The sequence below is a fragment of the Stenotrophomonas sp. TWI700 genome (genome assembly GCF_039673645.1).
Classification (GTDB): Bacteria; Pseudomonadota; Gammaproteobacteria; order Xanthomonadales; family Xanthomonadaceae; genus Stenotrophomonas; species Stenotrophomonas maltophilia_AA.
The window spans coordinates 169,730-227,400 of the sequence record NZ_JBDJMB010000003.1; the positions used below are offsets into that span (position 1 = coordinate 169,730).

General features: G+C 68.4%; 40 protein-coding genes and 1 tRNA gene (2 of these 41 running past the window's edge). 26 read left to right on the top strand and 15 right to left on the bottom strand.

From position 1 onward, the window contains the following. On the bottom strand, positions 1-336 hold the 5' portion of the coding sequence (bioB, locus tag ABE473_RS04270) for a biotin synthase BioB (protein WP_346488627.1). 699 nt of this gene lie to the left of the window's left edge; the window shows 336 of its 1,035 coding nt (coding positions 1-336); the start codon lies at positions 334-336; its stop codon lies off the left edge, out of view. A 70-nt stretch (positions 337-406) separates the two neighbouring features. Here bioB and ABE473_RS04275 point away from each other — a divergent pair, with 70 nt between their 5' ends. Further along, positions 407-1,120: a ComF family protein gene (locus ABE473_RS04275; protein ID WP_319207365.1), complete on the top strand. Its 714-nt coding sequence runs from the start codon at positions 407-409 to the stop codon at positions 1,118-1,120. Positions 1,121-1,259: 139 nt separating this feature from the next. After that, the gene (locus ABE473_RS04280; RefSeq protein ID WP_346488628.1) at positions 1,260-1,760 is read left to right on the top strand and encodes a hypothetical protein; all 501 of its coding nucleotides are present in this window, start codon (positions 1,260-1,262) and stop codon (positions 1,758-1,760) included. 23 nt (positions 1,761-1,783) lie between these two features. Here the strand turns inward: ABE473_RS04280 and ABE473_RS04285 are convergent, their stop codons facing one another. From ABE473_RS04285 to ABE473_RS04310, 6 genes are read right to left on the bottom strand one after another with little or no spacing between them, the layout of a single operon-like run. Further along, entirely contained in the window at positions 1,784-3,589 is a 1,806-nt protein-coding gene (locus ABE473_RS04285; protein WP_346488629.1) for an MFS transporter, read from the bottom strand. A gap of 53 nt (positions 3,590-3,642) precedes the next feature. Then, complete coding sequence (nagA, locus tag ABE473_RS04290; RefSeq protein WP_346488630.1) at positions 3,643-4,758, bottom strand: N-acetylglucosamine-6-phosphate deacetylase; 1,116 nt, start codon at positions 4,756-4,758, stop codon at positions 3,643-3,645. Continuing rightward, the gene (locus ABE473_RS04295; protein WP_176987900.1) at positions 4,755-5,531 is read right to left on the bottom strand and encodes a DeoR family transcriptional regulator; all 777 of its coding nucleotides are present in this window, start codon (positions 5,529-5,531) and stop codon (positions 4,755-4,757) included. Before ABE473_RS04295 ends, nagA begins: the two co-directional genes overlap by 4 nt. Positions 5,532-5,565: 34 nt before the next feature. Beyond that, positions 5,566-6,894, bottom strand: coding sequence for a D-tagatose-bisphosphate aldolase, class II, non-catalytic subunit (locus ABE473_RS04300; protein ID WP_346488631.1), 1,329 nt, complete (start codon positions 6,892-6,894; stop codon positions 5,566-5,568). A gap of 23 nt (positions 6,895-6,917) precedes the next feature. Then, positions 6,918-7,844, bottom strand: coding sequence for an ROK family protein (locus ABE473_RS04305; RefSeq protein ID WP_346488632.1), 927 nt, complete (start codon positions 7,842-7,844; stop codon positions 6,918-6,920). Between the two features lie 6 nt (positions 7,845-7,850). Continuing rightward, on the bottom strand, positions 7,851-9,008 hold the full coding sequence (locus ABE473_RS04310; protein ID WP_346488633.1) for an SIS domain-containing protein: 1,158 nt from the start codon (positions 9,006-9,008) through the stop codon (positions 7,851-7,853). A 334-nt stretch (positions 9,009-9,342) separates the two neighbouring features. On the opposite strand from ABE473_RS04310, the gene ABE473_RS04315 reads away from it, so the two are divergent. The 15 genes from ABE473_RS04315 to ABE473_RS04385 all read left to right on the top strand — a co-directional run bounded on the left by ABE473_RS04315 (position 9,343) and on the right by ABE473_RS04385 (position 41,747). After that, complete coding sequence (locus tag ABE473_RS04315) at positions 9,343-12,702, top strand: TIM-barrel domain-containing protein (RefSeq protein WP_346488634.1); 3,360 nt, start codon at positions 9,343-9,345, stop codon at positions 12,700-12,702. A gap of 133 nt (positions 12,703-12,835) precedes the next feature. Beyond that, positions 12,836-15,808, top strand: coding sequence for a TonB-dependent receptor (locus tag ABE473_RS04320; RefSeq protein WP_346488635.1), 2,973 nt, complete (start codon positions 12,836-12,838; stop codon positions 15,806-15,808). A 53-nt stretch (positions 15,809-15,861) separates the two neighbouring features. Further along, entirely contained in the window at positions 15,862-17,217 is a 1,356-nt protein-coding gene (locus ABE473_RS04325; RefSeq protein ID WP_346488636.1) for a Gfo/Idh/MocA family oxidoreductase, read from the top strand. A gap of 99 nt (positions 17,218-17,316) precedes the next feature. Next, positions 17,317-17,790 (top strand): hypothetical protein, encoded by a 474-nt coding sequence (locus ABE473_RS04330; protein ID WP_346488637.1) that lies wholly within the window; start codon positions 17,317-17,319, stop codon positions 17,788-17,790. 79 nt (positions 17,791-17,869) lie between these two features. After that, the gene (locus ABE473_RS04335; protein ID WP_346488638.1) at positions 17,870-18,007 is read left to right on the top strand and encodes a hypothetical protein; all 138 of its coding nucleotides are present in this window, start codon (positions 17,870-17,872) and stop codon (positions 18,005-18,007) included. 319 nt (positions 18,008-18,326) lie between these two features. Next, entirely contained in the window at positions 18,327-18,977 is a 651-nt protein-coding gene (locus ABE473_RS04340; RefSeq protein ID WP_346488639.1) for an STN domain-containing protein, read from the top strand. Beyond that, on the top strand, positions 18,977-19,507 hold the full coding sequence (locus ABE473_RS04345) for a sigma-70 family RNA polymerase sigma factor (protein ID WP_346488640.1): 531 nt from the start codon (positions 18,977-18,979) through the stop codon (positions 19,505-19,507). The genes ABE473_RS04340 and ABE473_RS04345 overlap by 1 nt, the downstream gene beginning before the upstream one ends. Further along, on the top strand, positions 19,504-20,529 hold the full coding sequence (locus tag ABE473_RS04350) for a DUF4880 domain-containing protein (protein ID WP_346488641.1): 1,026 nt from the start codon (positions 19,504-19,506) through the stop codon (positions 20,527-20,529). Before ABE473_RS04345 ends, ABE473_RS04350 begins: the two co-directional genes overlap by 4 nt. Positions 20,530-20,718: 189 nt before the next feature. Beyond that, on the top strand, positions 20,719-34,338 hold the full coding sequence (locus tag ABE473_RS04355; RefSeq protein WP_346488677.1) for a filamentous haemagglutinin family protein: 13,620 nt from the start codon (positions 20,719-20,721) through the stop codon (positions 34,336-34,338). 151 nt (positions 34,339-34,489) lie between these two features. Then, positions 34,490-36,127: a ShlB/FhaC/HecB family hemolysin secretion/activation protein gene (locus ABE473_RS04360; RefSeq protein WP_346488642.1), complete on the top strand. Its 1,638-nt coding sequence runs from the start codon at positions 34,490-34,492 to the stop codon at positions 36,125-36,127. A 37-nt stretch (positions 36,128-36,164) separates the two neighbouring features. Further along, positions 36,165-37,976 carry a DUF2341 domain-containing protein gene (locus ABE473_RS04365; protein ID WP_346488643.1) on the top strand — a complete coding sequence of 604 codons (1,812 nt, stop codon included), beginning with the start codon at positions 36,165-36,167 and terminating at the stop codon, positions 37,974-37,976. A 10-nt stretch (positions 37,977-37,986) separates the two neighbouring features. Continuing rightward, positions 37,987-38,400: a biopolymer transporter ExbD gene (locus ABE473_RS04370; RefSeq protein ID WP_088433529.1), complete on the top strand. Its 414-nt coding sequence runs from the start codon at positions 37,987-37,989 to the stop codon at positions 38,398-38,400. A 4-nt stretch (positions 38,401-38,404) separates the two neighbouring features. After that, a complete protein-coding gene (locus ABE473_RS04375) occupies positions 38,405-39,097 on the top strand; it encodes an energy transducer TonB (RefSeq protein WP_346488644.1) in 693 nt (230 codons plus the stop codon). 50 nt (positions 39,098-39,147) lie between these two features. Next, positions 39,148-40,878 carry a putative porin gene (locus tag ABE473_RS04380; protein WP_346488645.1) on the top strand — a complete coding sequence of 577 codons (1,731 nt, stop codon included), beginning with the start codon at positions 39,148-39,150 and terminating at the stop codon, positions 40,876-40,878. Between the two features lie 68 nt (positions 40,879-40,946). Further along, positions 40,947-41,747 (top strand): SapC family protein, encoded by an 801-nt coding sequence (locus ABE473_RS04385; RefSeq protein WP_346479021.1) that lies wholly within the window; start codon positions 40,947-40,949, stop codon positions 41,745-41,747. 186 nt (positions 41,748-41,933) lie between these two features. Here ABE473_RS04385 and ABE473_RS04390 read toward each other — a convergent pair. Then, positions 41,934-42,010 (bottom strand) — tRNA-Arg (locus ABE473_RS04390). Between the two features lie 158 nt (positions 42,011-42,168). Between ABE473_RS04390 and ubiA the strand changes: the two genes are divergently transcribed. The 3 genes from ubiA (at position 42,169) to ABE473_RS04405 (ending at position 45,020) form a co-directional block, all read left to right on the top strand. Next, positions 42,169-43,062, top strand: a complete 894-nt coding sequence (ubiA, locus tag ABE473_RS04395; protein ID WP_346488646.1) for a 4-hydroxybenzoate octaprenyltransferase — start codon at positions 42,169-42,171, stop codon at positions 43,060-43,062. Between the two features lie 122 nt (positions 43,063-43,184). Further along, on the top strand, positions 43,185-44,609 hold the full coding sequence (locus tag ABE473_RS04400; protein WP_346488647.1) for a TIGR00366 family protein: 1,425 nt from the start codon (positions 43,185-43,187) through the stop codon (positions 44,607-44,609). Positions 44,610-44,876: 267 nt separating this feature from the next. Continuing rightward, positions 44,877-45,020, top strand: a complete 144-nt coding sequence (locus tag ABE473_RS04405; protein ID WP_179459806.1) for a hypothetical protein — start codon at positions 44,877-44,879, stop codon at positions 45,018-45,020. Between the two features lie 64 nt (positions 45,021-45,084). On the opposite strand, the gene ABE473_RS04410 is transcribed toward ABE473_RS04405, so the two are convergent. Then, positions 45,085-45,756 (bottom strand): VOC family protein, encoded by a 672-nt coding sequence (locus tag ABE473_RS04410; RefSeq protein WP_346488648.1) that lies wholly within the window; start codon positions 45,754-45,756, stop codon positions 45,085-45,087. Positions 45,757-45,951: 195 nt separating this feature from the next. Between ABE473_RS04410 and ABE473_RS04415 the strand changes: the two genes are divergently transcribed. Then, positions 45,952-46,902 carry a glutathione S-transferase family protein gene (locus ABE473_RS04415; RefSeq protein WP_346488649.1) on the top strand — a complete coding sequence of 317 codons (951 nt, stop codon included), beginning with the start codon at positions 45,952-45,954 and terminating at the stop codon, positions 46,900-46,902. 31 nt (positions 46,903-46,933) lie between these two features. On the opposite strand, the gene ABE473_RS04420 is transcribed toward ABE473_RS04415, so the two are convergent. Continuing rightward, positions 46,934-48,436, bottom strand: a complete 1,503-nt coding sequence (locus ABE473_RS04420; RefSeq protein WP_346488650.1) for a YifB family Mg chelatase-like AAA ATPase — start codon at positions 48,434-48,436, stop codon at positions 46,934-46,936. Between the two features lie 160 nt (positions 48,437-48,596). Between ABE473_RS04420 and yidA the strand changes: the two genes are divergently transcribed. Next, positions 48,597-49,436 carry a sugar-phosphatase gene (gene yidA / locus ABE473_RS04425; RefSeq protein ID WP_346488651.1) on the top strand — a complete coding sequence of 280 codons (840 nt, stop codon included), beginning with the start codon at positions 48,597-48,599 and terminating at the stop codon, positions 49,434-49,436. 23 nt (positions 49,437-49,459) lie between these two features. On the opposite strand, the gene ABE473_RS04430 is transcribed toward yidA, so the two are convergent. Next, positions 49,460-49,723, bottom strand: coding sequence for an accessory factor UbiK family protein (locus tag ABE473_RS04430; protein ID WP_176987923.1), 264 nt, complete (start codon positions 49,721-49,723; stop codon positions 49,460-49,462). Positions 49,724-49,849: 126 nt separating this feature from the next. Between ABE473_RS04430 and ABE473_RS04435 the strand changes: the two genes are divergently transcribed. Further along, positions 49,850-50,188, top strand: a complete 339-nt coding sequence (locus tag ABE473_RS04435; RefSeq protein ID WP_123729924.1) for a P-II family nitrogen regulator — start codon at positions 49,850-49,852, stop codon at positions 50,186-50,188. A 31-nt stretch (positions 50,189-50,219) separates the two neighbouring features. Here ABE473_RS04435 and ABE473_RS04440 read toward each other — a convergent pair whose 3' ends face one another. Continuing rightward, positions 50,220-50,873 carry an RIO1 family regulatory kinase/ATPase gene (locus ABE473_RS04440; protein ID WP_319207275.1) on the bottom strand — a complete coding sequence of 218 codons (654 nt, stop codon included), beginning with the start codon at positions 50,871-50,873 and terminating at the stop codon, positions 50,220-50,222. Between the two features lie 475 nt (positions 50,874-51,348). On the opposite strand from ABE473_RS04440, the gene ABE473_RS04445 reads away from it, so the two are divergent. Further along, the gene (locus ABE473_RS04445) at positions 51,349-52,254 is read left to right on the top strand and encodes an aspartyl/asparaginyl beta-hydroxylase domain-containing protein (protein ID WP_070472400.1); all 906 of its coding nucleotides are present in this window, start codon (positions 51,349-51,351) and stop codon (positions 52,252-52,254) included. 285 nt (positions 52,255-52,539) lie between these two features. On the opposite strand, the gene speE is transcribed toward ABE473_RS04445, so the two are convergent. Beyond that, positions 52,540-53,394 (bottom strand): polyamine aminopropyltransferase, encoded by an 855-nt coding sequence (speE, locus tag ABE473_RS04450; protein ID WP_179459813.1) that lies wholly within the window; start codon positions 53,392-53,394, stop codon positions 52,540-52,542. Between the two features lie 192 nt (positions 53,395-53,586). Between speE and speA the strand changes: the two genes are divergently transcribed. Further along, positions 53,587-55,476 carry an arginine decarboxylase gene (speA, locus tag ABE473_RS04455; protein ID WP_179459814.1) on the top strand — a complete coding sequence of 630 codons (1,890 nt, stop codon included), beginning with the start codon at positions 53,587-53,589 and terminating at the stop codon, positions 55,474-55,476. Positions 55,477-55,570: 94 nt separating this feature from the next. After that, complete coding sequence (locus ABE473_RS04460) at positions 55,571-55,894, top strand: DUF6122 family protein (protein WP_346488652.1); 324 nt, start codon at positions 55,571-55,573, stop codon at positions 55,892-55,894. A 257-nt stretch (positions 55,895-56,151) separates the two neighbouring features. On the opposite strand, the gene ABE473_RS04465 is transcribed toward ABE473_RS04460, so the two are convergent. Together ABE473_RS04465 and ABE473_RS04470 are read right to left on the bottom strand one after the other, a co-directional pair. Then, a complete protein-coding gene (locus ABE473_RS04465; RefSeq protein ID WP_346488653.1) occupies positions 56,152-57,477 on the bottom strand; it encodes a HAMP domain-containing sensor histidine kinase in 1,326 nt (441 codons plus the stop codon). Further along, positions 57,474-57,671, bottom strand: the 3' end of a protein-coding gene (locus tag ABE473_RS04470; RefSeq protein ID WP_176987930.1) for a response regulator transcription factor. 465 nt of this gene lie beyond the right edge of the window; the window shows 198 of its 663 coding nt (coding positions 466-663); its start codon lies off the right edge, out of view; it ends in the stop codon at positions 57,474-57,476. Before ABE473_RS04470 ends, ABE473_RS04465 begins: the two co-directional genes overlap by 4 nt.

Here is a 57,671-nt window from a genome sequence, read left to right on the forward strand (position 1 = left end):
GATGTCGCGGTCTTTCGGCGAGCGCCAGGCCGCGCCCATGCAGAACCGCGAGGCGCCGGCGGCCTTGGCCTGGCGCGCCCTGGCGACCACATCGTCGGTGGCCATCAGCTTCTGCGCGTCCACGCCGGTGCTGTAGCGCTGTGCCTGCGGGCAGTAGGCGCAGTCTTCCGGACAGCCGCCGGTCTTGACCGAGAGCAGGGTCGAGACCTGCACTTCCGCCGGATCGAACTGCTCGCGGTGCACGCTGGCCGCGCGGTGCAGCAGCGCCGGGAACGGCAGTGCGAACAGTGCCAGCAGCTCCTCGCGGTGCCAGTCGTGTCGGATGACAGAAGCCATGGGGATGTCCTGACAGATAGGGGAACGAAAGGGCGGCAGTCTGGTGAGGAGGTCGCCATCTGTCAACCATATGATCATTTCAAAAGTTTACGGAGCCCTGGGGTGGCTGCGCTGGCAGATCCTGCCGTTGCGCTGCCTGGTCTGCGAGTGCCCGGGCGAGGACGGGATGGACCTGTGCCGCGCCTGCCATCGGGCGTTGCCCTGGAACGACCATGCCTGCCGCCGCTGCGCGCTGCCCTTGGCGGCGGCCGACCGCGCCGATGAAACAGACGACCACTGCGGGCGTTGCATCGACGAGCATCCCCGCCAGGCCGCCGCCAGCGCGGCGTTCCTGTATGCGGCGCCGATCGACCGCCTGCTGATCCGGTTCAAGTTCCACCAGGACCTGGCCGCCGGCCGATTGCTGTCGCAGCTGATGCTGCAGCGCGTGCCGCCGTTCCTGGCCGGGCCCCTGCAGCCGATGCCGCTGCATCGCCGGCGGCTGCGCCAGCGCGGCTACAACCAGGCACTGGAATTGACCCGGCCGCTGGCGCGCGGGCTGTGCTGCCCGCTCTGGCAGGGTCTGCAACGGACCCGCGAAACGGCCGCGCAGTCGAATCTGGATGCCGATGCCCGCCGCTGCAACCTGCGCGATGCGTTCGCGGTGCGGGGGCATCCGCCCGCCGGGCTGACCGTGGTCGACGATGTGATGACCACCGGGGCGACCACCGATGCCGCGCTGCGCGCGCTGCAGTACGCCGGTGCCGGGCCGATGCAGGTCTGGGTCTGTGCGCGGGTGCCGTGAGCGCTGTTGCCGCGCCGTGGATCGGCATCGGCAGCCTGCTCTACGGCGTGCTGCAGATCGTGGTCGGCTGGCGCATCCGCCGCCTGCGCTGAGCGCGGGCAACAGCGATACTCGTGTCATTCCTGACGGAGAGACACGCATGCGCAGCAGTCTGTTGATCGTAACGATGGCACTGGGGGCCGGCCTCAGCGCCTGCACCCAGGCGCCACCCGCACCCGCCGCGTCCGAGACGCCGGCGGGCGTCGCACCACTGGCGAACGCACGCATCCAGATGCGGGAGGTGGCCGAGGATGCCCAGCGCCCCGGCGTCACCACGCTCAAGGACCGAGGCGGCAACGCGCTCTCGTTGATCGAGCCCGCCTTCGTCACGACGGCCGACATCGCCTCGGTTGCCGTCGGCACCGATGGACACAACGGACAGGACACCCTTGTCCTGCGCTTCACCGATGCAGCCGCACCGCGCATTCTTGCCGCGACCGAAGCACGCGTGGGCAAGCGGGTGGCGTTTACCGTCGGGGATCAGGTCCTCAATGTCGCCGTCATTGCCGGTCCCTTCGCGCAGTCCATGCAGGTGACCGGGCTGGACAGCACCGCCGAAGCCCACCGGCTGTATACCGAGGTCACCGGCAAGGCGCCTTGAGTGGCTCGCCGCTGCCGACGGCCTCAGCGGAAGTTCGCCTCGATCTGCTCCAGCGACTTGCCCTTGGTCTCCGGCAGCCAGAACGCGGCGATCAGGAAGTACAGCAGCGTGCAGCCGGCCCAGAAGAAGAACATGCTGGCGTAGCCGTAGTGACCGACCGTGGGCAGGAAGATCGCCGCGATCACCGTGGAGACGAACTGGTTGATCAGCAGCGCGATGCTCATGCCGTTGGAACGGATGCGGGTCGGCATCAGCTCGGACAGCGCCAGCCACACGCACACGCCGGGGCCCACCGCGAAGAACGCGACGAACAGCAGAATGCAGCCGGCGACCAGCCAGCCGTGGGTGGGCGAGGGCACCGGGCCGATCACCGCGCGTTCGATCACCAGCGGTGCGCTGGCCGCCTGCGCGGGGTCCGGGAACGGGTTGAGGTGCAGCGTGCGGAAGAAGCGGCCGATCACGCTGTCGGCCGAAACCGCGTCTTCGCGACGGATCTGCAGCGTTGCGTCGATCGGGTTGTCGCTGCGCAGTGAGCGCACGTTGCTGAAGCCGCCGTAGGCATAGGACACGGTCAGCTGTTGCGGCGCGGTGCCGGCCGTGCCGTCCAGCCGCTGCCATTGCGCGGCATCCAGCGGCAGCGACAGGGTGGTGCCGCTCACCTGCTGCTGCAGCGTGGCCTGCACATCCAGCCGCCCGCGTTCGCTCTGCACGAATAGCAGGGCCGCCGCCAGCAGCGACAACGTGATGCCGCCACTGCCCAGCATCAGCAGGAACTTGCGGCCCTTGCGGTCCACCAGCACCAGCGCCACCACGGTCATCACCGCGTTGAGCAGCTTGATCGCCACATCCGCACCATTGGCCACCGAGCCGGGCAGGCCGGCCTGGTTGAGGATGTTGACCGCGTAGGCCAGCACCGAGTTGATGCCGGTGGCCTGGGTGAAGGCCAGCACCAGGCAGGCCAGCACGAACGGCCACACGTAGCGGCGGCTGAGCAGCGGGTCGCGTTTGCCGTTGCGGCCGAGCTGGCGTTCTTCCGGCGCCTGCATGCGCTGCAGGGTCGGCTCCACGTCGGCCGCGGCGACCGTGCGCTGCAGCGCGCTGCGCGCCTTGTCGATGCGCCCGCGACGGACCAGCCAGCGCGGCGATTCACTGATCAGCAGCACGCCCCCGGTGAACACCAGGCCGGGCAGCAGGCAGCTCCAGAAGATCGTGCGCCAGGCATGGTCCTTGACGTCGAACAGCAGCCGCTGCTGCTCGGCACCGGGCAGATGGCGCACCGCGGCGGTCGCCGCATCCACCGCATGGGCGTGGTACAGCCCGATCAGGGCGGCCAGTACCAGGCCGATGGTGAGCAGCAACTGGAACATCGCCGCGCCGCGCCCGCGCCGTTCCGGGCTGAGGACTTCGGCGAGGTACAGCGGCACCACCACGCCGATCAGGCCGCCGCTGATGCCCTGCAGAAGCCGCCCCATCAACAGCGCGCCATAGCCATCGGACAGCGCCATCACCGGGATGCTGGCAGTGAACAGCACGCCGGCCAGCAGCATCGCGCCGCGGCGCCCGATCAGGTCGGCGACCATGCCGGCGAACAGCGAGGACAACACGCTGCCGAGCAGCACGGCGGCGACCACGAAGCCCAGCTGCTGGCTGGTCAGGTGCCAGCTCGCGGTCGCGGTGGCCTCCAGGTAGGGCAGGGCACCGGCGATGATGCCGATGTCGATGCCGTAGAGCAGCCCACCCATGCCGCCGATGAACAACAGATAGCGTACCGGCCAGCGCGGCGCGGAGGCGCCGGCGTGCACGGGAAGGGCTGCGGAAACGTCGTTCATCATGCCGGTCCTGTCTGCAACTGCGTGCGCCGTGGCGGCGCGGGAGTCAACGCTCAGTCGAGCGCGATGTCGTCGCCTTCCACCACCACGCCGCGCACGCGCAGGTCGTGATCGAGCACCACCAGGTCCGCCCAGGCACCGGTCGCGAGACGGCCGCGGTCGTCGATGCCGAGATAGTCGGCCGGGTAGCGCGACAGCCGGTTGGAGGCGTCGGCGATGTCCAGGCCGAGCGAGACCAGGTTGCGCAGCGCCTGATCCATGGTCAGCGCACTGCCGGCCAGCGAGCCGCTCGACAGCCGCACGCAGCCCAGGCATTTGTGCACGCGCTGCACGCCCAGCGCGTACTCGCCATCGGGCATGCCGGTAGCAGCGGTCGCATCGGTGACGCAGTACAAGCGCGGGATCGCGCGCAGGGCGGTGCGGATCGCGCCGGGATGCACGTGCTGCAGATCGGGGATGAGCTCGGCGTACTCGGCATGCGCGAGCGCGGCGGTCGCGATGCCTGGGTGGTAGTGGTCCACGCCGGTCATGCCGTTGAACAGATGGGTGAAGCCGGCCGCGCCAGCCTTCAGTGCGGCAACGCCATCTTCGTAGCTGCCGGCGCTGTGGCCGAGCTGCACGCGGATGCCGAGTGCGCTCAGCGCGGGAATCAGCGCCAGATGCTGGCCGATCTCCGGGGCGAGGGTCAGCACCTTGATCGGTGCGATCGCATGCAGGCGCTGCACGTCGGCCAGGGTGGCTTCGACCACCAGCGGGGGCTGTGCGCCCAGACGCTCGGCACTGATGAACGGCCCTTCCAGATGCACTCCGAGCACGCGCGCCATGCCGGGTTCGCGCGTGGCGATCGCGGCGGACAGGCCTTCAAGTGCGCGGGTGATGTCGTCCTCCTGCGCGGTCATGGTGGTGCCCAGCAGCGCGGTGGTGCCGTGCCGGGCATGCGCGCGCGCCACGGTCTGCGCGGTCGTGCCGCCCTGCATGATGTCCACCCCGGCGCCGCCATGCACATGCAGGTCGATGAAGCCGGGCAGGATCAGCGGGACCTCATCGTCGCCGCGCGGATCGGCGTGCGCGGTATCGATGGCGGTGATGCGCTGGTCGAAGTGGATGTCGCCGCGGACCCAACCGGTGTCGGTGAGCAGGCGGCCGTGCAGGGAGCGGGACTCGGTCAAGGCGGGGACTCGGCGATGATCACTTCGACGCCCAGCCGCTGCAGCCCTTCCAGGTACTCGGCCTCGATGCTGGCGTCGGTGATGATGGTGTGGACCTGGTCCAGCCGCGCGATGCGGTGCAGGCTGACCCGGCCGAACTTGGAGGCGTCGGTGAGCACCACGATGCGGCGTGCGCGCTCGACCATGCGGTGGTTGAGGCTGGCTTCGGCCTCGTGGTGGGTGGTGAGGCCGAACTGCAGGTCCAGGCCATCGACGCCCAGGAACAGGGTGTCGAAGCTGTAGGTGTTGAGGCTGGCCTCGGCCTGGCTGCCGTGCAGCGACAGCGACTGCTTGCGCAGCAGGCCGCCGGTGAGCAGCAGCTCCACGCCGGGCGCATTGGCCAGCTCCCAGGCGATGTTCAGGCCATTGGTCATCACCGTGACGTCGCGATGCCCGCGCAGGTGCCGCGCCAGCGTCATCGTGGTCGAGCCCGAGTCGATGATGATGTTGTCGCCGGCCTTGACCAGCTTGGCCGCCTCGATGCCGATCCGGTCCTTCATCGGCAGGTTCAGCGCATCCTTCTCGTGGATGTCCTGTTCCTGCGGCGGCGTGCGTACCAGCGTGGCGCCCCCGTGGGTGCGCGTGGCCAGCCCCTGCGATTCGATGTGGGTCAGGTCGGCACGGATCGTGACCGCCGAGACCGAAAAACGCGTCACCAGCTCGCTGACCTGCACGTTGCCGTGCTCGACCAGGGTCTGGAGGATCTGCTGGCGACGCTGCCGGGTGTTCCGCATGGGGGCGATTCCGTTCGAAAGGGAAAGCCGAAGCTTACCGTTCCGAAAGCTCCTTGGCCTGCCGGGTTTCGTTATGCGTGCCCGAGAGGTTGCGATTGCAGGCCCGTGCGTATTCGGCCAGGCGCAGCGCGACCTTGTGCTGGATCAGCGCCAGCGGCGTGGGCTGCAGTTCACCGGCTTCGATCGCCTTGAGCTGCTCGGGCATGAACTGGCTGAGCAGCATCTGCGGCGGCACCTGCGCGGTGAGGTTGGCGACCAGCGTGTCCAGCGCGGCCTGCACCGCCGGCTCGCCCCAGTAATAACGGCTGCGGTCACTGAGCGAATAGGCGCGCAGCAGGCGCAGCGCGTGTTCGTCGCCCTGGTAGTAGCTGCGCCAGCTGCCGGGCTTGTCGACCATGCAGCGGTCCAGCACCTCGATCAGGTTCGAGCGCTGCGCGGCGGGGAGCAGTTCGCGTTCGATCATGGCCAGCGCGAACACGGCTTCGCGGAAGGCATAGGTGGCCGCCGGCCCGACCTTGAGGATCGCGAAGTGATCGCGGACCAGCGCGTGCAGGCCGGCCTCGGTCTGGTAGTCGGTGGAGTGTGCTTCGAAGACGATGCGCGGCTGCCGTTCGACGAAGGCCGAGAGGTCCGCGGCGGCGGCAGGGTCGTAGTAGTGCACGCTGCTGTGGTCGAAATCCACGCCGGGCTGCACGACCATCGCGATCACGCGCTCCCACGCCGGCAGCAGGTCCGGGGCGGAGAACGCTTCGCGGTGGATGTCCAGCGTGGTCGCGGCCGCGGCCGGCGTGGTGACCTGCAGGCCACCGGCCAGCGAAGCCTCACCGCCGGGGATCGGCACTTCGGTACCGATCACGTAGACCGGCGGCGGCAGGCCGTGTTCGGCGGCGGTACGTTCGGCGATCCGCGCCAGTTCGGCCGAGCGTGCGGCGACGATGGCGTCCGGCAGCGGGGTCGGGTCATCGGCGCAGGACATGCTGCAGTCGAGGTGGATCTTGTGGAAACCGGCGGCGACATAGGCGGCGATCAGGTCGCGCGCGTTCGCCATCGCTGTTTCCGCCGGACCCTTCTGCCAGGCGTTGGGACCAAGATGGTCGCCGCCGAGCACCAGTCGCTCGGCCGGGAAGCCGGCATCGCGCGCCAGCTGCAGCACGTAGTCGCGGTACTGCGGCGGGGTCATGCCGGTGTAACCGCCGAACTGATCGACCTGGTTGGAGGTTGCCTCGATCAGCAGCAGGGTGTCGTAGCGCTGCGCGACCTGCATCGCCGCCAGCAACACCTGCGCGTTGCTGCAGCAGACGCTGTACAGCCCGACGGGTTGGCCCTGGCGGTGGGCGGCGATCAACGATTGGACGGCGGACATGGCAACTCCAGTAACAACGGTGTTCAGGGGGAGGAAAAATGCTGGCGGGCGAGCAGGGCGGCGCCACGCGCACCGCCGGCATCGCCGAAGGTGGGCGGCAGGATCGGGGGAACGCGCACGCCGGTGAACAGGTAGGGCGCGATCGCGGCCGGCAGGTCGCGGTAGAGCTGCTCCAGCTTGGACAGCCCGCCGCCGAGCACGATCACGTGCGGGTCCAGCGCGAGGATCAGGCTGGCGAAGCTGTAGCCGAGCAGGTCGCGGTGGATGGCCAGGGCCTGCTGCGCGATCGCATCCCCATCCTGCGCACGGGCGACCACCGTGGCGGCATCCAGGGCCGCGCCACCGCGGCGTTCGTGGATCATCGCCAGCCCGCTGCCGGAGACGTAGCGTTCCAGGCAGCCCCGCAGGCCGCAGCCGCAGTCCAGCACCGGCAGATCGTGGCGCTGCTGCAGGGTGGCGGGGAGGCTCCAGTGCCCCCATTCGCCAGCGATGCCGTTGTGCCCGGCGATCAGCCGGCCGCCCACGCAGAAGCCACCGCCCGCGCCGGTGCCGAGGATGACCCCGAACATGCTGGGGTAGCCGGCGGCAGCGCCATCATGCGCTTCGGACAAGGCGAAACACTGCAGGTCATTGCCCAGTTCCAGCGGGCGCTGCAGGCGTGCCTGCAGGTCCGCACCGACCGTCTGGCCGGTCAGGCTGGGCACGTTGGCGCTGAGCTGGCGGCCACTGGCACGATCACGCACGCCGGGCAGGCCGATGCCGACGGCCACGCCGCGCTCGCCAAGCGCGCGGTCGGCGGCATCGACCAGATCGACGATGGCCTGCAGGAACGCGGCGTAGTCGCGGGTGGGTGTCGCCACGCGCTGGCGGTGATGCACCACCAGCGCCGCGTCGCACGCGACCAGTTCGATCTTGGTGCCGCCGATGTCGATGCCGTACCAGGTCTGCATGCGTGCTCAGCCGTGGGGATGGATGGTCACGCCCTGCACCACACGGTTGACCGTGCCGTCGGGGAAGGGATTGTCCGGGGTCATGCCGAGCGCGGCCGAACGCTGCAGCGCATAGCACTGCGGCACCAGCAGCCACAGCGGGGCCAGCCACGGATCGGGCAGCGCGGGCGCATCGAGCACGAAATCGCCGTCGGCGCGGTCCGCGTCGTCGGGCCCGATCGACAGCACCCGGCCGGCAATGCCGTCGCGGCGAAGTTCGTTCAACAGGTCCTGCTCGTAGCGGCGGGCCAGCGGCTGTGCGCTGCGCAGCATCACCACCAGGGTCTCGCCGTTGAGGGTGGACTTCGGCCCATGGCGGAACCCCAGCGGGGTGTTGGCCAGCGCCAGCACGCGGCCGGCGGTGAGTTCGAGCACCTTCAGCGCGGCCTCGCGCGCAACGGCTTCCAGCGGACCACTGCCGAGATAGATGACGCGTGAGTACGGCGCCTGGGCCAGGTCAGCCACCGCGGCATCCCAGGCGTCCAGCGCTCGCGCGCCGTGAGTGCCCAGCGCATGCAGGCGTTCCAGGCGCTGCGCCCACGGGGCGCGGTCGAACGTGCTCAGCGCGGCCAGCAGCATGCAGCTCAGGCTGCTGGTCATGGCGAAGGCGCGGTCGCAGCTGGCCGGCGGCATCAGCAGCGACAAGGTGTCACTGCGGCCGTGGCCACGGGTGGCCAGTTCGCCCGCGGCGTTGCAGGTGATGTCCAGGAAGCGCGCGTGGTCGACCTGGTCGCGGACCAGGTCCACCGCTGCCACGCTCTCCGGGCTGGAGCCGCTGCGCCCGAACGACACCAGCAGGGTCGGTCGATCGCGGCGCAGGTACAGCGCCGGATGGGTCAGCAGGCTGGTGGTATGCACGGCGCGGACCTCGGCGGGCCACTGCGCATTGATCTGGTCGGCCACCATCTCGGCGATGAAGCCCGAGCTGCCGGCGCCGGTGAAGATCACCCGCTGGCCGGGATCGCGCAGGGCGTCACCGAGGAAGGCATCGATGCGCGCCTGCGCGGCGTCCAGAAGGTCGGCCAGTGCCGTCCACAGCCGGGGCTGCTGGGCGATTTCTTCGGCGGTATACGCGCCACCGAGGCGCTGCCACGCGGGCAAATCAGGGAGCAGAGAAGCGTCCATTCGCAATTCCTGTTGGGCGAACGCACCTTCTGCGTTTTCTTTCGAAATGTCAAATATCGAAAGATAAAGAAAAGGTCGCTATGTCACACTTTTTGCCTATCGCTGGCGGGATGATCGCACTCGACTTTTTTAAATGCCGCGCCGCACCAAGGTTTCAGGTGGCGCGAAAACGCGCATTCAGGCGGCGTTTGGAAAGTGCTGCTGTGCCACATCTTTCGTTTGCACTAAAATATCCTTCCTTTTTCTTTGCAATTTGTTGACATCTTTCGAGACCCTGCCCTAGAGTCGGCCGCACTGGTTTCAGTTTCCCGCTGACCGCGGGCTTGGGGGCAAGGTGGACTTCCGGTTACGACGCACTGGTCTGACGATCGCACTGCTCGCTGCAGTGGCCCTGGCCGGCACTGCCAGCGCCGCGCCGGTGGGCAACCTGCGTGCGATCAGCGCGACCCCGGGCAAAGACGGCACCGCCGGCTGGACGCTCAGCAGCGATACCGGCGCCATCCTGCGCGTGGAGCTGCTGCGCGAGGACGTACTGCGCGTGCAGGCCGGCCGCAGCGGCACGCTGACCGCTGCCGGCGACAAGGCCGCACCCATCGTGCTGCCGCAGCCGGCGACGAAGGTCGCCTTCCAACTGGAAGAAGACGCCAACGAGGTGCGCATCCGCACCGATGCACTGGTCCTGCATATCCAGCGCCAGCCGTTGCGCCTGTCGCTGGATCGCCGCGAGGGCGACCGCGATGTCGCCCTGTGGCGCGAACTTCAGCCACTGGACCTGGACAAGGACCAGAGCGTGCAGGTGCTCTCCAGCGAGGCCGGTGAACACTTCTACGGCGGCGGCCAGCAGAACGGCCGCTTCGAATTCAAGGGCCGCGAGCTGGAGGTGTCGTACTCGGGTGGCTGGGAAGAGGGCGATCGGCCCAACCCGGCGCCGATGCTGCTGAGCTCGCGCGGCTGGGGCATGCTGCGCAACACCTGGAGCGATGGCACCTACGATCTGCGCCAGGCCGACCAGGCCACGCTGCTGCATCGCGAAGACCGCTTCGATGCCTACTATTTCGTCGGGCCGAGCCTGCACACCCTGCTGGACCGCTACACCACGCTGACCGGCCGCGCCGGCCTGCTGCCGCGCTGGGCGTTCTCCTATGGCGACGCCGACTGCTACAACGATGGCGACAACATCAAGAAGCCCGGCAGCGTGCCCGACGGCTGGAGCGACGGCCCGACCGGCACCACGCCGGACGTGGTGGACAGCGTGGCCAGGCAGTACCGCGACCACGACATGCCCGGTGGCTGGATCCTGCCCAACGACGGCTACGGCTGCGGTTACAAGAAGCTGCCCGAGACCGTGCAGGGCCTGGCGAAGTATGGCTTCAAGACCGGCCTGTGGACCGAGAACGGTGTCGACAAGATCGCCTGGGAAGTGGGCACCGCCGGCAGCCGCGTGCAGAAGCTGGACGTGGCCTGGACCGGCAAGGGCTACCAGTTCGCGATGGATGCGAACCAGTCCGCGTTCAACGGCATCCTGCACAACTCCGACTCGCGCCCGTTCCTGTGGACGGTGATGGGCTGGGGCGGCATCCAGCGCTACGCGGTGGCCTGGACCGGCGACCAGAGCAGCAGCTGGGACTACATCCGCTGGCACATCCCGACCCTGATCGGCTCCGGCCTGTCCGGCATGGCCTATGCCAGTGGTGACGTCGATGCGATCTTCGGTGGCAGCGCCGAGACCTTCACCCGCGACCTGCAGTGGAAGAGCTTCACGCCCGTGCTGATGGGCATGTCCGGCTGGTCCGGCAATGCGCGCAAGCACCCGTGGTGGTTCGATGAGCCCTACCGCAGCGTCAACCGCGACTACCTCAAGCTGAAAATGCGCATGACCCCGTACATGTACGGGCTGGCGCATGACGCGGCGACCACCGGTGCCCCGCTGCTGCGCGCGCTGATGTGGGATTACCCGCAGGATCCGCAGGCGTATACCGAAGCGTACAAGTACCAGTTCCTGCTCGGTCGCGAGCTGCTGATCGCGCCGGTGTACCGCAGCCAGGCCGCGAGCCGTGGCTGGCGTCGCGACATCCACCTGCCGCAGGGCCGCTGGATCGATTACTGGGACGGCCGCCAGCTGCAGGCCGGTGCGGAGGGCCGCGCGCTGGATCGTCCGGTCGACCTGGCCACGATCCCGGTGTTCGTGCGTGCCGGGGCGATCATCCCGATGTACCCGGCGATGCTCTACGACGGTGAGAAGCCGCTCGACGAAGTGACCTTCGATCTGTATCCGCAGGGCACCTCGCAGTACACGCTGTACGAAGACGATGGCGCCACCCGCCGCTATGAGAAGGGCGAATCGAGCACGCAGGCGATCACGGTGCAGGCGCCGGCGCAGGGCACGGGCCCGGTGCAGGTGCGCATCGATCCGGTGCAGGGCCAGTACGCCGGCCAGCTGCCGCAGCGCCGCTATGCGCTGCGCGTGATGAGCCGCCAGCGCCCGGCCACGGTGACGCTGGACGGACGCGCGCTGCCGATGCTGGCCAACCAGGCAGCGTGGCAGGGGGCGGGCGAGGGCTGGTACTTCGATGCGGCCGAGCGCCGCGGCACCCTGCATGTGCGCACCGCGCCGACCGACATCCGCCAGGCGCTCGCGCTGCAGCTGGATCTGCCGATCGCCGCCGCGCCGGCCGACGATGCCTTCCCGGCCGCCCCCGAACTGGGCCGCGCGCTGCCCTCCGACAGCCTGCTGGTGGTCAACCGCCCGGCCGAGGAGCAGGGCTACGAAATGGAGAAGGCCTTCGACGAGGATCCGGCCACGTGGTTCCGCACCGTGCGCAACCAGGCGGTCAAGACCGGCGCGCACGAGTGGGTGCTCGGCTTCGGCGAACGCAGGCTGATCGACGGCATCGAACTGGCGCCGCGCAACGACCAGCACTGGAAGAACGGCCAGATCCGCGATTACGAGATCTACATGGCCGACAGCAACGGCGAGTGGGGTGAACCGGTCAAGCGTGGCCGCCTGACCCTGCAGCAGGGCATGCAGCAGATCGATTTCCCCGCCCATGCCGGCCGCCTGCTGCGCTTCCGCGTGCTGAGCACGCAGAACCCGGACGGCGATGGCGCCAGCGGTGCCGATCCGATGGTGACCGCGGCGCAGGGCAGCGTGGCGCGGGCGGTCGATGCGCTGCAGCCGCGCGATGTCGGTCCGATCGTGCTGTCCACCTTCCACGTGCTGGAGCACCCGCAGCCGGAGGGCCCCGCGCAGCAGCTGTACCTGTCCGCGTTGCCGCTGCCGGCGCCGTTGAAGGCCAGCGTCGCTGCCGACCATGCCTTCGGTGGGCAGGCGGAAATGCGCATGAACGGCCTGCATTTCCGCCGCGGCCTGGGCGTCAACGCCAGCAGCCGGATCGACCTGCAGCTGGGTGGCGGCTGGCGCCTGCTGCGCGCCGACCTGGGGATCGATGATCAGTGCCGCACCGCCGGCGGCATGCAGTTCCAGGTCTGGGGCGATGGTCGGCTGCTGTATGACAGCGGGCTGGTCAAAGCACCCGGCGTGGTCAAACCGGAGCTGGACGTGCGCGGCCTGCAGCGGCTGAGCCTGCGCACGCTCGGAGCGCAGGGCGATCACCCCGCGCAGGTCTGTGGCAACTGGGCCAATGCCGCCCTGATCGGACAGGAGGGCGATACCGCCAGCATCGTGTCGCCGTAACCGAACCGCCTTCCGGAACACCGCTCTCTCCCGTTTCCCGTCTGCGGCCCTTTGGCCGCGGCACGGGGGACGTTTGCCCGAACACACCCATCCACCGCCAGCCCCACGCTGCGGATCGAACAAGGAGCCCAAGATGTTGACCGAACGCCATCGCCATCGCCGCATCACCGCCACCCCCTTGTCCATCGCACTCGGCCTGGCCGTTGCGGTGGTCGGCAGTGCCAGCGCCCAGGACGCAGCGCCCGATACCAAAGCCACCGAGCTGTCGCGCATCGAAGTGACCGGCTCCAACATCCGCCGCAGCGATGTGGAAACCGCCTCGCCGGTGCAGGTGATCAGCAAGCAGGACATCGAGAACATGGGCGCGCGCACGCTGTTGCAGGTGCTCGACAACCTGCCGGCGGCACGCCCGGGCCAGCAGGATGCGCGCTCGCTGTTCACCGGCTCGGACGGCGCCTCGCAGGCCAACCTGCGCGGTCTCGGCGCGCAGGGCACGCTGGTGCTGTTGAATGGCCGCCGCCTGTCCTACTACGGCGCGCCGGCCGGCTTCCAGACCCAGTTCGTCAACATCGATGCGATCCCCGCCGCGGCGATCGAGCGCATGGAAGTGCTGACCGACGGTGCCTCGGCGGTGTACGGCACCGACGCCGTGGCCGGCGTGATCAACGTGATCACCAAGCGCTCCTACCAGGGTGCGGAGATCAATCTCACCACGGACAAGTCCTCGCGGATCAGCTCCTACGGCGAGCACCAGGGCAGCATCACCGCCGGTTTCGGCGACCTCGATGAAGACCGTTACAACGTGTACGCCTCGGTCAATCTGTACCGGCGCGATGCGATCCCGCTGAGCGATTTCTACGACAAGCGGCCCGACCAGTACTACGTCAACAACCCCAACTACCTGCCCAACCTGCGCCTGGGTACCGGCAGCAAGCCGGGTGAGTTCAACCCGGGCAGCTACTTCGCCTTCGACCCGGTCACCGGCCGCCGCGTGCAGGAAGCCGCCCCGGGTTGCAACAACGTGCTCACCAGCGAAGCGGCCGGCCCGCGCTGCATCTGGGAGACGTGGATGAACAACGAGATCGACGCCGGCGCCAAGTCCGAGCGCAATACCGCGTACGTCAACGCGCATTTCCTGATCGGCGACAGTACCGAAGCCTTCGCCGAGGCGACCTACACCGACATCGACCTGACTGCCAACGGCGGCACGCCGCGCGCCTACGGCACCACCACCGGGAACCCGACCAGCTGGTTCTCGCGCAACACCGGCACCACGGTCAACCAGTTCCTGTATCCGTACCTGGGCCCGAACAACGAATACAACAACGCCTCGCCCGAACTGAAAGCACTGATGGGCGGTGTGGTCGGCCTGCAGTACCTGCTGCAGGACGTGGGCGCCAACCACTTCGGCCAGCGCAACACCGACCAGAGCTACCGCGTGGTGGCGGGGCTGCGCGGTGACATCGGCGACTGGAACTGGGAAACCGCGTTCGCCACCGCCGGCAGCCACTCGGTCACCTACCAGACCACCAACGTCAACCTGGCCGGCTTCGAGAAGGCCTTCGGCCCGTACGCGGTCGATCCGGGCACCGGCCGCGTGATCATCTCCGATCACCCGGCGTACAAGTTCGGCGAGATCAGCGACGCCAACGCCGCGCTGATCCGCGAGGCGTTCCCGACCTTCGACATCCAGTCCTGGACGCGTCTGCATACCCTGGACGGCAAGATCGAAGGCCCGCTGTTCCAGATGCCGGCCGGCGAAGTGCGTGCGGCGTTCGGTTTCAACGCCAGCCGAGAAACCTTCTATACGCCCGGCAACCCGGATGCGGCCAATGGCCTGATCACCCAGCAGGGTGGCTCGTGGTTCGACGGCAAGCGCAACACCTACGCGCTGTTCGCCGAGACGGTGGCGCCGCTCACCGAGAAGCTGGAACTGGACGCCGCGCTGCGCGTGGACAAATACCCGGACTTCAGCGCCAACCTGGCGCCGAAGATCGGCCTGAAGTACCAGATGTTCGACCAGTTGATGCTGCGCGGCACGTACTCTACCGGCTTCCGCGCGCCCAGCCTGGCCGAATCCGGCAACGGCGGCGTGTTCGCCCAGCTGGGCGGCTACCGCGACGAGGTGCGCTGCAACGAGACCAACGCGATCGCGAACCTGCTGCTGCGATCGCAGCGCGGCGGGGATGTCGACCTGGGCAAGACCCTGCTCAACACCGACTGCAGCCGCACCGTGGCGCGCATGACCCAGCCCAACCCGGACCTGAAGCCGGAGAAGGCCAAGATCACCACGCTGGGCTTCGTCTACGAACCCACGCAGTGGCTGTCGGTGTCGGCCGACTACTGGTTCATCTACCGCAGCAACGAAATCGTCGCCCCGGACTTCACCCGCGACGAGGACATCATTGCCTCCACCCGTTCGCCGATCACCGAAAGCGACCGCGCCAACCTGGCCGCGCTGGCGGCGATGTGCGCCGACCCGGCCAGCGGTGTTGCCTGTCCCGGCACGCTGCCCGGCTACAGCGTGGGCAATGTGGCCAGCGTGGTGGGTCAGTACAAGAACCGCGGCAAGACCCTGATCGACGGTTTCGACATCGATGCCCGCAGCCGCTTCTCGCTGGGCGAGTGGGGCAACCTGAACATCGGCGTGGCCGCCACCATCGCCAACCGCAACCGTTCCTATCTGGATGACGAAAGCGGCTGGTACTACGGCGACCTGGTCGGGTATTACAACAACCCCCGCCTGCGCGCCACGTTGAACGCGGACTGGAGCTACAAGCAGGTCACCACCAGCGTCTTCGTCAATTACGTCGGCGGCACCAAGTGGGCGCTGCAGCAGATCGATGAAGAAGACAACAACCCGCAGACCTGCACCGCCGGCTACCTGCCGGTGGAGCAGAGCAAGTGCGACGGCGCACCGTCGTGGTGGACGGCCAACCTGAGCGTGGCCTGGCGCCCGGACGCGCACTGGAACGTCGGTTTCACCGTCAAGAACCTGTTCGACCGCCTGCCGTTCTACGATCCGAACAGCTTCCTCGGCGATTCCAGCGATTACGCCACCATCTTCGGTCGCGGCTACAGTCTGACCGTCGGCTACAAGTTCTGATGCTCCCCTCGCGCCGGTTCCGGCCGGCGCGATCTTCACACGAGGTACTGTCCATGAAACGCAGAGAATTCATCGCCGCCAGCGCGGCCGTCGCCGCCACCAGCCTGCTGCCCAACACGCCCGCCTGGGCGCGCGGGCGCAAGGTGCGGCTGGGCTTGATCGGCACCGGCATGCGCGGCCAGGTATTGCTGAAGGAACTGGTCCGCCGCGACGACGTGGAGGTGGTCGCACTGTGCGACATCGAACCGATCATGCTCAAGCGCGGCATGGACATGGTCGCCAAGGCCGGCAAGCCGGCGCCCAAAGCCTACGGCCAGGACGGCGACGTCAACGCGTGGAAGCGGCTGATCGAACAGCGCGGTCTGGACGGCGTGATCATCGCCACGCCGTGGGAATACCACGCGCCGATGGCGATCGCGGCCATGCAGGCCAAGGTCGCGGTGGGTTGCGAAGTGGTCGCCGGCATCACCCTGCAGGACCACTGGGATGTCCTCAAGACCCAGCTGTCCACCGGCACCCCCTACATGCTGCTGGAAAACGTCTGCTACCGCCGCGACGTGATGGCGGCGCTGCAGATGGTGCGGCAAGGCCTGTTCGGCGAGCTCGTGCATCTGCAGGGCGGCTACCAGCACGATCTGCGGGGCGTGAAGTTCAACTCCGGCGATCCCAGCCAGCCCTATGACAGCGGCGTGGAGTTCGGGACCAAGGGCTGGTCCGAGGCGCGCTGGCGCACCGAGCACTCGGTGAAGCGCAACGGCGAGCTGTACCCCAGCCATGGCATTGGCCCGTGCGCGATGTACACCGGCATCAACCGTGGCAACCGCTTCACCCACATCAATGCGTTTGCCAGCAAGGCACGCGGCCTGCACGACTACACCGTGGCCAAGAGTGGCGGCACCACGCATCCGAGCACCAAGGTCACCTTCAAGCTCGGCGACATCGTCACCACCACGCTGGCCTGCGAGAACGGCGAGACGATCCTGCTCCAGCACGACACCTCGCTGCCGCGCCCGTACTCGATGGGCTTCCGCGTGCAGGGCACCAAGGGCCTGTGGATGGACGTGAACCAGTCCATCCACATCGAAGGCCGCAGCCCGCCGCACAAGTGGGAACCGTTCCAGGCCTACCAGGACCAGTACGAGCACCCGCTGTGGAAGCAGCACGCCAATACCGCCGCCAGCGCCGGTCACGGTGGCATGGACTGGTTCGTCATCCATGCCTTCGTGGAAGCCCTCAAGGCCAGGGCACCGATGCCGATCGACATCTACGATGCGATCACCTGGAGCGCGATCACGCCGCTGTCCGAGCAGTCCATCGCCAACAGCTTCCAGACGCTGGAGTTCCCGGACTTCACCGCCGGGCTGTGGAAGCAGCGCAAGCCGATTTTCGCATTCGACGGTACTTACTGAGCCACACCGCCCGCCATCGTTCTGTCACGGACGCATGCCACGGTAATCGCCCACCGGGCCGCCCCTGCGCGGCCCGGTTTCTTTTTCGGGGTGGGCAACATGACGGTGGTGGCAGTACACACGCATGCGTGGCGGCAGCGGCTGCAGCAGCTGCAGCGGTGGTGGCGGCAGGCCCGTCGCTGGGGCGTGCTGGGTGGGCTGGTCATGGCCAGTGCGGCCACGGCAGCCGATGCCGCACCGGCGCACTGGATGGCCTACGCCGCGCAGGCCGGTGAGGTGGTGTCGCAGCGCCTGGGCGACCCGGCGGATCCGCGCGTCGAGCGCTTGCAGGCCCGGCTGGCCGAGCGCAGCGATCCGGCGGCATCGTTGACGGTATCGCTGTGGATCGATGCCAGTGGCACCATCACCGACAGCCGTTTCGCCTCGCTGGGTGACGCCGTGGCGGATGCCGATCTGCATGCGCTGCTGCGCGACACGCCCTTGCCCGCCGCGCCCCCGCCGGACATGCGGCAGCCGCTGAACCTCGGGCTGTCCCTGGCATCCCCTGCGGCGGGCGACGCACCCGTCCCCTGAGCGTCCTCGCCCCGGCCGGACCGGTGGCGGCGGTGGCGGCGGGCGCTGCGGCTGCGTCGACATCCCGAACGCAGTGCCCATGCGCTGCTGGGTAGCAGCGCGATGGGCCAACCCCAACGCCGACGGTGGCTGGCGGACGATCAGCAGCGAGCCGGATGCCTGCGCGGGTGCCACCGAGGCCGGCGCAGGCGCGAGCAGCCGGCTGAAGCACGCGTAATCGCGGATGCGCTCGCCGTTGACCTCCACCTCGATGCAGGCCGGCGCTGGGTCTGCCTGCGCGCGGGCGACCCAGGGCACGGCCAGCAGGGCGATGCACAGGCCCGCTGCGGTGGGTGATCGAAGGTCCGGCATGGCTGTCACCGCTCTGCAATGAAACCGACCTAACGTGACCGGCTTGGCGTTGTGATGCTGGCGCGTCTTGCATGCAGTTTGATGACACCGGGGCGCATGACCAACAGGGGCGGGCAGGCAAGCGCATCTGCGGCCGGCGCAGGAACTCTCTGCGCCCGTGTGGCTGGCTGTTTCTCCTGCTCGCGATGACCTGGCCGCCGGCGATGGCGCTGGCCCAGGACGCCATCGATGCCGCGCACACGCAGTACACGTTCGATGTTCCGGCGCAGCCGCTGCCGGAGGCCTTGCAGTCGTATGGGGAGATCACCGGGGTGGCGGTACTGATCGATGCCCGCTTGTTGGGTGGCCTGCGTTCGACCGCGCTGTCGGGGCGGTACGTCCGGCGCGACGCGTTGCAGCGGATGTTGAGCGGTACCGGGCTGGTTCCGCATTTCGTGGAGAACGGTGCGTTCACCCTGATGCCGGTGGGATCCGTGGACGCCGACGAGGTACTGCCCGATGCCACACCCATGCGTGCACCGTCGCTGCCCGAGCGGACCCGCCAGCGCGGCGCCCAGGTGATCCAGCACTCGCTGGAGCAGGCGCTGTGCGCTACGGTACTGACCCGGCCGGGCAGCTATCGGGCCAGCCTGCGCTTCTGGTTGACCGAACCGGATCGACGCATCCGCGCGCCGGAACTGCTGGCGTCCACCGGCGACCCGGTGCGCGACGCGGCGATCGTCCGGCGGGTGCGCGACTTGCCGTTGCCGGGCCTGCCGGCCGACCTGCCTCAACCGATCACGCTGTTGTTGCTGCCGGAAGCGACCGGCGCGACGCCCCCGTGCCGGAGCCGGTGATGGCGGGCCTGCGCAGCCTGTTCCTGGATCACTACGAGGCCTTCCGCAAACGCCTGCGGCGCCGCCTGGGTTCGGACGATCTGGCCATGGATGCGCTGCAGGAGACCTGGTTGCGCGTGGAACGCATGGGCAGCGCGCAGCCGCAGCGTAATCCGGTGGCGTATCTGTTCCGCATGGCGCTCAATGCCGCCACCGATCAACGCATCGCCCACGGTAGGGTGTTGACCGGTGCCGAGGTGGAGGCGCTGATGGAGGAAACGCGGGATTCCCTGGACCCCTCCGACGTGGCGCATGGCCAGGCCGAGATCGCGGCGCTGGCCGAGGCCCTGCGCGAGTTGCCCGAGCGCCAGCGCGCCATCCTGATCGCCGCGCGCATCGACCAGCAGCCGATCGACACCATCGCCGACCAGCACGGGGTCTCCTCGCGGATGATCGGCAAGGACCTCAAGAAGGCGCTGCAGCACTGCGCAGGTCGGCTGGACCGGCCACTCGTGCAGCGTTTCGGTCCCGGGGCGGGAAAACCGTCATGACAGATATGAAGACCACGCCCGCCCCGATTTCCGCTGACCTGCAGGCGCAGGCACACGACTGGCTGCTGCGCCTGCAGACCGGCCCGGTGACGGCCGCCGATGCCGAGGCATTCCGACGTTGGCGCGCGCAGGACCCCGGCCATGCGCTGGCCTTCGCCCAGGCACGCCGGCTCTGGGCAGCGCTGGCGCCGGCGCTGCAGGCCAGTGCCGCGCCCGCGGAGGCACCGGCGGTGAACGCTGGCGCGCCGCTGAGCGCATCCGCAGCCGCCCTCCCGGTGCGGCAACGCCCCCGCCGTTTCAATCCCGGCCGCCGCGCGTTCCTGGGCGGCGCTGCGGCCGCCGCCGCGGTCGGCTGGGTGGCAGTGCAGTCGCCGCTGGGCCTGTGGCCGGCGCTGGCCGAGCTGGGCGCCGACTACCGCACCGCCACCGGCGAGCGCCGCGATATCAGCATCGGCAGCGTCGCCGTGGCCATGGCCGCGCGCACCACGATGCGTCGTCCCGCCGACGGTTCGGCCGGGATCGTGGTGACCGAGGGCGAAGCACAGTTCGCGTTGCCGGCGTCGGCGGCCACCGGCTTCGTGATCGGTGTCGACGGTGCCCGGTTGATGCCGGCGCCGGGCGCGCGGGTGAATGTGCGCTGCGTCGGCGGCGACACCCGCATCACCTGCCTGGCCGGGCGGGCCGAACTGGTGCGTGGCCCACGCACCGTGGTGCTGCAGCCCTCGTGGCAGGCACGCCTGACAGCGGACCGGATCGCCTCCGTGGCACCGGTGCCGACCGACGCCATCGACGCGTGGCGACGCGGCTGGCTGGTCTTCGATGATCAGCCGCTGCAGGACGTGGTGGACGAAATCAACCGCTACCGCACCGGCCGGATCGTGCTGACCGGCAGCGCACTGCCTGCACGGCGCGTACAAGCGCGCATTCCACTGGCGCGCATCGATACCTTCATCGATCTGGTGCGCGACGCCTATGGCGCAAAGGTGGTGAGCATGCCCGGCGGTGTCGTGCTGTTGAGCTGAGCGGCGCGTGCGCAGATGAATTTTTTGTTGCAACGGTTCAGTCGTTGTCACCGGCCCCCGTCTTATCCCTCGTAACAAGCGCATCGCATTGCACTGCCACGCTCGCTCCTGCCATGGACGGGATCGCGCTGCAGGACGGAAGCACGCGCTTGCCCTTATCAGCGAACGATATTGCGACGGGTGACAGCGATGGTGAAGCAGCAGAGCGGTTCGATCGGATGCACGGCCCCGCAGGTGCCGCAGGTGCGCGCGCTGTCGCAGGCCATCGCGGTGTTGCTGATGGCCGGTGGCGTCGCGGCGGGCGTCAACGCGCAGCAGGCCTTCAGTCCGGCATGGTTCGCCAACAAGGGCGTGCAGCAGCAGACCGCCGCGCAGACCGGCCGCCTGCCGAACGGCATGCCGTCCAACCTGGTCCGTACCGACCAGCAGGCACAGCAGGCCCGCGACACGCTGAAGACCTCGCTGGAGAACCTCAACACTGCCGCGCAGGCGATCGCCATGCAGCAGCGCATGCAGCAGACCGCGCGCGATGCCGCGCGGCTGCGCGCCGGCCAGGTGCCCGATGGCCTGGGCGAGGGCGGGCTGAAGATCGATGACGACACCCTGACGCGCGGCTGGTTCAACGCCAGCGCTCCGACCCAGAGCAGCAAAGACGGCACCACCACCGTCAGCATCGCCCAGACCGGCGACAAGGCCATCCTCAACTGGGAGACCTTCAACGTCGGCCGCAACACCGTGGTCGATTTCGACCAGCAGGCGAGCTGGTCGCTGCTCAACCGGGTCAATGATCCCAACGCGCTCCCGTCGCAGATCCTCGGCCGCATCCAGGGCCAGGGCACGGTGATGCTGGTCAACCGCAATGGCGTGGTGTTCGACGGCAGCAGCCAGGTCAACGTCAAGAACCTGGCCGCCTCGGCGGTGAACATCAGCGACGCGCAGTTCCGCAAGGGCCTGTACAGCGACGCGCAGGGCAGTGGCTTCATCCCGACCTTCGGCAATGAACTGACCACCAGCGCCAACAGCTTCGCCCATGGCGCGGCCACCGGTGACGTGGTGGTGGAACGCGGCGCGCAGATCACGACCGCGGTGCCGTCCTCGGTCACCGAAGGCGGCGGCTACGTGCTACTGCTCGGCCGCCAGGTGCACAACCAGGGCCAGATCACCACCGCCAATGGCCAGGCCACGCTGGCCGCCGGCGATGCGTTCGTGATCCGCAAGGGCATGGGTACCGACCAGAACCAGACCTCCACCACGCGCGGCAACGTCGTCACCACGCTGCGCAAGCCGGTGGCAGCCGATGCCGTCGTGGCCACCGCCAGTGGCGTGGTCAGCAACAGCGGCCTGATCCAGGCCAGCACCGGCGACATCACCCTGGCCGCCCATGACGTGCGCCAGCAGGGTGCACTGATCTCGACCAGCTCGGTGCATACCCGCGGCACCGTACACCTGCAGAACGAACGCGCCGACAGCACCGGCAGCGTCCTGCTGGACCAGGGCAGCACCACCGCGATCGTGCTCGATGCCAGCGCCACCACCGCGCTGGACGTCCAGCGCGAAACGCTGGTGCAGGAATCGGACAAGGTCGGCGACGGTATCGCCCATCGCCGCGACCAGTCGCTGGTGCAGATCAGCACCGGCGGCAAGGTCGCCTTCGATGACGACAGCCTGACGCTGGCGACGGGCGGGCAGATCTTCGTCGACGCCGCCGACAGCGAGGTCCGCCAGGGCGCGCGCCTGGACGTGGCCGGCTACGTCGGGGTCAAGATCGCGATGGAGGCCAACAACGTCCAGATCAACGTGCAGGGCAACGAGCAGCGTGACGCCGCGCTCAACCGGGACGACAAATCGCTCAACAGCAGGAACATCTGGCTTGACCGCCGCGATCTGGTCCTGGTTCCGGCCGGCACCAACGGCTATGAGACCGATCGCTGGTACACCGCCGGTGGCCTGCTGGAGGTCGGCGGCTACCTCGGGGTGACCGGCCATGGCATCGGTGAGTGGTCGGCGCAGGGCGGGACCGTGCAGTTCTCCGGCGGCAACGTGACCACGCAGCGTGGCTCGAGCATCAACCTCTCCGGTGGCGCGCTGGACGTGCAGACCGGCTACGTCAACCTGACCCACCTCAAGGGCGCCGACGGCAAGCTCTACAACGCCTCCACCGCGCCGGGCGATCTGCTCTACAGCGGGCTGTACCGCGGGTTCGAAGATACCCATGCGCGCTGGGGCAATACCGAGTTCTACTACAACCCGTTGATCGCACCGCAGCGCAGGCTGGAGAACGGCTACACCGTGGGCCGCGATGCCGGCCGGCTGATCGTCGCCACCCGTGCAGCGCAACTGCAGGGCGACGTGGACACCACCACCTTCCAGGGCGACCGCCAGCAACGCGCCCGCGATGCCGCGCTGGATGGCTACCAGCAGGGACAGACCAGCGTTGCACGCCAGGGTCAGCTGGTGATCGGCAGCTACCTGCCGTACTACGACAAGAACAGCGGACAGCAGCGTTTCGGCCCGGCCGCATTGGCCGAACATGTGGCCATCGGCGATGCAGCGAGTGCCGCCGGCACCGGCGAGATCGGTCTGGACGCGGCCTGGCTCAACGCGCAGCGCTTCGGCGGCGTGGAGGTGTACGCGCACGCCGGCATCGATGTCGACCAGGCGCTCGAGGTTGCGCTGGGCGGCACGATCGCCCTGCATGCCAGCGATGTCCGCATCAACGCCGATCTGCGTGCCCGGGGCGGTAGCATCGCACTGGGTGACATGGTCGTGCAGCGCACCTCGAGCGGCATCGAGTGGCAGGATCTGCCAATCAGCGCGCGTCCCGGCGATACCCTGCTGCACCAGGTGCTGGTCGGCGATGGCGTGACCCTCGATGCGCGTGGCGTGTGGACCAATCAGGCGCAGGACCCGGCGGCCATCGGCGGACTGCCGTTCCTCGACGGCGGCAGCGTGGCGGTGCGCAGCACCGGCAACGTGGCCCTGGGCAAGGGCAGCGTGATCGACGTGTCCTCCGGTGCGGCCATGGGCGAGGAGGGCGATGTAGCCGGTGGCAAGGGCGGCAGCGTCACCCTGGCCGCAGGGCAGAACATGGGGAGCGGCGTGCTGTCGCTGGATGGCAGCATCCGCGGCCACGGCGTGAAGGGCGGCGGGGCGCTCAACATCGAGAATGGCACGATGGTCAGCATCGGTGGCGACGTGCCGGATGCGATCGAGCAGCTGGCCGCCGGCCAGGCCAGCACGCTGCCGGTACGCCTGGCCGCCGACGTCACGCTCCAGCCGGGCGACGTGATCCCGCTGAGCTTCTCCATCACCATTACCCATGTGGCCGGCGGCAAACCGATGCCGCTCACGATCCGGCCCGAGGTCAGCAGCACCAAGCCGGTGACCACCCAGGCACCGTGGCTGTTGCCGGCTGCCGTGCAGCTGGCCGACTACGGTCCGGTCCGGTCCGCCGGCGAGATCCTGCCGGCGGGCACCACTCTGTGGACCATCACCGACCTGCCGGCCGGCTATGTGCTGCCGGCGAATGTATTCCCCGGTGGTCTGCCGATTCCGGCACAGACCTCCCGTTACGTCGCCGGCACCGTGGCCACTGCCGCGATCACGGTCCCGGCCGGCACTCGCCTGCCGGTCGGCACGGTCTGGCAGCGCGACGTGCCGGTGCAGTCGTTCCTGGCGCTGGACACCGGTCTGTTCCAGAGCGGCTTCAAGCAGTACAACGTGGTGGGCCGCGATGGCGTCAAGGTGGTCGAGGGCGCGCACCTGGAGGTGGCGATGCCACTGCTGCAGGTCGACCGCGCGGCCGCGCGTGCGCTGGCCACGGGTGCCACTCCTGACGATGCCCTGTCGGTCTGGCTGCCACCGCTGCAGCAGGACGATCCGAAAAGCGGCGAGGTCATTCTGCGCAAGGGCGCCGGGCTGTCACTGACCGCCGGCACGCCGCAGAACGCGGCCGACCTGGAGATCGGCCGCAACAGCCGGATCAACGTCGATCCCGGCCAGGCCATCACCCTGACCGGCAACGCACAGATCACCCTCGACGGTGCCCTGCAGGCCCGCGGTGGACGCATCACGGTCCTCGGCGGTGACCTGGGTGAAGGCAGCCTGCTCAACCTGCCCAAGGGAACGCCCAACGCGCGCTCGATCTGGATCGGTGAGCAGGCCGTGCTCGACGTGTCCGGCATGGCCTATACGGCCCTGGATGAAGCCGGCGGTCGGCACGGCCAGGTGCTGGCGGGCGGCACGATCGAGGTCGGCGCACGGCATGACCTCGCATCGCGCAACCTCCCGGCGATCGATGCATTCGTGGTGGTGCGCGAGGGCGCCCGCCTGGACGCCTCCGGTGCGCAGGCGGTGCTGGACCTGCCCGATCTCGGTACGACCCCCATTGCCAGCCACGGCGGCGTCATCGCGCTGAGTGCCAGCAATGGGCTGTTCGTCGACGGCACCCTGCATGCCGCCGCCGGTGGCAGCGGCGCGCGCGGTGGCACGTTGGCGCTGAATCTTGAAACGCCGATCTACGGGCCGGTCGAGCGCTTCAGCGGTAAGGGCATCGAGGTCGCCGACGGCGTGCGCGTCCCGCGTGAGCTGGTGATCGAACAGCACTACAGCGGCAGCGGCCTGGGCACGGAGGCCGTTGCCGGCGAGCTCGATCCAACCCTGGTCTATGGCAAGGCCCGCTACGGCGTGGATGCGATCCAGGCCGGCGGCTTCGATACCGCTTCGCTGTACGTCAATGGCCTGCTGAGCTTCGATGGCGACGTAGCGCTCGACATGCGCCAGGCGTTGTACCTCACGGCGAGCGCGCTGGGGCTGTCCACGGATGCCACGCGCGACAGCCAGGTGCAGCTGTCCGCACCGTACCTGCGCCTGGCCGGCTCGGCGCGCCGCCAGCCGGACAGCACCATCATGCCCAACCCGGTCACCGGCTCGCGCAACATGAGCCCGGCGTCGGGTTCGCTGGGCGTGGCCGCGCTCGCCGACGCGGCGTCGATCACGTTCGCAGGCAGCCTGGTCGATGTGGTCGGCATCGTCGGCTTCGGCGCGAACGGTGAAATCGTGCAGAACGCGGTCGACCCGCTGGCGGTCAAGCGCGACGCGTTCGGCGCGGTGCGCATCGAAAGCCAGGGCGACCTGCGCCTGCGCGAGGCCGACCTGTTCTCGCCCGGCGACACCACCCTGGCGGCGGCGCAGATCTACGGCAGCGGCAACGTCACCGTGGGCCTGCGGACCCTGCTGAACGAATGGGGCACCCTCACGACCGAGTTGGATCCGGACCGCATGCTGGACATCCAGCGCATCGGCAATACCTTGACGCCGCAGCCCTACAGCGTGTTCGGCACGATGACGTTCAGTGCCGCCACCATCAACCAGGGCGGGGTACTGCGCGCGCCGCTGGGCAACATCATTCTGGGTCGCGCCGATGGCACCGGCTACACCGGCGTGGTCAACCTGCTGCCGGGCAGCGTCACCTCGGTCAGCGCCAACGGCCTGGTGATGCCCTACGGCGGCACGGTCGACGGGCTGGTCTACAACTACAACGGCGTCGACGTGGCTTACCAGGGCGTGGGCGGTGAACCGGCGGTGGAGTTCCGCTCGCACGCGGTGAACGCCCAGGCCGGCGCGCTGCTGGATCTGTCCGGCGGCGGCGAACTGACCGGCGCGGCGTTCCTCTCTGGTCGCGGTGGCTCCACCGATGCGCGCCTCAACCCGCTGGTGCAGATGGACCGCGATGGGTTCACGCTGCCGGGCCTGTCCACCAACCCGGTATATGCCATCCTGCCCGGGATACAGGCCGGGCAGGCCCCGATCGGTGCCGAGCGCGGTGCCGGTGATCCGGCCATCGGCCAGCAGATCACCCTCGGCGCCGGCATCCCCGGGCTGCCGGCAGGCACCTATACGCTGCTGCCGTCCAGCTATGCACTGCTGCCGGGTGCCTTCCGCGTGGAACGCAACGGCCTTGCCGGCAGTGCCACCGCGTTCGGCACTACCCAGGCCATGCGCAACGGCTCGTGGAGCACCTCGGCGCGGCAGAGCGTCGCCAACACCGGCAGCGGCGATACGCTGCCCACGCAGTGGGTGGTGACCGCCGCCGACACCCTGCGCACCTACTCGCAGTACAACGAAACCAGCTACGCCACCTTCGCGCTGCAGCAGGCCGCGCGCGAAGGGGCGCCGCGCCCGCTGCTGGAACGCGACGCCAAGGCGGTCAATTTCATGGTGACCAGCCCGGATGTGGCCGGCTCGCTGGAGCTGCCTTCGCTGCGGTTCAACGCCACGGTGCTGGATGCTCCCGCCACGGCGGGCACCGGTTCGGTCGCGCGTCTGTTCAATGCAACGAACTACGAAATACTCGCCGACGGCACGGAAGCGACCGAGGACTTCGCGGGTATTTCCATGCATGCCAGCGAGCTGAACCGGGTCGGCGCAGCGCGCCTGGAAATCGGCGGCCGCCTGCGCAGCACCTACGCCAATCCGGCCAACGGCTCGCTGCAGTCGGCCAACGTGATCAACATCGAAGGCGGCGGGTCCAGCAACAGCATCGTGATGCGTGCCGGTGCGCAGCTGGAGGCGGCGGAGGTCTTCCTGATGACCGGTCGCCAGGCGGGTGGCATCACCCTGGAACAGGGCGCGGGCATCAACACGCTGGGCCAGGGCGCCGCCGCCTATGACGCCGCGCAAGGTTACATCTATACGCCGGGTCGCTCTGCGCTGCTGGCCGTCTCCAACGGCCAGATCAACCTGCTGGCGCCGGAAGCGGTCGACGGCCAGGGCAACGGCGCCGGTGCGATCGAGATCGGCGCCTGCGCAGTGCTCAGCGGATGCGCGGGCACGACCCGTCTGTACTCCGAGGGCACCATCGCCACCGCCACCGACAACCGCTTCGTGCTGGGCGATGCGGTGCGCTACGGCACCCGTAACCTGGCGCTGGCCGTCGGTGGCATCAACGTCGGCAGTGCCGAGGCGATCGCCGACGCCACCGCGCGCGGCACGCTGCCGGCCGGCATGACGCTCAACCAGGACGTGCTCAGTCGGCTGCTGCTGGGCGACACCAGCGTCGGCGCGCCGGCACTGGAAGCGCTGTCGCTGACCGCACGCGAGTCGGTCAACTTTTACGGCGATGTATCGCTGTCCACCTACGATGCAGTCACCGGCAAATCGGCGTTGCAGCAGCTGGTGCTGGGGACGCCGGCCATCTACGGGTATGGCGATGCCGATGCCGTGGCCCGCATCCACACCGATACCCTGATCTGGAGCGGTGCACTTGCGCCGGCCGGCAGCATCGTCGCCGACGGCCCGGGCACCGGCCACGGCCAGCTGGTGGTGGATGCCCGCGACATCGTGTTCGGCTACGGCCCGCGTACCCAGCCGGATACCGTGCGCACGCAGGACCGTCTTGCGCTGGGCTTCGCCGGCGTGCACCTCAACGCCAGCGGCCGCGTGACCGCCAACCAGAAGGGCAGCCTGAGCATCTTCGAGACCCAGGGTGACTGGAATGCGGATACCCGCTCCTACGCCCGCAGTGGCGGCGAGCTGTTCATCAACACGCCGCTGCTGACCGGCGCAGCCGGGTCGGTCAACACGATCACCACCGGGGGCAACCTGCATGTCACCGGCAACGGCGCGCCCGTCGCGCCCGACAACGCGACCCTGGCCGCCGCGCTGGGCGCGGAGATCGCGCTGGGCAGCCGCGACGGCAGCCTGCTGCTGGACACCGCCGTGCTGCTGCCCAGCGGCAAGCTGCGCCTCGCGGCGCAGGGCGACGTGCGCCTCGCCGATGGCGCGCAGCTGGACCTCGCCGGCCGCCGCATCGCCTTCTTCGACACCGCCAAGTACAGCTGGGGCGGTGACGTGCTGATCGACAGCCGGCAGGGCGACGTGCAGCAGGACAGCGGCGCGAAGATCAGCCTGGCCGCGCAGAACAACCGCGCCGGCACGTTCACCGCACACGCCGCCGCAGGCACCCTCGATCTGGCCGGCCAGCTGCTGGGCAGCAGCAGTGGGCATTACGACGCCGGTGGCACCGAGGTGCCGTACAGCGCCGGGCGCATCGACCTGCACGGGCAGGGGATCAACGATTTCAGTGGGCTCAATTCGCGCTTGACCCGCGATGGCGTCACCGGCGGGCGCAGCTTCCGCATCGGCGAGGGTGATCTTGCGCTGGGCGACGAAGTGGTGGCGCGTGAGGTGAACATCGCGTTGGACAACGGTCAGCTGTGGGTCAACGGCACCGTCGATGCCAGTGGCGAACAGGCCGGCAGCATCCGTCTGGCCGCGCGCAATGGCGTCACCCTGGGCAGCGCGGCCGTGCTGGATGCCAGCGCGAGCGTACTGCGCCGCGACAGCTACGGGGCGGCGATCGACGCGCCCAACCGCGCCACCATCGAGATCGATTCGGGGCGTGGCACGTTGGCCATCGCCAGTGGCGCACGCATGGACCTGCGCGTGGCCGGCAGCAGCAGGAATGTCGGCACGGTGGCGCTGAACGCGCCGCGCGTGGGCGGCAACGACGTGGCGATCGCGGCCGGCGGCCCGATCAGCATCGACGGTGCGAAGACGATCCAGCTCAATGCCTTCATCACCGACAACAGCGCAGCGGCAGGCACGGAGGCCAGCACCAGCGGCGAAACCTACCAGGTCATCGACCAGGCGTACCTGGACCGCCTGCATGCGCAGAGCACCACCTTCATCGACGCCGCACTCGCCAACAGCGCACTGGTCGATCAGCGCCTGGCGGGCCTGCGCGCGTACGGCGATGCGTTCCACCTGCGCCCGGGCGTGGAGGTCGTGGCCGACCTGGCGGTGAATGCAGACGGCAATCTGCACGTGGATGGCGATCTGGATCTTTCGGCGCACCGTTACGCCAGCCTCAACCCCGGCAGCCAGCGCACCGGCGTGCGCGGCTCCGGTGAGGCCGGTGCGCTGGTGCTGCGCGCGCAGGGCGACCTGGAGGTGTTCGGCAGCATCAGCGATGGTTTCGATGGCAGTCGCCTGGGCACCACGTTCGACGACAACGGCTGGTACCTCACCGCCGGCCGCCAGCTGTTCGGCAGCGACGTGGTGGTTCCGCATGGCGGCCTGGTCACGCTCGCCGCCGGCACCGTGTTCAATTCGGGCAAGGTGCTCAACTACGACCTGCCCATCGGTGACATGCAGATGGCCGCCGGCACCCTGTTGCCCGCCGACGCCCGTCTCGCGCTGCCGCTGGCGCTGGCCAAGGGCACCGTGCTGGGCGCGGCCGTCCACGATGCCTCCGGTGCGCTGCTGTATGCGGCAGGCACGGTCCTGGCCGATGCGGTCACGGTGCCGCAGGGCGCGCGTCTGTCGGCCGGCCTGCGCCTGCCGCTGGCCGCCCGCATCGCGGCGATGACCTGGCCGGCCGGTGTGGCCCTGCCGGCGTCGCCACTCGGCAATCTGGTCACCCTGGCCGCTGACCTGGGCCTGGCCAAGGGCGCCTTCATTCCCAGCGACACCGAGGTCAAGCTGCCCGGCGACGCCACCACGGTGAACCTGCGACCGGTGGACGCCGATGGCAACCAGGGTCGCATCTGGGCACTGGCGCCGATGCTGGCGGCCGGGTCGCAATCGTGGGACGTCAGCCTGGTGGCGGGCGCCGATACAGCCGCCGCGGATCGCCTGACGGTGGATCCTGCCGGCACCGGCAGCCTGCGCCTGTCCGATCCGCATTACGGCCAGGGTGGCGCCGTGGTGGAGATTCCCGGGACCGGCTCGCCGGCCACCTACCTGTGGGGCGACACCGAAGCGTTCGAACGATTGGTCGTGGAATTCTACGGCGAGTACATCGTCAGCTTCGTCCCCACCACGGGCACTGCGTTCACCGAGGACCAGCTCAGCGAACTGATGATGTGGGGCTTCGTGTACAGCGGTCCGGAGAACCTCAACGAGTTCGGTTTCGACGGTGTGGCTGCCATCGACTCGCCAGAGGTTCCGCCGGACACCGAGTTCAGGACACTGCCCGGGCGCGAACAGTTGCCCAGCGTGGTGCGCACCGGTACCGGCGACCTGCGTCTGGTCTCCGGCAAGGACATCGCCACCACCTCGCTGTATGGCGTCTACACCGCCGGTACTCCGTCGGCTGCCTTGGCCGGCAACGGGCGCGACCCGTACAACCAGGCGCGCGCGCGCGTCGCACCCGGCAATGCCAATCCGCTCGGAAACAGCGTGCTGGGAGATGCCGGCGAGGTGTTCGAGCACCTTGTCGATGGCGGCAGCCAGAGCCTGTACCAGGCGTGGTATCCCGAAGCAGGTGGCAACCTGCTGCTGCGCGCCGGTGGCAACATCTCGGGCGACAGCATCGGGCGTCAGGGAGCGCTGACGCGTACGGAAACGCTGGGAATCGCCACACCGCGATTGAGCACCAGCGCATCGGTGGGCAACTGGCTGTGGCGACAGGGTACCGGCAGCGTGCAGACCGGTGCGGAAGGCCTGCCGACCGCATGGTGGATCAACTTCGGCACGTACGTTGCCGCGCCCGACACCGCGAACTACAACAACAACTTCGTCAACATGCCGCAGCTGGTCGGGTTCACCGGCTTCGGCACGCTCGGCGGTGGCAACCTGCTGCTGGAGGCGGGCGGCGATGCGGGCATGCTGCAAAGCCGCGGCGACCATGGCGCGGCGTACATCACCCGCAGCGCGGGCCTGAACCTGACCGTTGCCAGCACCGGCAGGGTCAGCGCCGATGGCGCGCTGGTACAGACCGGCGGCGGCGATCTGGACATCCGCATCGGCGGCGGCCTCAATGCCGACCCCTCGCTGCGCTCGTTCACCGGCAGCAATGCCGCGCCGGTGGCCAACGAGATCACCGTCAACGACGCGCAGCGACTGGATATCAACGGCAGCTTCACCAACCTGCGCGGTGCACTGCGGTTGGAAGCCGGTTCGGTGGGCGGCGTGGAACTGCGCTACGGCAAACGCCAGGACGCCAAGGAGTCGCGTCCCTACGACGTGTACACCGCAACGGCCGCCACCGCAGCCGGTGGGCCGGTGCTGGTGCTCGGCGATGCCGGCGCCCGTCTGGATGCGCGTGGCGACCTGGTGCTGGGTACCGTCTCGGATCCGGGGCGGGTCGCCCAGTTCAACAATGGCACCCCCTTCAGCGTGGGCGGCAACGCTTACCAGGACGGCGGCTGGAGCTGGTTCTCGCTGTGGACCCCCTCCACCGCGGTGGACCTGATGGCCGCCGGCGGCAACCTGACGCCGTCGCTGGCGATGCAGGACCGCAACGCTGGCACCGACGCCCGGGCGACCGACGGCAATCACGTGTATCCCTCGGTCCTGCGCGCGGTGGCTGCCAGCGGCAGCATCTACTACGGTCGCGCCCGCACGGCCCCGACCGCCGGCACCAACAACGAGGACTTCGTGGCGGGCGTGGTACTGGCGCCGTCGCCGGTGAACGGGCAGTTCGACGCACAGGGCACCGGTCAACTGGAACTGCTCGCGGCCGGCTCGATCTATGCCAACGGCACCGGCTTCGGCACCTCCGGCGCAGACCCGACCGCGTTGCCCAATCCCTGGAATCCCGGGTTCGTCGGGCTGGGGCAGGAGATGTGGTACGGGCGTCAATACCTGCACAACGTCAGTACCGGCGCCCTGGCGCCCAGCGTGCTGATCTCAGGCGGCCGCGCCAACGGCTCCCTGCAGCTCTATCCGCTGTTCTCCTTCACTTCGCCGACCGCGTCCGGTTACGTGCACGTGGGCCAGACGCCTTCGCGCTACTACGCGCTCCACGGCGACCTGGTCGGGCTGCGCAGCGGCAGCGTGGTCGATACCCAGTACGGCGTCTTCAACAACGGTGTCACCACCAATATCACCAACACCTGGTACGACGGTGGTGGTGCCGTCGCCATCCGTGCCGGCCGGGACATCGTCAACTCGGGCACTCCGCTGGGTGCCTTCGACAACGTCGGCACGGTGTTTGGCAATGCCGATGGTGCGCTGGGCTGGATGGGCACCATCAACCGCGGCGATCCTGCCGCCGAGCCCCGGCCCACGGCGATCGCCAGCGGTACCGCACGCGGCAACCTGATCGTGCACACCAGTGCCGACGACGTGTCGGTCGTGCAGGCGGGGCGCGACATCCGCTTCAGCACGTTCTACGTCGCCGGCCCCGGGTTGCTCGACATCAGCGCCGGGCGCGACGTGTACATGGCCGACAAGGGCGAACTGCGCAGCCTGGGACCGGTCACCGGCGCCACGCCCGGCGACCGCAGCAGCGGCGCCAGCATCGCGGTGGCGGCCGGTCTTGGCGAACACGGCGCGGATTGGAACGCCTTCGCCGCGCGCTATCTGGATGCGGCCAACCTCGCCGATCCCGGCCGCGCGCTGGGCGATCAGGACGGCAAGGTCGTCCGTGTCTACGGCGGCGCGGTGTCGCTGGCGCAATGGCTGCAGGCGCAGTTCGGCTACGGCGGCGATGAGGCCGGTGCCGCCGCGTTCCTGGCACAACAGCAGCAGGCCCTGGACCAGGCGCACGCCACGGCGGTGGCCAGCGGCGGCACGGCCGCCAGCCGCGACCTCGCCCGGGAGTTCAAGCTGGAGAGCCAACTGCACCTGGTCAATTGGCTGACCGGCCGCTTCGGAGGCGCCAACGGACGCGGCCTGCACTTCGACGCCGCCAGCATGGACGCGCAGGCTTTCTTCGCCGCGCTGCCCGCCGAGCAGCAGAGCGCCTTCCTGCGCAACGTGTACTACGCGGAGCTGAAGGCCGCCGGCCGTGAGTACACCGCCGTCGACGGACCGCGCGAAGGCAGCTATCTGCGTGGCCGCGAGGCGATCGCCACGCTGCTGCCGACCAAGGATGCCAAGGGGGGCGAGATCGCCTACCAGGGCGACCTGACCATGTTCAGCAGTGCGCTGTACTACGAGGGCGTGCTCGAATCGGCGGCGGGCCGCCGCCCGAAACCGGGTCAGACCTACCTGAGCGAAGCGGACTGGATTGCCGCCGGTCGCCCCACCACCGGGGTGCGCTATTACCGTGTCAACGACGCCGGTATCCACACCGATTTCGGCGGCGACATCCATCTGCTGGTGCCCGGCGGTCGCACCCTGGTGGGCGTGGATGGTGGCTTCCTGCCGGGGGCCGGTTCCGGTGTGCTCACCCAGGGCGAGGGTGACATCAACATCTACTCGCGCGGCAGCCTGCTGCTCGGGCAGAGCCGCATCTTCACCACTTTCGGCGGCAACATCCTGGCGTGGTCGGCCGAGGGCGACATCAATGCCGGCCGCGGCAGCAAGACCACGGTGGTCTACACCCCGCAGCGCCGCGTCTACGACACCGTCGGCAACGTCGCGCTGTCGCCGAACACCCCCAATACCGGTGCGGGCATCGCCACGCTCAACCCGATCGCGGAGATTCCGCCGGGTGACATCGACTTGATCGCGCCGCTGGGCACCATCGATGCAGGCGAGGCCGGCATCCGCGTCTCGGGCAACGTCAACCTGGCCGCGCTGCAGGTGCTCAATGCCGACAACATCCAGGTACAGGGCAAGGCAGTGGGCATTCCGGTGGTCGCGGCGGTCAACGTCAGTGCGCTGACCTCGGCCAGCGCGGCGGCGAACACCGCAGTGCAGGCCGCGCAGGAGATGGTCAAGCGCCAGACGCAGCAGACCCGCCCCTCCACCATCAGCGTGCAGGTGCTGGGCTTCGGCAGCGAAACCAGCAGCGTGGCACCGCCGAAGCACGAGGACCGCTACGACCCGGACAGCGTGGTGCAGGTGGTCGGCATGGGCGAGCTGAGCATCGAGCAGCGCGCCCGTCTCGACGCTGCGACGACGAAGCGACAGTGATGACGACGTCTTTCCTGCCTCTGGCCAGCGCGCGTGGCCAACGCCATGCGCGCGCACGCAACTGCCTTGCCGGTGCAACGGCGCTGTTACCGCCGTTGCGCACGCTCACCTCCTGCGCATCTGAATCCCTTTCCGCATTGAGAAGCCACTGATGTCTTCAATCTCCCCGGCGCTGGCACGGGCATCCCTGCCACTGGGCCTGCTCTGCGCGATCTCGCTGGCCAACGCGCAGACCGCGCATGCCGACGCCGATGCCGTCGCTGCCCCGATGGCGGCCGCGGCGGCCCCGGCTGGCCCGGCTGCCCGCGTCAACATCAACGAGTACCTGGTGCGCGGCAACACCGTGCTCGGCGCGCGCGACATCGAGCAGGCGGTCTCCCCGCATCTCGGCCCGGACCGCACCCTGCAGGATGTCGAAGCGGCGCGCGTGGCGCTGCAGTCGGCCTACCAGGGCAAGGGCTACCAGTCTGTGTATGTGGATCTGCCCGAGCAGCAGGTCAGCGGCGGCGTGGTGATCCTGCAGGTCACCGAGACCCGCATCGGCCAGGTCAAGGTGGTCGGCGCCGAGCACAACGATCCCGCACGCCTGGCCGAGCGCGTGCCGGCACTGCAGGCGGGCGCCGTGCCGGACTTCGAACGCGCGCAGGCGCAGCTGACCGAACTCAACCGTGGCGGCAAGCGCCAGGTGGTGCCGCTGGTCAAGCCCGGCGCCGCCGAGGGCACGATGGATGTGGAGCTCAAGGTCGATGACACGTCGCCCTGGCGCTACAGCGCCACGCTCAACAACGACCACAGCGTGGACACCGAGCCACTGCGCAGCATCCTCACGGTCGGCCACGACAACCTCTGGCAGCGCGAGCACACCGCCTCGCTGACGTTCTTCGCCGCGCCGCAGGACCTGGACCAGGCCAACGTGTGGTCCGGTGCCTACGGTCTGCCGCTGGGCAGCCCGGACTGGATGCTGGATTTCTCCGGCTACCGCTCCGACAGCAACGTGGTGTCCACCGGCCAGACCAATGTCACCGGCAAGGGCCACGCGGTCGGCGTCAAGCTCAGCCACACCTTCCCGATGACGGGCGCCTGGTGGCACCAGCTCTCGGCCGGTGTCGACTTCAAGGACCTGGACGAATCGGTCGCGATGGTCGGCCAGGCCTCGGATTTCGCCCCGCTCAAGTACGCGCCGGTGACCGTGGCCTACAGCGGCTTCCGCCAGGGTACCAGGCACCAGCTCAACGTCGGCGTGCAGGCGGTGTTCGGTGCGCGCAGCCTGTTCGGTTACGGCAGTACCGATGACGAGTTCGACTGGAAGCGCGCCTACGCCGATCCCAGCTTCTTCGCGCTCAAGCTGGAACTGAGCGACACCTACACGCTGGAGAGTGGTGCGCAGTGGTTCGCGCGGCTGTCGGCGCAGATGACCGACCAGCCGCTGGTCTCCGGCGAGCAGTTCGCCGCCGGCGGCATGTTCACCACCCGTGGCTACCGCTCGGCCGAAGGCATCGGCGATTACGGCGCGCTGGCCACGCTGGAATGGCGCACACGCCCGCTCGGCTTGTGGGGCCTGCAGGACTGGCGCTTCTACGGCTTCCTCGACGGTGCCTGGCTGGGCCTGCGCCGGCCGCTGCCCGAGCAGGCCGTCAGCGCCGCGATGAGCGCGGTCGGCGTGGGCAGCCGCCTGCGCATCGGCGAGCACTACAACCTCCGCTTCGACTACGGCCGGACGCTGCACGACGGCCCGACCACGACCAAAGATGCCAACCGCCTGCACCTGAGCGTCGGCGCCAGCTACTGAGCCTGACTTTCCCAAGCATTTTCCGGAGATACCGTCCATGCAACGCCTTCTTGCCCTGTTGTTGTTCTGCCTGAGCATGTCCACGCTCAGCGTCGCCCACGCCGAGACCGCGTGGTGGCAGGCCGACTGGAAGTACCGCAAGCCGATCACGCTCGATGCCAGCCCCAACGGGGCCGCGCTGGGCGGCAATCTCGGCCGTACGCCCGTGCTGATCCGCCTGCACACCGGCAACTTCGCCTTCGACGGCGTCGCCGAAGGCGGCAACGACCTGCGCTTCGTCGGGGCCGACGGCCACACCGTGCTCAACCACCAGGTCGAGCAATACGACGCGGCGCTGGGCATGGCCCTGATCTGGGTCGACGTGCCCACGCTCAGCGGCACCGCGGCGCAGACGATCTGGATGTACTACGGCAACGCCGGCGCACCGGCGGCGGCCAACGGCCAACGCGTGTTCGATCCGGACTACAGCGCGGTCTACCACTTCGCCGACAGCGGCACCGAGGCACGCGACACCACGGCGTACGTCAATACGCTCACCGGTGAGTTCAAGCCCGCCGACGGCGCGATCATCGGCCGCGGTGCACAGCTGGCCGGCGCGCCGCTGCACCTGCCGGGTGCGCCGTCGCTGGCGGTGGCGGCCAACGGCGCGATGACCGTCTCGGCCTGGATCAAACCGGACCAACTCGGCCCGGACCAGGCGATCTATGCGCGCCGCGAAGGCGGCAACGTCTTCCTCGTCGGCCTCGACAACGGCGTGCCCTACGTGCGCGTCAACGACCAGCGCAGCCAGCCGATCCCGGCACTGGTGGCCGGACAGTGGGCACACGTGGCGGTGACCAGCACCGAGAATGCGGTGATCCTGTATGTCGCCGGCCGCGAAGCGGTGCGTCTGGCCACCGGCCTGCCGGCGTTCACCGGTGAGGCCCTGCTCGGTGGCGACGCCCTTGCCACGGGTGCGGCGGGCGAGGCGGCCGCCCTTCCGGCCGCGCAGCCGTTCCTGGGCGTGATCGATGAAGTGCGCGTGTCCAAGGTGGCCCGCCCGGCCACCGCGCTGCTGGCCGATGCCACCGCGCAGGGGGCCGAATCGCGCCTGATCGCCTTCGGCGAAGACGAGCAGTCGGCCGGCGTGAGCCACTTCGGTTTCATCCTCAAGGCGATGCCGGTCGATGCCTGGGTGGTGGTGATCGTGCTGGGCCTGATGCTGCTCCTGTCCTGGACGATCATGATCGCCAAGAGCCGCTACTTCGGCACCGTGGCCAAGGCCAACGAGGCCTTCACCCTCCAGTACAAGAAGGTCACCGGTGCACCGGTCGCGTCGCTGCAGGCACTGGAACGCACCGGCAGCCTGGCTCCGCAGATCCGCGACAACTCCACGCTGTGGCGGCTGTACCGCATCGCCATGGAAGAAATGGACGGGCGCGGCTCGCACCACCATGGCCTTACCGCCGCGGCGATCACCTCGATCCGCGCCTCGATGGATGCCGAAGTCACGCGCGAGACCGAGCGCATGTCTAAGCGCATGAACTGGCTGTCCACCACGATCGAAGGCGCGCCGTACATTGGCCTGTTCGGCACCGTGATCGGCATCATGCTGGTGTTCGCGGTGGCGGCGATGGCCGGCGCGGTGGACATCAACTCGGTGGCGCCGGGTATGGCGGCGGCGCTGCTGTGTACGGCGGCCGGTCTGGGCGTCGCGATCCCGGCCCTGTTTGGCTACAACTGGCTGGCCTCGCGCGCTGAAGCGATCGCGGCGGACATGTCGGTGTTCGTCGACGAGTTCACCGCGCGCCTGGCCGAAGAGTTCGACCGCACCGCACCGGCCGCAGCAGCGCGCCCGGCACTGGCCTGAGGAGACCACCATGGCCAGGGCAAAGCGGTTCGGCATCAAGAAACGCGAGAAAGGCATCAACGTCACCCCGTTCGTGGACGTGCTGCTGGTGGTGCTGGTGATCTTCATCCTCACCAGCAACGCCACCATTCCCGGGATCGAGGTCAACCTGCCGAAGGCCAGTTCCAGCATGGCGCTGGAGAAGCCCAAGACCAAGGCGATCACGGTCGACAACGCCGGCCAGATCTTCCTGGACGCCTACCCGGTCAGCCTGGCCGAGCTGGAGGATCGCCTGCGCACGGAGAAGGCACTGAATCCGGATATCCCGGTGATCGTGCGCGGCGATGCGCAGGTGCAGTACGCGCGCGTGGTCGAAGTGCTCGACCTGCTGCGGAAGATCGAGCTGACCCAGGTCGGCCTGGTCACCGGCAAAGTGCAGGGGTGAGGGCGTGACTTCCCTCCACTCCCGCAGCGGTGACAGCGTGCCCGCGTGGCGCCGCTGGTGGCCCGTGGCGGCGTTGATCGTCGGCCTGGCGGCCGTGGCGTTGCTGCTCTGGTACCTGCTGTTCAAGGACACCGCCAGTACGCGCCGGCCCGTGGCCGAGATCCCGATGGTGATGTTGCCGCCACCACCGCCGCCGCCCCCACCGGAGCCCGAGCCCGATCCGGAGGTGACCCCTGAAGAGGTCATGCCCGAGCCCGAGTCGCTGGACGAGGTGCCCAAGCCCACCGAAGAAGCGCCGACACCCGACACCGCCGACCCGGTGACGATGGATGCCGACGCGCAGGCCGGCGGCGACAGCTTCGGCATCCAGTCCGGCTCGGGCGGCGGGCGCAGCGGTACCGGTGCCGGCGGCGCCGGCAATGCGAGCTACGGCCGTTACCTGGGCTACGTGCTGCAACAGGCCGTGGCGCGCGACGCCAAGGTGCAGCGCCTGGCCTTCCAGCTGACCGTCAACGTCTGGCTGGACGAGGCCGGGCAGGTGACCCGCGTCGAGCTCGCGCGCGGCAGCGGCAACACCGAAGCCGATGAAGCGGTGCTGCAGGCGATCCGCGCGATCGGCCGCATCGACGAGCGGCCGCCGGCGTCGTTGAGCTTCCCCGCGCGCGTGCTGGTGCAGGGCCGTCGCCCGGCCGGATGAGCTGCGCTGTCTTTCTTCTTCCCTGATCTTTCCTTTCTGCGAGCAAGCCGATGACCTGTTCAACCCTCCACTCCGCGCTGCTGGGACTGCGCAGCACCGCCATCGCCACCGGTGTCGCCCTGGTCCTGGCCAGTGGCGGCGCCCACGCCCAGGCAGCGGGCGGCGAGAGCACCATGATCAAGCTGATCCGCGGCCTGATGGACAGCGGCGCGCTCAAGCCCGAGGCCGGCCAGGCGCTGTTGCTGGAGGCGCAGCGCGAATCGGCCGCAGCCCCCGCAGCGCCGGCGTCCACCGCGATTGCCGCGCAGCCCGGCGACGTGCGCGTGCCCTACATCCCGCAGACCGTGCGCGATGAGATCCGCGAAGAAGTCAAGGCCAGCGTCATGGCCGAGGCCAAGGCCGAGCGTTGGGCGGCGCCTGACCAGGTGCCCGAGTGGACCCAGCGCCTGCGCGTGCAGGGTGACGTGCGCGTGCGCAACGAGAGCCGCCTGTATTCCGAGCGCAACAGCGACATCGAAGTGGACTGGGCGCGGATCAACGCCGGCAACGGATACGACGTCAACGGCAACACCAACCTGGATCTGCCGCCGCTGCGCAACACTCGCCAGGACCGCAACAATTCCTGGCGGATCCGCGCACGCCTGGGCGTGATCGCCGAGCTGGGTGAGCACACCCGTGCCGGCGTGCGCCTGGCGACCGGCAACGACAACGGCCCGGTGTCCTCCACCCAGACGCTGGGCGGTGGCCTGGCCAAGAAAGACGCCTGGCTCGACCAGGCATGGCTGTCGTGGTCGCCGGTGGTGGGCCTGGACATCCTCGGTGGCCGCTTCGGCAACCCGTACTGGTCCACCGACACGCTGTTCTCCAACGACCTCAACTTCGACGGCCTGGCGTTCAAGTACGCGCAGCCGATCGGCGATGACGGCCTGTCCTTGTTCGCCACGCTGGGCCTGACACCGTTGGAGTACTCCTCCGACAGCTTCCCGAACACCAGCCAGGACAAGACGAAGAGCGAGAACAAGTGGCTCAACGGCGTGCAGGTCGGTGCCGAGTGGCAGTTCGGCGATGCGCAGAAACTGCGCGCCGCGGTGGGTTACTACGATTTCCGCAATACCGCCGGCGAGTACTCGCAGCCGTGCGCGCTGTATGCCGGCGCGGACTTCTGCAGCAGCGACTGGTCGCGCCCTGCGTTCATGCAGAAGGGCAACACGCTGATGCTGCTGCGGAACATCGCGCTCAATCCGCTCGACCCGGCCAACACCCCGATGCCGCAGTACGTCGGCCTGGCCTCGGAGTTCGAACTGCTCGACCTCAACCTGGCCTGGGAAACGCCGCTGTTCGCGGGCAATGCCCTGCGCCTGGAAGGGCACGCGATCAAGAACCTGGCCTACGATCCCAACCGCATGTGGGAACGCGCGCAGGGCGGCATCGTCACCAACCTGGGCACTGCCGCCAACGGCGTGGCCGGGCCGCAGGACATCCAGAGCGGCGACATGGCGTACATGGCGCAGGCGACCTTCGGGCAGCTGGCGATGAAGCAGACCGGCGACTGGAACCTGGCGCTCGGCTACAAGCGCCTGGAAGGCGATGCGCTGCCCGATGCCTACAACGATTCCAACTTCCACCTCGGTGGCACCAATGCCAAGGGCTACTACCTGAGCGGCTCCTACATGTTCGACAGGAACGTGTGGCTGACCGGGCGCTGGATGGCCGCCAAGGAGGTCACCGGCGCCCCGTTGTCGATCGACGTCTTCCAGCTGGAAGTCAACGCAGGCTTCTGACCGACGCAACGCCTGTCTCCGGGAGGCGGCGTGCCGCCTCCCTTGCTGCCCCACATTGGATTTTCATCATGAACACCGACACTTCCCTTGCGCCGGATACCGGCGACGACGTCGATGCCGATGCCGATGCCGATGCCGTCTCGGCAGCGGCCGACAGCATCACGCCGCCGGCCAGCTGGCCCATGCTCTACCGCCGCCCGGTCGTGCTGTCGTCGCAGCTTCATGCCCACTGGCGCGTGCGCCAGACCGGCGCCGCGTTCGCCGCCGGCAGTCACTCGATTCCAGTGATGATCGGGGAATTCGCCGCGGCCTCGCGTGCGTATCCGCTGGTCTTCGCCGGTCCCGATCATCTGCCGATCGCCGTGCTCGGCCTGGAGGCGGAGCAGAACCGCTTCGTCATCGCCGACCAGTGGCAGGCCGGCGCCTACATTCCCGCGTACGTGCGGCGCTACCCGTTCGTATTCGCGCGCACCACCGATCCGGACGGCTACGTGCTGGCCATCGATGCCGATGCGGACATGATCGTGCAGGAGGGTGAGGAAGGGCAGCCGCTGTTCGAGGGCGACCAGCCTTCGGCGATGACGCGTCATGCCCTGCAGTTCTGCGAAGCCTTCACCCGCGAAGACATCGCCACCCGCGCCTTCAGTGCCGCACTGGCCGAGGCCGGCGTGCTGATCGAGCGCCAGGCTGACGTGGTGCTGGCCGATGGCCGCCGTCACAGCCTGCAGGGCTTCCATGTCGTCGATCCCGCGCGCCTGGATGCGCTGCCGGATACCACCCTCGTGCACTGGCATCGCCAGGGCTGGCTGGCGCCGGTGTATTTCCACCTGGCTTCGCTGGGTCGCTTCGCCGACCTCGCCACAGGCTGACCTGTTCTACCGGGGCGCCGTGCAGGTGCCGTCACTCCAGGCCGGTGGGAAGACCAGCCCTTCGAGTGGCGTCATCTGTTCGGCACCCGATCCGGTGCGTTCGCGCGCGGCAGCCGGCACGGCACTCCGTCCGAGCGCACAAAGGCGCGCCGCAGCGGAAACACCTGCAAGGGAAGATGGCGAGGATGGTGCGCCCGGAGGGATTCGAACCCCCGACCAATGGCTTCGGAAGCCACTACTCTATCCGGCTGAGCTACGAGCGCGTTGTGTCCTGCGTCCCGCCGGGCCGCCTGATGGGGCCACGGACCGCCAAAGCGGCGCGGGAGGAGCATTCTATCCGTAAACGCCGCGCAGGTCTGCCCCCCGCACCGATGGGCCGGGCGACGGCGCGCCCGGCCAGCCCAGGCGGTATCCTTTACCGATGGCTTACGAACGTTTTGAGGCGCCCGAGGCGGCGCCCCCGTCGCGCTGGCGGCACTACTGGAAGTTGATGCGCGCCGACCGTCCGATCGGCACCCTGCTGCTGCTCTGGCCCACCTGGTGGGCGCTGTGGCTGGCCTCCGGCGGGCTGCCGCCGCTGTGGACGCTGTTCGTGTTCACCGCGGGCGTCTGGCTGACCCGCTCGGCCGGCTGCGTGATCAATGATTACGCCGACCGCTGGCTGGACCCGCACGTCAAGCGCACCAAGGACCGCCCGCTGGCCAGCGGCGCCGTCTCCGGCCGCGAGGCGCTGGCCCTGTTCGCCGGGCTGATGATCGTCGCCTTCGCCCTGGTGCTGACCCTGAACTGGCTCACCATCGGCATGAGCTTCATCGGCGTGTTCCTGGCCGCCAGCTACCCCTACCTCAAGCGCTACACCCACCTGCCGCAGGTCTACCTGGGCATGGCCTTCGGCTGGGGCATCCCGATGGCGTTCGCCGCAGTGCAGGGCGAGGTGCCGGTGATCGGCTGGCTGCTGTACGGCGCCAACATCCTGTGGTCGACCGCGTATGACACCTGGTACGCCATGGTCGACCGCGATGACGACCTGAAGATGGGCTCGCATTCCACCGCGATCCTGTTCGGGGATCTGGACCTGGTGATCCAGGGCATTCTCTACGCACTGTTCCTGGGCACGATGGCGCTGGTCGGCCTGCGCGCCGGGCTGGGGTTCTACTACGGCATCGGCGTCGGTGTTGCTGCAGGGTTGATCGCCTACGAGTTCTGGATCGCCCGCAAGCGCGAGCGCGACCCGTGCTTCAAGGCCTTCCTGCACAACAACTGGGTCGGTGCGGCGCTGTTCGCCGGCATCGCGGTGTCGCTGGCGGTGCGCTGAGGTGGCCACCCGACCAACGGTCGGGTGCTACCGGTAACGCGCACTACGACCATTAGGCGACTGACAGCGCCGTTCGCAACGCCCAGAATCCCTCCCATTGAATGATCGGGGAGGGCGGGACGATGAACACGTCGACGGTGGTACAGGACGGCTGGATGGCGCGCGCGGCACTGCGCTCGGCGGCCTGGGCGGAAAAGTGGTTCCCCGATGCCTACGTGTTCGCGGTGCTCGGCGTGGTCATCGTCGCCGCCGCCGCGATGGGCTTCGGCGCGACCCCGCAGGCTACCGCCACCGCCTTCGGCGAGGGCTTCTGGAGCCTGATCCCCTTCACCATGCAGATGGCCTTCGTGGTCATCGGTGGCTATGCGGTCGCTACTGCGCCGATCGTGGCGCGCTTCATCAATCTGCTGGCCCGCGTCCCCAAGACCGGCCGTGGCGCGGTGGTCTACGTCGGGCTGATCAGCATGCTCGCCTCGCTGCTCAGCTGGGGCTTCTCGCTGGTGTTCGGCGGCCTGCTGGTGCGCGCGCTGGCGCGTCGCGAAGCGCTCAACATGGATTACCGCGCCGCCGGTGCCTCGGCGTATCTCGGCCTTGGCGCCGTCTGGGCGATGGGCCTGAGCTCCTCGGCCGCCCAGCTGCAGGCCAACCCGGCGAGCATGCCGCCCGGCCTGGTCGAGATCACCGGCGTGCTGCCCTTCACCGAAACCATCTTCCTGTGGCAGTCGATCGCGCTGACGTCCGCGCTGATCCTGGTCTCGCTGCTGATCGCCTGGCTGACCGCGCCCGGTGCTGCCACCGCGCGCACCGCCAAGGACTTCGAAGGCGCCGCCCGCGCCGAGGCCGAGCCGCTGCAGCCGCGCACCCGCCCCGGCGAGTGGCTGGAGTACAGCCCGCTGCTGACCGTGCTGCTCTCGCTGCTCGCGTTCGGCTGGCTGTTCGGCGAGTTCGCGAGCAAACCGGTGGTCACCGCCATCGCCAACCTCAACACCTACAATTTCCTGTTCATCTCGCTCGGCCTGCTGCTGCACTGGCGCCCGCGCAGCTTCCTCAACGCCGTGGCCAAGGCGGTACCGAGCACCACCGGCGTGCTGATCCAGTTCCCGCTGTATGGCGGCATCGCGATGATCCTCACCCACGCCACCGGCAGTGGCGATGAGACCCTCGCGCATCGCCTGTCCACGCTGTTCGTGCATATCGCCACCACCGACACCTTCGCGCTGGTGATGGGCGTGTACTCGGCCGTACTCGGTTTCTTCGTGCCCTCCGGCGGCGGCAAGTGGATCATCGAAGCGCCGTACGTGATGCAGGCGGCCAACGAACTGCAGGCCCACCTGGGCTGGGCGGTGCAGGTCTACAACGCCGCCGAGGCGCTGCCGAACCTGATCAACCCGTTCTGGATGCTGCCGCTGCTGGGCGTGCTCGGCCTGAAGGCGCGCGACATCGTCGGCTTCACCTTCATCCAGTTGCTGGTGCACATCCCGCTCGTGCTCGGCCTGCTGTGGCTGCTGGGCATGACGCTGACCTACGTGCCGCCGGTGATGCCGTGATCGTCATCTGCGCGTCATCCGTACGGGGCGGTGCCGGGATGGCCTGTTCAGTCGCACGGCAAGCCGGTTGGCGGGTAGCGGCATAAGGGAATTCGAACCGTTCATATGCAGGCCAACGCCTACTGCGACATGGGCTCCTGCACGGCACGAAACGTCGGAACGGACGCGTTGACGTTTCCGTATGCAAACCCGCACACGTCGTTAACCTGCCGCTGCAGAGGATGGCCCCGACCGCGACATTCCGTTTGCGGCAACCGGAGAATCGAGATGGCTCAGCAGAACCAGCAGAACCCGAATCAGCGCGGTGAGCAGCAGGAACGCGGTCGCGATCAGCAGCAGCAACAGCAGCAGGAACAGCAGCAGCGCAACCAGAACCAGCAGCAGGGCGGCCAGCAGGACGAGGAAGAGTGAGCCCAGCCGGCTGTTGTGTGAACTGAAGCCCCGCTCCGGCGGGGCTTCGTTCGTCCGGGCCTGCTCAGGCAGAGCGCAGGTGCCAGCCCAGTGCGCCGTCTTCGACAACCGCGCCAGGCACCACGTCATGCAGCACGACGCGGATGCCGCGCGCATTCGGCAGCACTTTCTGCTCGGGGAACCAGCGGCGCGTGGCATCGACCACGATCAACAGGCCTTCATCATCGCCGAGCGGTGCGAAGTGCGGCGTCGGCTGTGACAACGGCGCCAGCCCGAAGGCGTTCTGTGCTTTTGCCTGCACCTCGCCCACGTGTTCAGCGGGCAGGCCGACCTCGCTGATGCAGGTCATCTCGCTGCCATGGAACTCGCCCTGGCGCTCGCCGGCAGGCAAGCGCCGACGCGCGATCAACTCCAGGATCAGGCCGTCCGGCCCGGTGAAATAGATCGACTCCGAATCCCAGCGGCCATCGAAGGTGAAGTGGTCATGGCCCTTCAGATCGCGCTGCAGGGTGGCGCGTGCTTTCAGCCAGTCGGTGACCGCTTCGAATCGATTGGCCGGGACGTTGAACGCCAGGTGCACACCGCCGACCGGATTCGATCCTGCGGGTTGCAGCTGCAGGGTGCTCCAGCCGATGCGCACGGCCGAGCCCTCGACCGGCAGCTGAAGTTCATCGCGGAAGTACGCCACGGTGGCGGCGACATCGGACACGGGAAGGTCGATCTGATGGATACGCATGATGATGGATGTCTCACGTAGATACATCGACATTCTGCCGCAGATGCGTGTGCTTCGGCGATGAACGCGATGAAACATGCACCGGCTGCGAAGGCCCATCACCGGGCATTGCCGATGCGTTTGCTACAACACGCTGTAGAAGCCGGGACGCACCACCGGCGCATCACACACCGCTATCAGAGGAGTACTCCCGCGATGGGCATGCTGGTCGATGGAACATGGCAGGAAGGCACCGCGGGTGCCGCTGACAAGGACGGTCATTTCAAACGCGAGGAATCGACCTTCCGCGATTGGTTGAGCGGCGACGGCAGTGCTGGCCCGAATGGCGAGCCTGGTGTTAAAGCGGCGCCTGGGCGGTTCCGCCTGTATGTGAGTCTCGCCTGCCCGTGGGCCCATCGCACCCTGATCGTGCGCGCGCTGAAGGGTCTGGAAGATCTGGTGCCGGTGTCGGTGGTCAACTGGCACATGGGTGATCAGGGCTGGACGTTTGAGCCCGGCCCGCAGGTGACGCCGGAGCCCGAACGCGGTGCGCGCTATCTACATGAACTGTACGCGGCCGCCAAGCCGGGAATGACCGGCAAGGTGACCGTGCCGGTGCTGTGGGATCGCGAGCGCGGGACGATCGTCAGCAATGAATCGGCGGACCTCATCCGGATGTTCAACACCGCGTATGACGGGCTGGGTGCCAAGGCCGGTGATTTCTATCCGGTGGCGCTGCGTGCTGAAATCGATGCGATCAACAAACGGGTCTATGCGACCGTCAACAACGGTGTGTACCAGGCGGGCTTTGCGTCAACGCAGAAGGCCTATGAAGAGGCTGTTGGTCCGTTGTTCGATTCACTCAGCTGGTTGGACGAGCGCCTTCAGCAACGCGAGTGGCTGGTGGGCGATGCCATGACCGAAGCTGATATCCGCCTGTTCACCACCTTGATCCGCTTCGATGCGGTGTACTACGTGCACTTCAAGTGCAACGTGCGGCGCATTGCAGACTTCCCTGGCCTGCATGCGTTCGTGGCGCGGATGATGGCGATTCCCGAGGTGGCGGATACGGTGAACTTTGAGCACATCAAGCACCACTATTACGGGAGTCATCGGCACCTCAATCCGTCGGGGGTCGTGCCGGTGGGGCCGGAGTGCACATACTGAGCCAGCATTCCGGGCATCACGGCGTCTGGCCTCACGCGCTACCACCCCGATCCAACTGCCGATACCCGATCGCCTCCGCCACATGCGCGGTCGCGATGTCCTCCGCATGACCCAGATCCGCCACCGTGCGCGCCACCCGCAGGATGCGATGCATCGAGCGCGCTGACAGCTGCAACTGCTCCACGGCATCCTCCAGCAGCTGCTGATCCTCCCGCGACAACCGGCAATGCTCGCTCAGCTCGAACGGCAACAGCTGTGCATTGGCTTTCCCACTGCGCACCAGCTGCACCTCCCGCGCGGCCACCACACGGGCACGAACACTCGCGCTGTCCTCGCCCAGCGGCGCGTCATCCCGCAGCTCGCGCGGGTCCAGCCGCGGCACTTCCACATGCAGGTCGATGCGGTCCATCAGCGGCCCGGAAACGCGCCCCCGGTAACGACGGATCACCTCCTCGGCGCAGAGACAGCGTCCACTGCGATCTCCCGCCCAGCCACACGGGCACGGATTCATGGCCGCAACGAGCTGGAACCGGGCGGGAAAGCGCTCGGTGCGGGCCGCGCGGCTGACCACGGCAACACCCGATTCGATCGGCTCGCGCATGACTTCCAATGCATGCCGGCTCCACTCCGGGAGTTCGTCGAGGAACAGCACGCCGTTGTGCGCCAGCGAAATCTCCCCAGGCCGGGGATGCGAGCCGCCGCCGATCAGCGCCACCGCGCTGGCGGTGTGGTGCGGCGCTCTATACGGCCGTTGCCGCCATCGCCCGGCATCAATGCCCTGGCCACTGCACGAGGCGATGGTCGCCGCTTCCAGGGCCTCCAGCTCGCTGGCGGCGGGCAGGATGCCGGGCAGGCGGGAGGCCAGCAGCGTCTTGCCGCAGCCGGGGGTGCCGAGCAGCAACAGGTGATGCCCGCCGGCCGCCGCGACCTCCAGCGCCCGGCGCGCCTGCAGCTGGCCGCGTACGTCGCGGAGGTCGGGAATGCTGACCGGCAGCGCGGCGGCCGCCACGGCGGGGGGCAGCGTACCGCTCTCAAGGGCGCTGCAGACTTCCAACAGGGTGCGGGCGACGCGTACGTCGGCGTGCTGGGCCAGCGCGGCTTCCTCGCTGTTGGCGGCGGCCACGATCAGGCTGCGGCCGTCCCGGGCGGCGGCAATGGCAGCAGGCAGGACGCCGTCGACCCCGCGCAGTTCACCGGTGAGGGCCAGCTCGCCCAGGAACTCGAACCTGTCCAGCGACTGCGCATCGATCTGGCCGCTGGCGGCGAGGATGCCGAGCGCGATGGCCAGATCAAATCGGCCGCCTTCCTTGGGCAGATCGGCCGGAGCCAGGTTGATGGTGATCCGCCGCTGCGGAAACTCGAAGCGTGCGCAGATCAGCGCGGCACGCACGCGGTCGCGCGATTCCCGCACGGCCGCCGCCGGCAGCCCGACGATCTGGGTATGTGGCAACCCACCCGACAAGAATACCTCGATCCGTACGGCGGGGGCTTTCACGCCGGCACGGGCACGGCTGTGCACCAGCGCGAGGCTCATGCGGTTGTTTCCGGGGTCTGCGGCATGCCAGGAACAATGGCAGGGCACGGAGATCGCAATCCATCAGCGCTTGCCGCGCCGTGGGGTAGGCAAACCGTGCCGCAGTGTCCAGGCACTCCCGCTAGACTGGATGCCCCCACGCACCACGCCGTCGAACACCATGGATATGCACCACCGCTCCGGCCCGATCGAACTGGTCGCCATCGACATGGACGGGACCCTGCTCGATCCCGCACACACGCTCACGCCCCGGGTCATGCAGGCCATCGCGCGGGCCCGCGCACAGGGCGTCCAGGTGGTGCTGGCCAGTGGCCGCCCGGTGTCCGGCATGGCACCGTTCCTGCAGCAGTTGGGTATCGAGGGTGAGCAGGACTACTGCATCGCCTGCAATGGCGCCGTGGTGCAGAACATCGGCAGCGGCCAGCGCGTCATCGAGTTTCCGCTGAGTTTCGAGGACTTCGTGTTCTGCGAGCGGATTTCGCGCGAGCTGGGCATCCATTTCCAGGCGCTCGATGGCCGCCGCATGTACACGCCCAACCAGGACATCAGTATCTACACGGTGGCCGATTCGCACCTGTCGAACGTGCCGCTGTCGTATCGTCGGGTCGAAGACATGGACCCGGCCATGCAGTTCATCAAACTGATGATGATCGACGAGCCGGAGGTGCTGGATGCCGCCATCCAGCGCCTGCCCTCGGAACTGACCGACCGCTTCGCGGTGCTCAAGAGCGCGCCGTTCTTCCTGGAGGTCTTCGATCACCGCGCGGGGAAGGGGCCGAGCCTGGAGAAGCTGGCCGCGCACCTCGGCGTGGACCGTGCCAACGTGATGGCGGTGGGCGATCAGGAGAACGACCTGACCATGCTGCAGTTCGCCGGCACCAGCGTCGCCATGGGCAACGCGATTGCGGCGGTGAAGCAGACCGCGCGCTTCGAGACCGCGACCAACGCCGAGGACGGCGTGGCGTTGGCGATCGAGCGGTTCGTGCTGCAGGACGCGTAAGAAAGGCGCAGTCCGAGCCCGACTTACTCCCGAGGCGCAGCCGACCCGTCACGCGCTTCCAGCGCGGCCACCGTCTTCTCCAGCGCCTCCAGCTTCTCGCGGGTGCGCAGCAGCACCGCACGCTGCACATCGAATTCCTCGCGGGTCACCAGGTCCAGCTTGCCCAGCCCGGCCTGCAGCGCGGTCTTGAAGGTGGCCTGCAGTTCTTCGCGCGACTGGCGCAGGCCCGGTGGGACCATGTCGCTCAGGCGGCGGGCGAGGTCATCCAGGTGGTTGAGGTCGATCATGCTGCGGCTCCGCGGGGTATGCGCCAAGGATAAGCCGCCACGCTGCCGGCGGCACGGACCACGCGCATCGCGTTCACCGGCGGACAGGCGTTATCCTCGCAGCCTGAGAGACAGGAGTGCAGACGGATGAAGATGGTCATGGCGGTGGTCAAGCCGTTCAAGCTCGACGACGTGCGCGAAGCGCTGGCCGAGCGCGGCGTCACCGGGATCACGGTCACCGAGGTCAAGGGCTTCGGGCGGCAGAAGGGCCATACCGAGCTCTACCGCGGGGCGGAGTACGTGGTCGACTTCCTGCCCAAGGTGAAGATCGAGGTGGCGGTCGTCGACAACCAGGTCGAGGAGGTGGTGGAAGCCATCGTCAAAGCCGCCGGCACCGGCAAGATCGGCGACGGCAAGGTCTTCGTGTACGACCTGGGCACCGTGGTGCGCATCCGTACCGGTGAGCTGGACGCCGACGCGCTGTAACGCGCGCCGGCTTTCCCGAGGGCACCCGCGATCAGGCGTGGCCCTTGAACCAGCGGTAGAAACGCTTCCAGGCCACGCGCACGCCGGCCACCCAGCGCGGATCGGCCACCTGGGCCGCCTCGGCGGGGCTGGGACGCTCGCCGGTCAGGCGCTGGCGCATCTTCAGCAGGTTCTTCATGTCGCTGCGGCGCAGCTGGCGCGAGACCGGGTGTACCGGCAGCCAGCGCGGGCTGCGCCAGGCCGAAGTGAAATCGACCAGCACTGGCACGCCCCCGCTGACCATGACGTTGGTGCCGTGCAGATCGTTGTGGGTGATGCCGGCGGCATGCAGGCGCGTCAGGGCGTACTGCAGCTGCTCGAAGACCTCGATGCCGACCGACTGGGCCGCGCTCAGGGTCTGGCCGGGAATGAACTCCATGCCCAGCGCGAGCCCACCGATGGTGCCGAGCAGGGCAGGAGCGTGCTTCCAGCCGCTCAGGCGCTGCAGGATGCGCGCCTCGCGGCGGACCAGCAGGCGGGCGATCGGCGACAGCGGGGTGCCGCGGTAACGGGTGTAATCCTTGACCACCGCGGGCTGGCCATTGAGGCAGGTCCGGTAGACATCGGGTTCCAGGAGGCGTTCGCCGCGCTTGAGCAGCTCGGCGGGGGCGGTGTCATCGACACACGGGGCAACAATTGTGTTCATAGGGGTCTGTGCGACCCGGCGGTCGGCGCAAGGCGTCAGGCGTACCGGTGCTGCTTAACGTGGGGAACTAAAGATTTCGTTAATTTTAGTACTCGGCAGTACATGAATCCAGATGATGTCGGAGAAATGTCGTAGCGCAGCGTGGAACAGTTCGTCACGCCGAAGCGGACAATCCTGTATCGTTTGAAAGAATTTCGTTCTTTATCAGCGGGTTGCCGGCGATCACCGGGGAGTGCGGGGCAGGCATGGCGGCCGTGCGTCCAATGCAGCAGGCAGTTCCATGGGGCACCAGGCGCTGAACATCGCCCAGCCCGTGCTTGACCGCGACGCGGCCGCTGCCGACCATATGCTGTTGCTCGCGACATCGGCGGCCGCCCCTCCCCGGCACGTCCCCGCCTCCTGCCGCCCTATCGATGCCGGTCACTGCCGTGCATCGCCCCACCATTTCGGGTCCGGCCATGCCGGAGGAAGACTGATGATCAAGATCGTGCTGGCAGGGCTGTTCATCGCCTGCGTGCTGTACATCCATTACCGCGGCAAGGTGCGCGCGCGCTGGTCGCGCCAGCTGCTGGACCACTCCAGCTTCATGGCCCCGATCAACGTGATCATGTACGCGTTCTCGAAGGTGCCGACCACGCCCTTCCTGGATCCGGGCAAGGAATTCCCGCAGCTCGAGCCGTTGCGCCAGAACTGGCAGATGATCCGCGACGAAGCGCTGGCCCTGCGCGATGCCGACAAGATCGCCGCCTCCAGTACCTTCAACGATGCTGGCTTCAACTCGTTCTTTCGCCGCGGCTGGAAGCGCTTCTACCTGAAGTGGTATGGCCCGTCACACCCGTCGGCCAAGGCGCTGTGCCCGAAGACCACCGCGCTGCTGGAATCGCTGCCGGACGTGCGCGCGGCGATGTTCGCCCAGCTGCCCTCGGGCAGTGAACTGCGGCCCCACCGCGATCCCTTCGCCGGCTCGCTGCGTCTGCACCTGGGCCTGGCCACCCCGAACGACGATGGCTGCTACATCGTGGTGGATGGCATCAAGAAGAGCTGGCGTGATGGCGAGTGGATGATGTTCGATGAGACCTACATCCACCACGCGCACAACGAGACGCCGGATGACCGCGTGATCCTGTTCTGCGATATCGCGCGACCGCTGCGCTTCGGCCTGCCGGGCCTGTTCAACCGCGCCGTGGCCTCCACGCTGCTGGCCGGTGGCGCCTCGCCGAACCTGCCGGGCGACCCGACCGGTGGCGTCAACAAGGCCTTCGGCAGCGTCTACAAGGTGCGCCTGAAGGCCAAGGCGCTGCGCGAGCGCAGCGTGGTCGCCTACCAGGTCATCAAGTGGGGTCTGGTGGTGGCGGTGATCGCCGGCATCTGGGCGATCTGAGCCGGGGTGCATGAGGTTGCCGGCCAGCGGCCGGCACTACCGGGCATGAAAAACCCGCGCTGTTGCCCGCGCGGGTTGTTTGTTGCCTGCATCGATGTGGTCCGCACCGACCAACGGTCGGTGCCTACCGCCATGGCCGGGTTTTCCGGTCAACGCCGAAGCCGACGTCGACCGGCAGGTGCCGACCGTTGATTGGCAGCCGTACGCACCGGTAGGTGCCGACCGTTGGTCGGCAGCCGTACGCACCGGTAGGTGCCGACCGTTGGTCGGCACGCCTTCGATCGATCAGCCCTTCAGGGCTGAAGCCACGAACGGCGGCGTCACCAGCACGCCGGTGTGCAGCGCGGCGGTGTAGTACAGCGTCTCGAACGACTTGGCGGCCGAATCGGCCTGGCGGAAATCGAAGCTGCTCTCGCCCTTGCGGGCCAGGGTCACGCTCCACCAGCCGGTCGGGTAGCACGGCTGCGGGAACGGCAGGGTCTTGAACGAACCGAAACCGGCCTTGCCCATCTCGGCGCGCATTTCGTTGATCAGGTCCAGCTGCATCAGCGGCGACTCGGACTGCTGCACCAGGATGCCGTCGTCCTTCAGGGCCTTGAAGCAGCTCTCATAGAACGCCTTGTTGAACAGGCCTTCGCCCGGGCCGACCGGATCGGTCGAGTCCACGATCACCACGTCCACGCTCCCGGCCGGGCAGTTGGCCATGTAGGCCACGCCGTCGTCGAACATCAGCTCGGCGCGCGGATCGTCGTTGGAATCGCACAGTTCCGGGAAATGCTTGCGGGCCATCACGGTGACCTGCTCGTCGATGTCGCACTGGGTCACGCTCTCCACGCCCGGGTGCTTGAGCACTTCGCGCAGGGTGCCGCAGTCGCCGCCGCCGATGATCACCACGCGCTTGGGCGCGGCATGGGTGAACAGCACCGGGTGGCTGATCATCTCGTGGTAGAAGAAGTTGTCCTTGCTGGTCAACATGATGGCGCCATCGATGGTCATCAGGTTGCCCCAATCGGTGGTCGCGAAGATCTCGATCTTCTGGAACGGCGACTGCACTTCATCCAGCTTGCCGGTCAGGCGGTAGCCGATGGCCGAGCCGGTGCGCTCGAAGTGTTCGATGTACCAGTTGTTGTTGTCAGTCATGGAATAGCAGTCCTGTTCGGAAGGGTGTTGGAGCCGGGCTGGCGGCGGTGCCGCGTGGCGCAAGCCACGTCCGGACGGGTTGGCCCGTTCAGGTTTCAAGCCTGAGCACGGGCGCGGGCGCGCATGATAACGGAGCTGTCGCCACATAGGCGTTATCATGCACCCCCTTTTTTACCAACCAGGCCCACTGAAATGACCGATTGGTCCCTCGACCAAGCCCGCAAGACCTACTCGATTCCGCATTGGGCGGATGGTTACTTCGACGTGGATCAGGCAGGACACATGGTGGTGAGACCGACTGGCCAGGACGGCCCGGTGGTATCGCTGCCGAAGATCGTGGACGCTGCCCGCGAGGCCGGCGCCAAGCTGCCGCTGCTGGTGCGCTTCCCGGACATCCTGGGCCAGCGCCTGGGCAAGCTGCAGGCCGCCTTCGCGCAGGCGCAGGCCGACTGGGACTACCCGGGCGGCTACACCGCCGTGTACCCGATCAAGGTCAACCAGCACCGCGGCGTGGCCGGCACGCTCGCCAGTCACCACGGCGAGGGCTTCGGCCTGGAAGCGGGCAGCAAGCCCGAGCTGATGGCCGTGCTGGCGCTGTCGCGCCCGGGCGGACTGATCGTCTGCAACGGCTACAAGGACCGCGAGTACATCCGCCTGGCCCTGATCGGCCGCAAGCTGGGCCTGCAGACCTTCATCGTGATCGAGAAGCCGTCCGAGCTGAAGCTGGTACTGGAGGAATCCAAGGCGCTGGACGTCAAGCCGGGCCTGGGCGTGCGCATGCGCCTGGCCTCGCTGGGCGCGGGCAAGTGGCAGAACAGCGGCGGCGACAAGGCCAAGTTCGGTCTCTCGCCGCGCCAGCTGCTGGACCTGTGGAAGTCGCTGCGCGATACCGAGTACGCGGACTGCCTGAGCCTGCTGCATTTCCACATGGGCTCGCAGATCTCCAACGTGCGCGACATCGCCAACGGCATGCGCGAAGCCACCCGCTACTTCGTGGAGCTCTCGCGCCTGGGCGCGAAGATCACCCACGTGGACGTCGGCGGTGGCCTGGGCGTGGATTACGAAGGCACCCGCTCGCGCAGCTTCTGCTCGATCAACTACGGCCTGAACTCCTACGCCAGCAACATCGTGCAGCCGCTGGCCAATGCCTGCGAAGAACACGGCCTGACCCCGCCGCGGATCGTCACCGAGTGCGGCCGCGCGATGACCGCGCACCACGCGGTGCTGATCGCCAACGTCTCCGAAGTAGAAGAGGCGCAGGAAGGCCGCGTGCCGGACCAGCACGACGACGAGCCGGCGGCGATCCGCCACCTGCGCGAGATCCACGCCGAGCTCGACGAGCGCCCGGCGGTGGAGTTGTTCCAGGAAGCGCAGCATTTCCATGCCGAAGGCCTGTCCAGCTATGCGCTGGGCCAGATCGACCTGCCGCAGCGCGCCCGCATCGACGACCTGTTCTACGCCATCGCCCATGCCGTGCGTGCACGCCTGAGCTATGACGAGAAGAGCCATCGCCCGGCGCTGGACGAGTTGAACGAGCGCCTGGTCGACAAGTACTTCGTCAACTTCAGCGTGTTCGAATCGATCCCGGATGCCTGGGCGATCGACCAGGTGTTCCCGATCGTGCCGATCGAGCGCCTGAACGAGCAGCCCGAGCGCCGCGGCATCATCGCCGACATGACCTGCGATTCGGACGGCATGGTGAAAACCTACGTCGAGAACGAGAGCCTGGACACCTCGCTGCCGCTGCATGCGCTGAAGTCCGGCGAGAGCTACCGCATCGCCTTCTTCATGGTCGGTGCGTACCAGGAAATCCTGGGCGACATCCACAACCTGTTCGGCGATACCGATGCAGTGGAGGTGCTGGCCGACGCCGATGGCTACGCGATCACCCAGCAGCGCCGCGGTGACACCACCGATGTGATGCTGGACTACGTGGGCTACAGCCTGGCCGACCTGCGCGCGAGCTACGCCGCGCGCGTGGCGGCGGCGGACCTCTCGCCGGCGCGGGCGCAGGAACTGTCCGAGGCACTGGAAGCCGGCCTGACCGGCTACACCTACCTGTCCGACGAGCCGCTGGCCTGAGCCGGTGGCGACGGGTGATGGCCTTCGGGCCTCACCCGGCCGTCCGTAGCGCCGGGCACTGCCCGGCGGTGCCTCCAAGGCACCCGGAACCCGTATGAGCGCGCGCGCGATCTTTCATCTGTTCCTGCATGCGGCCGTGCCGGCGGTGCTGGCGTGGATGTTCTGGCGCAAGCGTTTCATGTCCGCCTGGGTACTCATGCTGCTGGGCTGGATCATCGATCTGGACCACCTGCTGGCCGACCCGATCTACGCCCCGAACCGCTGCAGCATCGGTTTCCATCCGTTGCATACGGCGCCGGCGATCGCGGTGTACGCCGGGTTGTGCCTCCCGAAGAAGACGCGGCTGTTCGGCATCGGCCTGATCATCCACATCGTGCTGGATGCGATCGACTGCTGGTGGATGCACGCCGGCCGGTAGATCCACGCCATGCGTGGTGATCGGTAGTGCCGGCCGCTGGCCGGCTCCACGCAGGGTCGGGAGCCGGCCAGCGGCCGGCACTACCAATGGCTCCACGCAGGGTCGGGAGCCGGCCAGCGGCCGGCACTACCAATGGCTCCACGCAGGGTCGGGAGCCGGCCAGCGGCCGGCACTACCCATGGCTCCACGCCGGGTCGGGAGCCGGCCAGCGGCCGGCACTACCAACGGCAAACGCAATAGCGCCAGCGATGGCGCGTTTACCCCGTCGGCAACGTCAACGTCGCCCGCAATCCCGGCGTGGCATTGGCCAGCACCAGCGTGCCGCCGTAACTCTCGGCGATGTCCGCCACGATCGACAATCCCAGTCCGCTGCCTGCCGCACGCTCATCCAGCCGCACGCCGCGTTCCAGCACGCGCTCCAGCTGCTCTGGCGGCAGTCCCGGACCATCATCGGTCACGGTGATGCGCAGCTGCGTACCCTCCCGTGCCACGTCCACGCGCACCGCCTGTGCGGCCCACTTGCCCGCATTGTCGAGCAGGTTGCCCAGCATCTCTTCCAGATCCTCGCGCGCGCCTGCGAAAACCCCCGCCGCATCGCCGTCGCATTCGAAACGCAGCCCGCGCGCCGCATGCACGCGCTGCATCAGTCCGCACAGCGCACGCGTCACCGGTGCGACCGGTGTGCGCTGCTGGCTGTCCGCGCCCAGGCCTGCGGCCAGATAGCGATCGATGCTCGCCTGCATGCGCGCGGTCTCGCTGCGCAGGGTCTGCCGCCAGTCGCTGCCGTCGCCCTCGGCTTCGGTGGTGAGCACGGTCAGCGGCGTCTTCAGTGCGTGCGCGAGGTCTTCGGCGCTGCGGCGTGCGCGCACCATCATGCGCTGGTGATGATCGAGCAGCGCGTTGAGCTGGCCGGCCAGCGGCGCGACTTCCTTCACCAGGCCCTGCTGCGGGAAGCGCACGTTCTCGCCATTGCGCACCTGCCCTGCGATGCGGCCCAGTTCGGCCAGCGGCCGCAGGCCGTAGTGCACCTGGGTGACCAGCACGCCGAACCACAGCGCGATCAGCACGGCCAGCGCGAGCGCGGTGCGCTGCCGGAAGCTGGCGACCTGGGCATCCAGCTGGCTGCGGTCGGTGGCGACCATCACGATCACCGGCGCGGCGGCGCGGGGCAGGGTCACCTGCTGGGCCAACGCCCGCAGCGGTTGCTGCAGCGGTCCGGTGAGATCGAGCACCTGCGCCGGGCCGGGCTGCAGCCCCACCGGGGCGGCGAGCGATTCGTCCCATAGCGAGCGCGACTGCCCGAGGGGCTGGCCCTGCGGGTCCAGCACCTGCCAGTAGTCGCCGGAGAACACACGCCGGTAGCGCTCGTCCGCCAGGGTCTGGCGCCACTGCAGCCGGCCGTCGGCATCGCTTTCGGCCAGCGCCAGGACCGCGATCAGGTCGTTGCCCAGGCGCTCGTCCATCGCAGTACGCGCGGAGCGCTCGAACATCGCGCCCAGCCACCAGGTCGCCAGGGCCGAGACCAGCACCAGGCCCAGGCCACCGGCGACCAGCAGGCGCGTGCGCAGCGAGCCGGTGGTCATGGCGTCGCCGACAGGCGGAAGCCCTGGCCGCGGTGGGTATGGATCAGCTCGCTGCCGAGCTTGCGGCGGATGCGTCCGATCAGCACGTCGAGTGTGTTGGAATCCGGATCGAAGCCATCTTCATAGACGTTCTCGCCCAGCCGCGCGCGGCTCAGCACGGTATCGGGGTGGTGCATGAAGTAGCTGAGGATGCG

What these genes read in the sequence shown, in the direction of transcription:
- ABE473_RS04365 (WP_346488643.1), top strand. Translation starts at nt 36,165, where the DNA reads ATGCAACGCCTTCTTGCCCTGTTGTTGTTCTGCCTGAGCATGTCCACG.
- ABE473_RS04405 (WP_179459806.1), top strand. Translation starts at nt 44,877, where the DNA reads ATGGCTCAGCAGAACCAGCAGAACCCGAATCAGCGCGGTGAGCAGCAG.
- ABE473_RS04295 (WP_176987900.1), bottom strand. Translation starts at nt 5,531, where the DNA reads ATGCGGAACACCCGGCAGCGTCGCCAGCAGATCCTCCAGACCCTGGTC.
- ABE473_RS04445 (WP_070472400.1), top strand. Translation starts at nt 51,349, where the DNA reads ATGATCAAGATCGTGCTGGCAGGGCTGTTCATCGCCTGCGTGCTGTAC.
- ABE473_RS04325 (WP_346488636.1), top strand. Translation starts at nt 15,862, where the DNA reads ATGAAACGCAGAGAATTCATCGCCGCCAGCGCGGCCGTCGCCGCCACC.
- ABE473_RS04280 (WP_346488628.1), top strand. Translation starts at nt 1,260, where the DNA reads ATGCGCAGCAGTCTGTTGATCGTAACGATGGCACTGGGGGCCGGCCTC.
- ABE473_RS04340 (WP_346488639.1), top strand. Translation starts at nt 18,327, where the DNA reads ATGACCTGGCCGCCGGCGATGGCGCTGGCCCAGGACGCCATCGATGCC.
- ABE473_RS04415 (WP_346488649.1), top strand. Translation starts at nt 45,952, where the DNA reads ATGGGCATGCTGGTCGATGGAACATGGCAGGAAGGCACCGCGGGTGCC.
- ABE473_RS04410 (WP_346488648.1), bottom strand. Translation starts at nt 45,756, where the DNA reads ATGCGTATCCATCAGATCGACCTTCCCGTGTCCGATGTCGCCGCCACC.
- ABE473_RS04345 (WP_346488640.1), top strand. Translation starts at nt 18,977, where the DNA reads ATGGCGGGCCTGCGCAGCCTGTTCCTGGATCACTACGAGGCCTTCCGC.
- ABE473_RS04305 (WP_346488632.1), bottom strand. Translation starts at nt 7,844, where the DNA reads ATGCAGACCTGGTACGGCATCGACATCGGCGGCACCAAGATCGAACTG.
- ABE473_RS04320 (WP_346488635.1), top strand. Translation starts at nt 12,836, where the DNA reads ATGTTGACCGAACGCCATCGCCATCGCCGCATCACCGCCACCCCCTTG.
- ABE473_RS04350 (WP_346488641.1), top strand. Translation starts at nt 19,504, where the DNA reads ATGACAGATATGAAGACCACGCCCGCCCCGATTTCCGCTGACCTGCAG.
- speA (WP_179459814.1), top strand. Translation starts at nt 53,587, where the DNA reads ATGACCGATTGGTCCCTCGACCAAGCCCGCAAGACCTACTCGATTCCG.
- ABE473_RS04420 (WP_346488650.1), bottom strand. Translation starts at nt 48,436, where the DNA reads ATGAGCCTCGCGCTGGTGCACAGCCGTGCCCGTGCCGGCGTGAAAGCC.
- ABE473_RS04300 (WP_346488631.1), bottom strand. Translation starts at nt 6,894, where the DNA reads ATGTCCGCCGTCCAATCGTTGATCGCCGCCCACCGCCAGGGCCAACCC.
- speE (WP_179459813.1), bottom strand. Translation starts at nt 53,394, where the DNA reads ATGACTGACAACAACAACTGGTACATCGAACACTTCGAGCGCACCGGC.
- ABE473_RS04385 (WP_346479021.1), top strand. Translation starts at nt 40,947, where the DNA reads ATGAACACCGACACTTCCCTTGCGCCGGATACCGGCGACGACGTCGAT.
- ABE473_RS04285 (WP_346488629.1), bottom strand. Translation starts at nt 3,589, where the DNA reads ATGAACGACGTTTCCGCAGCCCTTCCCGTGCACGCCGGCGCCTCCGCG.
- ABE473_RS04360 (WP_346488642.1), top strand. Translation starts at nt 34,490, where the DNA reads ATGTCTTCAATCTCCCCGGCGCTGGCACGGGCATCCCTGCCACTGGGC.
- ABE473_RS04310 (WP_346488633.1), bottom strand. Translation starts at nt 9,008, where the DNA reads ATGGACGCTTCTCTGCTCCCTGATTTGCCCGCGTGGCAGCGCCTCGGT.
- ABE473_RS04460 (WP_346488652.1), top strand. Translation starts at nt 55,571, where the DNA reads ATGAGCGCGCGCGCGATCTTTCATCTGTTCCTGCATGCGGCCGTGCCG.
- yidA (WP_346488651.1), top strand. Translation starts at nt 48,597, where the DNA reads ATGGATATGCACCACCGCTCCGGCCCGATCGAACTGGTCGCCATCGAC.
- ABE473_RS04465 (WP_346488653.1), bottom strand. Translation starts at nt 57,477, where the DNA reads ATGACCACCGGCTCGCTGCGCACGCGCCTGCTGGTCGCCGGTGGCCTG.
- ABE473_RS04335 (WP_346488638.1), top strand. Translation starts at nt 17,870, where the DNA reads ATGCGCTGCTGGGTAGCAGCGCGATGGGCCAACCCCAACGCCGACGGT.
- ABE473_RS04370 (WP_088433529.1), top strand. Translation starts at nt 37,987, where the DNA reads ATGGCCAGGGCAAAGCGGTTCGGCATCAAGAAACGCGAGAAAGGCATC.
- ABE473_RS04400 (WP_346488647.1), top strand. Translation starts at nt 43,185, where the DNA reads ATGAACACGTCGACGGTGGTACAGGACGGCTGGATGGCGCGCGCGGCA.
- ABE473_RS04275 (WP_319207365.1), top strand. Translation starts at nt 407, where the DNA reads ATGATCATTTCAAAAGTTTACGGAGCCCTGGGGTGGCTGCGCTGGCAG.
- ABE473_RS04380 (WP_346488645.1), top strand. Translation starts at nt 39,148, where the DNA reads ATGACCTGTTCAACCCTCCACTCCGCGCTGCTGGGACTGCGCAGCACC.
- ABE473_RS04435 (WP_123729924.1), top strand. Translation starts at nt 49,850, where the DNA reads ATGAAGATGGTCATGGCGGTGGTCAAGCCGTTCAAGCTCGACGACGTG.
- ABE473_RS04440 (WP_319207275.1), bottom strand. Translation starts at nt 50,873, where the DNA reads ATGAACACAATTGTTGCCCCGTGTGTCGATGACACCGCCCCCGCCGAG.
- ABE473_RS04430 (WP_176987923.1), bottom strand. Translation starts at nt 49,723, where the DNA reads ATGATCGACCTCAACCACCTGGATGACCTCGCCCGCCGCCTGAGCGAC.
- ABE473_RS04330 (WP_346488637.1), top strand. Translation starts at nt 17,317, where the DNA reads ATGACGGTGGTGGCAGTACACACGCATGCGTGGCGGCAGCGGCTGCAG.
- ABE473_RS04355 (WP_346488677.1), top strand. Translation starts at nt 20,719, where the DNA reads ATGGTGAAGCAGCAGAGCGGTTCGATCGGATGCACGGCCCCGCAGGTG.
- ubiA (WP_346488646.1), top strand. Translation starts at nt 42,169, where the DNA reads ATGGCTTACGAACGTTTTGAGGCGCCCGAGGCGGCGCCCCCGTCGCGC.